This is a genomic window from Brevibacillus sp. HB1.2 (assembly GCF_013332495.1).
GTDB lineage: Bacteria > Bacillota > Bacilli > Brevibacillales > Brevibacillaceae > Brevibacillus > Brevibacillus porteri.
In genome coordinates this window covers 631,941-688,841 of the sequence record NZ_JABMIU010000002.1, presented here as the reverse complement: position 1 = coordinate 688,841, position 56,901 = coordinate 631,941, and the positions used below count along the sequence as shown (strand labels likewise).

The 56,901-nt window shown below is 48.2% G+C and carries 61 protein-coding genes (1 of these 61 cut by a window edge); 47 read left to right on the top strand and 14 right to left on the bottom strand.

What is annotated here, in order from left to right:
• On the bottom strand, positions 1 to 2,196 hold the 5' portion of the coding sequence (pyc, locus tag HPY28_RS08025) for a pyruvate carboxylase (RefSeq protein ID WP_173622306.1). 1,251 nt of this gene lie to the left of the window's left edge; the window shows 2,196 of its 3,447 coding nt (coding positions 1–2,196); its start codon is at positions 2,194 to 2,196; its stop codon lies beyond the left edge, outside the window.
• Between the two features lie 118 nt (positions 2,197 to 2,314).
• Here pyc and HPY28_RS08020 point away from each other — a divergent pair, with 118 nt between their 5' ends.
• The 12 genes from HPY28_RS08020 to HPY28_RS07965 all read left to right on the top strand — a co-directional run bounded on the left by HPY28_RS08020 (position 2,315) and on the right by HPY28_RS07965 (position 10,843).
• Positions 2,315 to 2,752 carry a gamma-glutamylcyclotransferase family protein gene (locus tag HPY28_RS08020; protein WP_371813445.1) on the top strand — a complete coding sequence of 146 codons (438 nt, stop codon included), beginning with the start codon at positions 2,315 to 2,317 and terminating at the stop codon, positions 2,750 to 2,752.
• A 49-nt stretch (positions 2,753 to 2,801) separates the two neighbouring features.
• Positions 2,802 to 3,335: a hypothetical protein gene (locus tag HPY28_RS08015; RefSeq protein WP_017250383.1), complete on the top strand. Its 534-nt coding sequence runs from the start codon at positions 2,802 to 2,804 to the stop codon at positions 3,333 to 3,335.
• Positions 3,336 to 3,422: 87 nt separating this feature from the next.
• Entirely contained in the window at positions 3,423 to 3,944 is a 522-nt protein-coding gene (tpx, locus tag HPY28_RS08010; protein ID WP_007717107.1) for a thiol peroxidase, read from the top strand.
• Positions 3,945 to 4,122: 178 nt separating this feature from the next.
• Positions 4,123 to 4,752, top strand: a complete 630-nt coding sequence (locus HPY28_RS08005) for a TetR/AcrR family transcriptional regulator (RefSeq protein WP_017250382.1) — start codon at positions 4,123 to 4,125, stop codon at positions 4,750 to 4,752.
• A 7-nt stretch (positions 4,753 to 4,759) separates the two neighbouring features.
• The gene (locus HPY28_RS08000) at positions 4,760 to 5,464 is read left to right on the top strand and encodes an MBL fold metallo-hydrolase (protein WP_017250381.1); all 705 of its coding nucleotides are present in this window, start codon (positions 4,760 to 4,762) and stop codon (positions 5,462 to 5,464) included.
• A gap of 73 nt (positions 5,465 to 5,537) precedes the next feature.
• Positions 5,538 to 6,053, top strand: a complete 516-nt coding sequence (locus HPY28_RS07995; RefSeq protein ID WP_017250380.1) for a hypothetical protein — start codon at positions 5,538 to 5,540, stop codon at positions 6,051 to 6,053.
• A 49-nt stretch (positions 6,054 to 6,102) separates the two neighbouring features.
• On the top strand, positions 6,103 to 7,023 hold the full coding sequence (locus HPY28_RS07990) for an RluA family pseudouridine synthase (RefSeq protein ID WP_174230359.1): 921 nt from the start codon (positions 6,103 to 6,105) through the stop codon (positions 7,021 to 7,023).
• 282 nt (positions 7,024 to 7,305) lie between these two features.
• Positions 7,306 to 8,223 (top strand): fumarylacetoacetate hydrolase family protein, encoded by a 918-nt coding sequence (locus tag HPY28_RS07985; protein WP_174230358.1) that lies wholly within the window; start codon positions 7,306 to 7,308, stop codon positions 8,221 to 8,223.
• A 25-nt stretch (positions 8,224 to 8,248) separates the two neighbouring features.
• Positions 8,249 to 9,409, top strand: a complete 1,161-nt coding sequence (locus HPY28_RS07980; RefSeq protein WP_174230357.1) for a homogentisate 1,2-dioxygenase — start codon at positions 8,249 to 8,251, stop codon at positions 9,407 to 9,409.
• A gap of 19 nt (positions 9,410 to 9,428) precedes the next feature.
• Positions 9,429 to 10,049: a flavin reductase family protein gene (locus tag HPY28_RS07975; protein ID WP_174230356.1), complete on the top strand. Its 621-nt coding sequence runs from the start codon at positions 9,429 to 9,431 to the stop codon at positions 10,047 to 10,049.
• A 116-nt stretch (positions 10,050 to 10,165) separates the two neighbouring features.
• Positions 10,166 to 10,513 (top strand): PspC domain-containing protein, encoded by a 348-nt coding sequence (locus tag HPY28_RS07970; protein WP_017250375.1) that lies wholly within the window; start codon positions 10,166 to 10,168, stop codon positions 10,511 to 10,513.
• A gap of 150 nt (positions 10,514 to 10,663) precedes the next feature.
• Positions 10,664 to 10,843 (top strand): hypothetical protein, encoded by a 180-nt coding sequence (locus HPY28_RS07965; RefSeq protein ID WP_174230355.1) that lies wholly within the window; start codon positions 10,664 to 10,666, stop codon positions 10,841 to 10,843.
• Positions 10,844 to 10,908: 65 nt separating this feature from the next.
• Here HPY28_RS07965 and HPY28_RS07960 read toward each other — a convergent pair whose 3' ends face one another.
• From HPY28_RS07960 to map, 3 genes are all read right to left on the bottom strand, one after another.
• Entirely contained in the window at positions 10,909 to 11,505 is a 597-nt protein-coding gene (locus HPY28_RS07960) for a TetR/AcrR family transcriptional regulator (protein WP_017250373.1), read from the bottom strand.
• Between the two features lie 14 nt (positions 11,506 to 11,519).
• Entirely contained in the window at positions 11,520 to 12,545 is a 1,026-nt protein-coding gene (locus HPY28_RS07955; RefSeq protein ID WP_017250372.1) for an LLM class flavin-dependent oxidoreductase, read from the bottom strand.
• Positions 12,546 to 12,724: 179 nt separating this feature from the next.
• Positions 12,725 to 13,471: a type I methionyl aminopeptidase gene (gene map / locus HPY28_RS07950; protein WP_173622299.1), complete on the bottom strand. Its 747-nt coding sequence runs from the start codon at positions 13,469 to 13,471 to the stop codon at positions 12,725 to 12,727.
• A 132-nt stretch (positions 13,472 to 13,603) separates the two neighbouring features.
• Between map and nadE the strand changes: the two genes are divergently transcribed.
• The 3 genes from nadE (at position 13,604) to HPY28_RS07935 (ending at position 15,469) form a co-directional block, all read left to right on the top strand.
• A complete protein-coding gene (nadE, locus tag HPY28_RS07945) occupies positions 13,604 to 14,356 on the top strand; it encodes an NAD(+) synthase (RefSeq protein WP_174230354.1) in 753 nt (250 codons plus the stop codon).
• Positions 14,357 to 14,358: 2 nt separating this feature from the next.
• Positions 14,359 to 15,183 (top strand): MBL fold metallo-hydrolase, encoded by an 825-nt coding sequence (locus HPY28_RS07940; RefSeq protein ID WP_174224444.1) that lies wholly within the window; start codon positions 14,359 to 14,361, stop codon positions 15,181 to 15,183.
• 64 nt (positions 15,184 to 15,247) lie between these two features.
• Positions 15,248 to 15,469 carry a hypothetical protein gene (locus HPY28_RS07935; protein ID WP_173622297.1) on the top strand — a complete coding sequence of 74 codons (222 nt, stop codon included), beginning with the start codon at positions 15,248 to 15,250 and terminating at the stop codon, positions 15,467 to 15,469.
• A 64-nt stretch (positions 15,470 to 15,533) separates the two neighbouring features.
• Here HPY28_RS07935 and HPY28_RS07930 read toward each other — a convergent pair whose 3' ends face one another.
• Positions 15,534 to 16,019 (bottom strand): DUF2062 domain-containing protein, encoded by a 486-nt coding sequence (locus HPY28_RS07930; RefSeq protein ID WP_026043234.1) that lies wholly within the window; start codon positions 16,017 to 16,019, stop codon positions 15,534 to 15,536.
• 212 nt (positions 16,020 to 16,231) lie between these two features.
• Here HPY28_RS07930 and HPY28_RS07925 point away from each other — a divergent pair, with 212 nt between their 5' ends.
• From HPY28_RS07925 to HPY28_RS07895, 7 genes are all read left to right on the top strand, one after another.
• Positions 16,232 to 16,861 (top strand): DedA family protein, encoded by a 630-nt coding sequence (locus tag HPY28_RS07925; protein ID WP_174230353.1) that lies wholly within the window; start codon positions 16,232 to 16,234, stop codon positions 16,859 to 16,861.
• Positions 16,854 to 17,372: a YkvA family protein gene (locus tag HPY28_RS07920; protein WP_017250365.1), complete on the top strand. Its 519-nt coding sequence runs from the start codon at positions 16,854 to 16,856 to the stop codon at positions 17,370 to 17,372. The genes HPY28_RS07925 and HPY28_RS07920 overlap by 8 nt, the downstream gene beginning before the upstream one ends.
• Positions 17,373 to 17,391: 19 nt before the next feature.
• Entirely contained in the window at positions 17,392 to 18,339 is a 948-nt protein-coding gene (locus HPY28_RS07915) for a 3'-5' exoribonuclease YhaM family protein (RefSeq protein ID WP_017250364.1), read from the top strand.
• Positions 18,340 to 18,462: 123 nt separating this feature from the next.
• Positions 18,463 to 20,025, top strand: coding sequence for a YcdB/YcdC domain-containing protein (locus HPY28_RS07910; protein WP_174230352.1), 1,563 nt, complete (start codon positions 18,463 to 18,465; stop codon positions 20,023 to 20,025).
• A 166-nt stretch (positions 20,026 to 20,191) separates the two neighbouring features.
• Positions 20,192 to 21,187, top strand: coding sequence for a hypothetical protein (locus tag HPY28_RS07905; protein ID WP_017250362.1), 996 nt, complete (start codon positions 20,192 to 20,194; stop codon positions 21,185 to 21,187).
• Positions 21,184 to 21,459, top strand: coding sequence for a hypothetical protein (locus HPY28_RS07900; protein ID WP_017250361.1), 276 nt, complete (start codon positions 21,184 to 21,186; stop codon positions 21,457 to 21,459). Before HPY28_RS07905 ends, HPY28_RS07900 begins: the two co-directional genes overlap by 4 nt.
• An 81-nt stretch (positions 21,460 to 21,540) precedes the next feature.
• On the top strand, positions 21,541 to 23,610 hold the full coding sequence (locus HPY28_RS07895; RefSeq protein ID WP_173622295.1) for a YecA family protein: 2,070 nt from the start codon (positions 21,541 to 21,543) through the stop codon (positions 23,608 to 23,610).
• Positions 23,611 to 23,683: 73 nt separating this feature from the next.
• Here the strand turns inward: HPY28_RS07895 and HPY28_RS07890 are convergent, their stop codons facing one another.
• The gene (locus tag HPY28_RS07890; RefSeq protein ID WP_017250359.1) at positions 23,684 to 24,901 is read right to left on the bottom strand and encodes an MFS transporter; all 1,218 of its coding nucleotides are present in this window, start codon (positions 24,899 to 24,901) and stop codon (positions 23,684 to 23,686) included.
• 227 nt (positions 24,902 to 25,128) lie between these two features.
• Between HPY28_RS07890 and HPY28_RS07885 the strand changes: the two genes are divergently transcribed.
• The 9 genes from HPY28_RS07885 (at position 25,129) to HPY28_RS07845 (ending at position 34,002) form a co-directional block, all read left to right on the top strand.
• The gene (locus tag HPY28_RS07885; protein WP_017250358.1) at positions 25,129 to 26,082 is read left to right on the top strand and encodes a carbohydrate kinase family protein; all 954 of its coding nucleotides are present in this window, start codon (positions 25,129 to 25,131) and stop codon (positions 26,080 to 26,082) included.
• A gap of 57 nt (positions 26,083 to 26,139) precedes the next feature.
• The gene (locus tag HPY28_RS07880) at positions 26,140 to 26,277 is read left to right on the top strand and encodes a hypothetical protein (RefSeq protein WP_007717021.1); all 138 of its coding nucleotides are present in this window, start codon (positions 26,140 to 26,142) and stop codon (positions 26,275 to 26,277) included.
• 229 nt (positions 26,278 to 26,506) lie between these two features.
• Positions 26,507 to 27,967, top strand: a complete 1,461-nt coding sequence (locus HPY28_RS07875; RefSeq protein WP_017250357.1) for an LCP family protein — start codon at positions 26,507 to 26,509, stop codon at positions 27,965 to 27,967.
• Positions 27,968 to 28,142: 175 nt separating this feature from the next.
• A complete protein-coding gene (locus HPY28_RS07870) occupies positions 28,143 to 28,457 on the top strand; it encodes a hypothetical protein (protein WP_017250356.1) in 315 nt (104 codons plus the stop codon).
• A 75-nt stretch (positions 28,458 to 28,532) separates the two neighbouring features.
• A complete protein-coding gene (locus HPY28_RS07865) occupies positions 28,533 to 29,003 on the top strand; it encodes a hypothetical protein (protein ID WP_174230351.1) in 471 nt (156 codons plus the stop codon).
• Between the two features lie 147 nt (positions 29,004 to 29,150).
• Positions 29,151 to 31,154 (top strand): oxidoreductase, encoded by a 2,004-nt coding sequence (locus tag HPY28_RS07860; protein WP_174230350.1) that lies wholly within the window; start codon positions 29,151 to 29,153, stop codon positions 31,152 to 31,154.
• A gap of 165 nt (positions 31,155 to 31,319) precedes the next feature.
• On the top strand, positions 31,320 to 31,616 hold the full coding sequence (locus HPY28_RS07855) for a hypothetical protein (RefSeq protein WP_017250353.1): 297 nt from the start codon (positions 31,320 to 31,322) through the stop codon (positions 31,614 to 31,616).
• Between the two features lie 74 nt (positions 31,617 to 31,690).
• Positions 31,691 to 32,539, top strand: a complete 849-nt coding sequence (locus HPY28_RS07850; protein WP_174230349.1) for a YtnP family quorum-quenching lactonase — start codon at positions 31,691 to 31,693, stop codon at positions 32,537 to 32,539.
• 227 nt (positions 32,540 to 32,766) lie between these two features.
• Positions 32,767 to 34,002, top strand: a complete 1,236-nt coding sequence (locus HPY28_RS07845; RefSeq protein WP_017250351.1) for an MDR family MFS transporter — start codon at positions 32,767 to 32,769, stop codon at positions 34,000 to 34,002.
• On the opposite strand, the gene HPY28_RS07840 is transcribed toward HPY28_RS07845, so the two are convergent.
• Entirely contained in the window at positions 33,994 to 34,782 is a 789-nt protein-coding gene (locus HPY28_RS07840) for a GDSL-type esterase/lipase family protein (protein ID WP_017250350.1), read from the bottom strand. The two genes, HPY28_RS07845 and HPY28_RS07840, sit on opposite strands and share 9 nt — an antisense overlap.
• Positions 34,783 to 34,911: 129 nt before the next feature.
• On the opposite strand from HPY28_RS07840, the gene HPY28_RS07835 reads away from it, so the two are divergent.
• From HPY28_RS07835 to HPY28_RS07825, 3 genes are all read left to right on the top strand, one after another.
• Positions 34,912 to 35,871 carry an ABC transporter ATP-binding protein gene (locus HPY28_RS07835; RefSeq protein ID WP_017250349.1) on the top strand — a complete coding sequence of 320 codons (960 nt, stop codon included), beginning with the start codon at positions 34,912 to 34,914 and terminating at the stop codon, positions 35,869 to 35,871.
• Positions 35,837 to 36,832 carry an ABC transporter permease gene (locus HPY28_RS07830; RefSeq protein WP_174230348.1) on the top strand — a complete coding sequence of 332 codons (996 nt, stop codon included), beginning with the start codon at positions 35,837 to 35,839 and terminating at the stop codon, positions 36,830 to 36,832. Before HPY28_RS07835 ends, HPY28_RS07830 begins: the two co-directional genes overlap by 35 nt.
• A gap of 88 nt (positions 36,833 to 36,920) precedes the next feature.
• A complete protein-coding gene (locus tag HPY28_RS07825; protein WP_017250347.1) occupies positions 36,921 to 37,361 on the top strand; it encodes a small multi-drug export protein in 441 nt (146 codons plus the stop codon).
• A gap of 42 nt (positions 37,362 to 37,403) precedes the next feature.
• On the opposite strand, the gene HPY28_RS07820 is transcribed toward HPY28_RS07825, so the two are convergent.
• Positions 37,404 to 37,850 carry a GNAT family N-acetyltransferase gene (locus tag HPY28_RS07820; protein ID WP_174224441.1) on the bottom strand — a complete coding sequence of 149 codons (447 nt, stop codon included), beginning with the start codon at positions 37,848 to 37,850 and terminating at the stop codon, positions 37,404 to 37,406.
• A 158-nt stretch (positions 37,851 to 38,008) separates the two neighbouring features.
• Between HPY28_RS07820 and HPY28_RS07815 the strand changes: the two genes are divergently transcribed.
• A complete protein-coding gene (locus HPY28_RS07815; protein ID WP_015892299.1) occupies positions 38,009 to 38,269 on the top strand; it encodes a YusU family protein in 261 nt (86 codons plus the stop codon).
• 47 nt (positions 38,270 to 38,316) lie between these two features.
• Here the strand turns inward: HPY28_RS07815 and HPY28_RS07810 are convergent, their stop codons facing one another.
• The 4 genes from HPY28_RS07810 to HPY28_RS07795 form a co-directional block, all read right to left on the bottom strand.
• Positions 38,317 to 39,150, bottom strand: a complete 834-nt coding sequence (locus tag HPY28_RS07810; RefSeq protein WP_174230347.1) for a DUF1835 domain-containing protein — start codon at positions 39,148 to 39,150, stop codon at positions 38,317 to 38,319.
• Positions 39,151 to 39,224: 74 nt separating this feature from the next.
• The gene (locus HPY28_RS07805) at positions 39,225 to 40,619 is read right to left on the bottom strand and encodes a hypothetical protein (protein WP_173622286.1); all 1,395 of its coding nucleotides are present in this window, start codon (positions 40,617 to 40,619) and stop codon (positions 39,225 to 39,227) included.
• The gene (locus HPY28_RS07800; RefSeq protein WP_007716978.1) at positions 40,600 to 41,169 is read right to left on the bottom strand and encodes an RNA polymerase sigma factor; all 570 of its coding nucleotides are present in this window, start codon (positions 41,167 to 41,169) and stop codon (positions 40,600 to 40,602) included. Before HPY28_RS07800 ends, HPY28_RS07805 begins: the two co-directional genes overlap by 20 nt.
• Before the next feature lie 52 nt (positions 41,170 to 41,221).
• Positions 41,222 to 42,886 carry a DNA repair helicase XPB gene (locus HPY28_RS07795; protein ID WP_217444733.1) on the bottom strand — a complete coding sequence of 555 codons (1,665 nt, stop codon included), beginning with the start codon at positions 42,884 to 42,886 and terminating at the stop codon, positions 41,222 to 41,224.
• A 141-nt stretch (positions 42,887 to 43,027) separates the two neighbouring features.
• On the opposite strand from HPY28_RS07795, the gene HPY28_RS07790 reads away from it, so the two are divergent.
• The 5 genes from HPY28_RS07790 (at position 43,028) to HPY28_RS07770 (ending at position 48,384) form a co-directional block, all read left to right on the top strand.
• Entirely contained in the window at positions 43,028 to 44,347 is a 1,320-nt protein-coding gene (locus HPY28_RS07790; RefSeq protein WP_017250342.1) for a hemolysin family protein, read from the top strand.
• Positions 44,348 to 44,476: 129 nt separating this feature from the next.
• Entirely contained in the window at positions 44,477 to 45,481 is a 1,005-nt protein-coding gene (locus HPY28_RS07785; RefSeq protein WP_069851401.1) for an ABC transporter substrate-binding protein, read from the top strand.
• Positions 45,482 to 45,574: 93 nt separating this feature from the next.
• The gene (locus tag HPY28_RS07780; protein ID WP_017250340.1) at positions 45,575 to 46,630 is read left to right on the top strand and encodes an ABC transporter substrate-binding protein; all 1,056 of its coding nucleotides are present in this window, start codon (positions 45,575 to 45,577) and stop codon (positions 46,628 to 46,630) included.
• 28 nt (positions 46,631 to 46,658) lie between these two features.
• Positions 46,659 to 47,594: an ABC transporter permease gene (locus tag HPY28_RS07775; RefSeq protein WP_017250339.1), complete on the top strand. Its 936-nt coding sequence runs from the start codon at positions 46,659 to 46,661 to the stop codon at positions 47,592 to 47,594.
• Complete coding sequence (locus HPY28_RS07770; RefSeq protein ID WP_017250338.1) at positions 47,587 to 48,384, top strand: ABC transporter ATP-binding protein; 798 nt, start codon at positions 47,587 to 47,589, stop codon at positions 48,382 to 48,384. Before HPY28_RS07775 ends, HPY28_RS07770 begins: the two co-directional genes overlap by 8 nt.
• A gap of 10 nt (positions 48,385 to 48,394) precedes the next feature.
• On the opposite strand, the gene HPY28_RS07765 is transcribed toward HPY28_RS07770, so the two are convergent.
• Positions 48,395 to 49,618 carry an MDR family MFS transporter gene (locus tag HPY28_RS07765; RefSeq protein ID WP_174230345.1) on the bottom strand — a complete coding sequence of 408 codons (1,224 nt, stop codon included), beginning with the start codon at positions 49,616 to 49,618 and terminating at the stop codon, positions 48,395 to 48,397.
• Positions 49,619 to 49,752: 134 nt separating this feature from the next.
• Here HPY28_RS07765 and HPY28_RS07760 point away from each other — a divergent pair, with 134 nt between their 5' ends.
• The 7 genes from HPY28_RS07760 (at position 49,753) to HPY28_RS07730 (ending at position 56,071) form a co-directional block, all read left to right on the top strand.
• Positions 49,753 to 51,555, top strand: coding sequence for an SgrR family transcriptional regulator (locus tag HPY28_RS07760; RefSeq protein WP_174230344.1), 1,803 nt, complete (start codon positions 49,753 to 49,755; stop codon positions 51,553 to 51,555).
• Positions 51,556 to 51,655: 100 nt separating this feature from the next.
• Positions 51,656 to 52,087, top strand: a complete 432-nt coding sequence (locus HPY28_RS07755; protein ID WP_017250335.1) for a tellurite resistance TerB family protein — start codon at positions 51,656 to 51,658, stop codon at positions 52,085 to 52,087.
• Between the two features lie 131 nt (positions 52,088 to 52,218).
• Positions 52,219 to 53,016, top strand: coding sequence for a 5'/3'-nucleotidase SurE (surE, locus tag HPY28_RS07750; RefSeq protein ID WP_174230343.1), 798 nt, complete (start codon positions 52,219 to 52,221; stop codon positions 53,014 to 53,016).
• 3 nt (positions 53,017 to 53,019) lie between these two features.
• Positions 53,020 to 54,060 (top strand): hypothetical protein, encoded by a 1,041-nt coding sequence (locus HPY28_RS07745; protein WP_173622282.1) that lies wholly within the window; start codon positions 53,020 to 53,022, stop codon positions 54,058 to 54,060.
• A gap of 149 nt (positions 54,061 to 54,209) precedes the next feature.
• Complete coding sequence (locus HPY28_RS07740; RefSeq protein WP_017250332.1) at positions 54,210 to 54,692, top strand: hypothetical protein; 483 nt, start codon at positions 54,210 to 54,212, stop codon at positions 54,690 to 54,692.
• A gap of 64 nt (positions 54,693 to 54,756) precedes the next feature.
• A complete protein-coding gene (gene thpR / locus HPY28_RS07735) occupies positions 54,757 to 55,353 on the top strand; it encodes an RNA 2',3'-cyclic phosphodiesterase (protein ID WP_017250331.1) in 597 nt (198 codons plus the stop codon).
• A gap of 49 nt (positions 55,354 to 55,402) precedes the next feature.
• A complete protein-coding gene (locus HPY28_RS07730; protein ID WP_026043230.1) occupies positions 55,403 to 56,071 on the top strand; it encodes a hypothetical protein in 669 nt (222 codons plus the stop codon).
• A 62-nt stretch (positions 56,072 to 56,133) separates the two neighbouring features.
• Here the strand turns inward: HPY28_RS07730 and HPY28_RS07725 are convergent, their stop codons facing one another.
• Positions 56,134 to 56,607 (bottom strand): chemotaxis protein CheW, encoded by a 474-nt coding sequence (locus tag HPY28_RS07725; protein WP_017250329.1) that lies wholly within the window; start codon positions 56,605 to 56,607, stop codon positions 56,134 to 56,136.
• Between the last annotated feature and the right edge of the window lie 294 nt (positions 56,608 to 56,901).

Below are 56,901 nucleotides of genomic sequence, written 5' to 3'. Positions count from 1 at the left end.
TAAAGCAGAGACGAGCGAATAAGCAGCATACGGCTTCAAAAGACCTGCCATATCCTTGATCGCGAGAATGTGGGCACCTGCTTTTTCCAATTCTTTAGCCAGATTGACGTAGTAGGCCAAGCTGTATTTGGTCTTGGTCGGGTCCAGAATATCTCCGGTGTAGCAAATCGCTGCTTCGGCTACCTTGCCAGATTCACGTACGGCTTCAATGGCTGTTTGCATTCCGGGAAGCCAGTTCAGGCTGTCAAAGATCCGAAAGACATCAACGCCATTTTCCGCAGAGGCTTTAACGAAGGCGTGGATCACATTATCCGGGTAATTGGTGTAGCCTACGCCATTTGCTCCGCGCAAAAGCATTTGGAACAGGACATTCGGTATGCGTTGGCGGAGAATTTGCAGTCGTTCCCAGGGAGATTCCTGCAAAAAGCGCATCGTCGTGTCAAAAGTGGCACCGCCCCACATCTCCAGCGAGAAGAGCCCAGAACCGAGCTTGCCTGTCGCTTCTGCAATGGAGGCGAGATCGTAGGTGCGCACACGCGTAGCAAACAAAGACTGGTGGGCATCGCGGAATGTCGTGTCTGTAACAAGCACATGCTTCTGTGCCTGAATCCAGCGTACCAGACCGTCGGCACCTTCCTTATCCAGAATTTGCTTCGTCCCGTCCGGATATGGCTGAGCAAATGGTGTCCGCGGGATGCGAGGTGAGTCGAAGTGCGGCTTTTTCTCCGATTTCTGGAGACCAGGATATCCGTTGACAATCGTGTCTCCGATATAAGATAGTAATTTGGTACCCCGGTCCTGACGGCCAGGGAAGATGAACAGCTCTGGTTTGGTATCAATAAACGACGTATCGTAGTTGCCACTCAAAAAATCAGGATGTGTCACGACATTTTCCAAAAACGGCAGGTTCGTTTTCACGCCACGAATACGGAACTCACGCAATGTGCGGAGCATTTTGCGAGCGGCTTGGTCAAAGCTCGCGCCATACGTGGAGATTTTGACCAGAAGCGAGTCATAAAACGGTGTAATGATCGCGCCTGGATAACCATTGCCGCCGTCCAGCCTTACGCCGAAGCCGCCACCAGAACGCCAGGCGGACAAGCGGCCGGCATCTGGCAGGAAGTTGTTTTCAGCGTCTTCTGTTGTGACACGGCACTGGATGGCAAAACCACTCATCTGGATATCACTTTGCGCACTGATGCCAATCTCCTCACCGGAGAGCGCATGACCCTCAGCTACGCGAATCTGTGACTGAACAATGTCGATTCCAGTGATGAGCTCTGTGATGGTATGCTCTACTTGAATGCGAGGATTGACTTCTATAAAATAAAAACGCTTGTCCGGCGTTAACAAAAACTCGACAGTACCAGCGTTCGAATAACCGGCTTTTTGCATAAGAGTGAGAGCAGCCTGGCAAATTTCTTCACGCAGTTTGTCATTCAACGATAGGCTCGGTGCCACTTCGACCACTTTTTGATGGCGCCGTTGAACAGAGCAATCGCGCTCATACAGATGGACGATGTTTCCGTAGTTGTCTCCGAGAATTTGGACCTCGATGTGTTTGGGCTGTTCTAAGTATCGCTCCAGATACACCTTAGCATTGCCAAAGGAAGAGCGGGCCTCGGAACGTGCGCGATCTAACGAATCTTGCAATTCCTCCTGACTGCGGACGATACGCATGCCACGGCCTCCGCCGCCAGATACACCTTTAATAATGATGGGGTAGCCGTATTCTTTGGCAAAGAGAAGTGCCTCTTGAAGTGTTTCGATGGGCTCCGGAGTGCCAGGAATCACTGGGATTTCCGCTTCAATCGCAAGACGACGTGCTTCTACCTTGTCCCCGAATTTGTCGATCAGCTCAGGGGATGGTCCAATGAAAATGATGCCTTCCTCTTGGCAACGCTTTGCAAAATCAGCGTTTTCAGCAAGAAATCCATAGCCTGGGTGAATGGCATCGATATCGTTGCGCTTGGCTATTTCGATGATACTTTCGATATCGAGGTAAGCCTCAATAGGCCCTTTACCCGCTCCGACCAAGTAAGACTCGTCAGCCTTGAAGCGATGGATAGAAACGTTGTCTTGCTCGGAGTACACGGCTACCGTACGTATGCCGAGTTCCGTTGCTGCACGAAAGATCCGAATGGCGATCTCACCGCGGTTTGCTACCAGTAGGCGATTGATTTTTCTCTTTTTCATTATTCTCTCCCCCTTACGTCTCGGAAAAAAAGACGTATTAAAATTATATATAGAACAAATATACAAAATTTTCTCGACACAAGACACCCTTTTTTCGATCACAGGAGGATGGATGAACATGAGCAATCAGTACGACAAGCTGCCTGTATTTGTGTACGGCACACTTTTGACGGGCTTTGGTAATTATAGGAATTATGTAAAACCGTATCAGCATGAGGCAACACCTGCGATGATTCAAGGTGACATCTATCATTTGCCAGCAGGCTATCCGGGATTGCTGAAAGGAGAGCAGGGGATCGTGGGGGAGATCGTCACGTTTGCCCCTGACGTGTACGAGCAAGCACTAGCTGGACTGGACGAGCTGGAGACGTACTATGGCGAGGGTGATCCGTGCAATGAATATGAACGGATCATCGTGCCAGCGACCGTGGAAGGAACAGGTCAGGTCGTGAACGTCTACGTATATCGTTATTTGGATCAAGACCTGGTCAAGCAAACAGGAGTGCACATTTTGCATGGGAATTGGCGACGCTACATGCAAGAGCAGTCTGAATAGCCAGTGCTAGTTTTGCCAAAACTGGTAGGGAAAAGGAGGGAGCCCTGCCATGGAATTACTCCATAGTGAACCTGCACAAATCTGGCGTTACCTGATTCCGCAAAATCACTGGATGTTTCCCGACGAAGTTCCAGAAGATGAACTGATCTTTCATTATCGCGACCACATTTATTTTGTAAACAATGACGGCTCAGTTTTGTCCATGCCACAGCCTGCTTGCTTCGAAACGCTGGATATGGGGACCTTGCTGGAGTATTTGGCAACATCGGACGACACCATTGATTTTGACGATGAGGGAGAATTCGATTACGGCCATGTCTTAAAGCGTATGGGGTATATCGTGCCAGTCAGGGACAAGCGGGGAAAAGCCACGTATCAAATTGAAATTATCAACACAGCATTGCCGAAAGCACATGGAACGCGGTACGAAATGAAGCAGGTTACCTTCGCTTTTGCCCTCTATCACGCGCTGATGCGCTGTCATGAGCTGAATGCGAAAACGGATTGGGAGTATGAGCATGAAGTGAAGCGAATCGCCGAGGTACAAGCCAAGCGAAGCGGAAAAGTGCAAGTGAATCTGTAATTTCTACTATTGGCATAGTGAAAAAAAGTGAATGATAGGGTATGATATTGAGGTACATATGAAAGATTTGGTGAGGAGGAAGAAATCATGACAACTGCTGTTGAGCGTCAAGGCGCATTTGTATTCAAAGGTGGTCCTGTAACACTGCTCGGTCCTGAAATCAAAGTAGGAGATACTGCTCCTAACTTTACTGTAGTAGGTGGCGATCTGTCCCCTGTAACTTTGGAAGATTCCAAAGGCACTGTTCGCATCATCTCCGTAATCCCTTCTATTGACACTGGCGTGTGCGATGCACAAACTCGCCGTTTCAACGAAGAGGCTGCGAAATTGGAAGGCGTAACTGTGCTGACTGTTTCCGTTGACCTGCCATTCGCGCAAAACCGCTGGTGCGGTGCTGCTGGCATCGACAAAGTGAAAACAGTATCTGACCACAAAGACCTGTCCTTCGGTACAGCTTATGGCGTAGCGATCAAAGAGTTCCGTCTCTTGGCTCGTGCTGTATTCGTAATCGATGCAAACGACAAGGTTGTACACGCTGAGTATGTGGCTGCTGCTGGTGAGCATCCAAACTACGAAGCTGCGATTGCTGCTGCACAAGCTGCGAAGTAAGCAATTTTCATAAGTAAGCTCCCTTTTTGTCCATGTGACGGAAAGGGAGTTTTTTTATTTGCAGCAAGTGGAAAAAATCGTCTTGACGGATTTAGTAACCAGTGGTTATATTATAACCAACGGTTACTAACCGCCGGTTACTAATTTTTTTCGAGAAGTAAGGAGTTGACTATCAAGCATGGCAAGCAAACAAGAAATACGCTCAGAAGAAACGAAACGGGCGATTTTGACGGCGGCAGCAGACCTTTTCGCTACCCGAGGCTTTGATACAGTATCCATCAGGGAAATCGCCAAAGCAGCCGGCTGTTCCCATACAACCCTCTACATTTATTTCAAGGACAAAGAAGCACTGCTTCATCATCTGTCCAAGGAACCGTTGCAAAGCTTGGCGCTACAAATGGAAGAAACACTGTCCAAACAAGGACGAACACCAGAAGAGATCCTGCGTGAAATCAGCAGTCAGTTTATCCACTTTTGCTTGCGCAATCGAACGATGTATACGTTATTCTTCATGATCAATGCCTCTCGGATCGATGTAGAGGAACCGGAAAAAGAATTGCAATCGCTGCGCAATCAATTGTTTGGTTTGTTGAGGCAGGCTGTGAGACGTTGCTTGCCAACTGAGATAGAGGAAGAAAAAGCGCTTGCCTATGCACGAGTTTATTTCTACACGCTGCATGGCATCGTCGGTACGTATACACATTCCGAAGAACCATTGGACAGCTTGATGGAAAGGCTAGCCCCTACATTTGCTCTATCCGTGGATGTTTTTCTAGCAGGAAGTCAAAAAATAATGAACAGGGAGTGACCAGAGAATGATCAGAGTGGAGCAAATCTCGGCGAACATTTGGTGTATCAAAGCGTGGTTGTTGATTCCTTTGCGGGTTTGGATTGTCAGGGAGGAGGATGGCGTTACGCTTGTCGATGCGGGGATGCCATTTATGACGAAACGGATTATGGCTTTTATCAAGCAGCTGAATGCAGGACCACTCAAACGAATTTTGCTGACGCATGGTCATTCGGATCATGTGGGGGCCGTTAAAAAAATAGCGGCGGCAGAATTCGTACCAGTCTTTGCCCATCGAATCGAGATTCCGTATATGGAAGGGAAAGAGCTGTATCCTCGTCGTAAAAAGCTGGAAGTAAACGTCCAGCCTGGCCTAGCTCAGTCTTTGCCAGAGGATGCCGAAGGGAATGTAGCTCCAATTGGCGGACTGCAACCTTATCTGACACCTGGTCATTCTCCAGGGCATGTGGTGTATTATCACGAAAAGGACGGAGTGCTTTTGGCGGGAGACTTGTTTACTTCCAAACGCGGCAGATTGCATCGTCCCATGCCGATGTTTACGGCGGATATGGCGCAAGCACTCAAAAGCAGTTTGATCGTCCGCCAATTGCAACCACGCCATTTGGAAGTGTGCCATGGCAAACCGATCTATCATCCGGCAGAACAGCTCGATGACTATCTGAAAGAGGTCTCTACTTCTTTTTCGATCCCAACTAGTGTTTGGCAATCATAGGGCACTTTTCGTCTGAGCTGAATCGTATGAAACGAATCCCCTTTTTCTCGCGTCATAGGTTTGAGGTGATTGGATGAAAAAGGTAGGATGGATTGGCCAACTATTTCTGATAGCGACACTGTTACTGACAGGGTGTGGGAACGGATCGTCCGCGCAAGGGACTTCGCAGCTTGCAGAACCACCACAGCCAGTCATTGAATGGAGCGGAAAAACAGCTGTGACGGTTCCTGCATCTTCCTGCTGGAGCTATAATAACGAGTCGATCTGCAAAGATATGGCGGCACCACCGGAACTTGTCGCAGAGCATAAGCCTGCCCCACTGCAAGTAAGGCCAGGGGCCACGATGACCATCACTTTTGCCCAGCAGCCAACTACAAATACGCTCAAGGTCACCCAATGGAACGGCATGAAAGAAGTGGAGCAAGTAATAGAGAACGGCAATCAGTGGAAGGCGCCCGAACAGCCAGGTTGGTATTTGTTTGACGTTCGCGGTCAGTGGGCGCAAGGTGATGCAGGGCATGCATTTGTCATCGAAGTAAAGGACAGCATCGGATCAGCATATCAGACGGTTATGGCCAAACAGCCATGATCGTTTTTTGCTATACTGAGGGGGAGGGAAGACTTAAAGGAGAGACAACATGCTAGAAGAATTAATAAGCTTCACGGTTGATGAGGCAGATGCAGGGCAAACTGTGCGAGAAGTACTGCAAAAGCGTTATGGTGTATCACGCCGCTTGCTCATACGTGCCAAGTTTAAAGGCTCCATTACTCGGAATGGCGTCCTCGTTTTTGTGAACGAAAAATTGCAAGCCGGCGACAAAATAGCAGTCATGGTTGAAGAAGAGGTGGAAGAGACCGTTGCCCCAGAGGACATGCCGCTCTCCATCCGTTACGAGGACGAGGATTTGATGGTCATTGCAAAGCCAGCGGGATTGGTCGTTCATCCGACAGGAAATCATCCCAGTGGAACCTTGGCAAATGGGATGATCGCGTATTGGAAAAAACGTGGCGAGCACAGAAAGTTCCGGGCGGTGAACCGTTTGGATAAAGATACATCAGGTTTGATGATCGTGGCGAAAAATCAATGGGCACATGAACAATTTAGTCGTATGCAGCAGATCAGGACGTTGCAGCGGACCTATCGAGCTATCGTTCAAGGGATCGTGGAGTCTGACGAAGGTACGATTGATGCGCCGATTGGTCTTGCGGAAAATTCGTTTATCACCAGACAGGTAAGACTGGATGGGCAGACAGCTGTTACCCATTATCGTGTGCTTGCCCGAGGGGAAGGAATGAGTTTTGTCGAGGTAAAGCTGGAGACGGGGCGAACGCATCAGATTCGCGTACATATGAGCAGTGAAGGGCACCCACTAGCCGGAGATGATCTGTACGGGGGAGAACGGGAGCATATCGGCCGACAAGCTTTGCATGCATGGGGGCTATCCTTTGTTCATCCGCGTAGCGGTCTTGCGATGAGCTGGGAGGAGCCACTGCCAAGTGATATGGAGCAGCTAGCCCAACAATTTTTTCCTGATTATCCGTGCAAGGAAATGACCTAGGCGAAAAATTTCGTCATTTCCCTCTGGAAAGCTGTAAGCGTTTTCGATATGATAGAAGAAATTCGTTACAAACAATTGGAGACACAACAGAGAATAGCTGGCTGTCTGCGGGGGGAAATCTCGCAAAGATTTTTTTCAGTAGCAGACTAGACCCAGCTTGCGCCTGATGCCTGTTTCGGATCGTTTTGACAAAGAGGGTTTCCCTTTTTATTTGTCATGCACCGGAATTGCTTTGGGGGTGAGCTGGGTTTTCTTATTTGCCCAAGAGAAGGAGAGGGTTTCATGAAGCTGGTTTCCTATCGAGAAAGGGAAAGGGATGCTTGGCGAGCAGGGCTTCTGCACGAAGGAAAAGTCAAAGATATTGCACATGCTTGCCCAGGGGCGCCGAGTACAGTGCTGGGATTGCTCGAAGAGTGGGCGAACTGGTTACCCGTTCTCAAAGCAGCATACGAAGCACAGGATGACTGGGATTTGGAGCAGGTCGAGCTAGGTTCGCCACTTCCACGTCCTGCCAGCTTTCGAGACTTTTACGCCTTCGAGGCCCATGTGATGACAGCGAGAGCCAAACGAGGACTTCCGATGGTGCCCGAATGGTATCACTTCCCCGTCTTTTATTTTTCGAATGCAGCAGCTTTTACAGGGACGCAAGCGAATATTCGCAGACCAAAAGCAACCAAGTGGCTGGACTATGAGCTGGAAATTGCCTGCGTGATTGGAAAAGCAGGCGTAAACATCCCAGTTGAACGAGCGGAAGAGCACATCGCAGGATATTGTATCTTAAACGACTGGAGCGCCCGCGATATACAACGGGAGGAGGTCAAGGTCGGCTTAGGGCCAGCCAAAGGCAAAGACTTCGCAACGTCCATGGGACCGTGGCTGGTTACACCGGAGGAGCTGGCAGATGTTCGTATCGCAGGCGAAAAGGGGAGCCGCTATGATCTGGGGATGGTGGCACGCATCAATGGTAAGGAGTATTCAAAAGGAAACTTCAAAGACATTCATTATACATTTGCTGAAATGATTGCCCGCGCCTCAGAGGATTGCTCCTTGTATCCCGGAGATGTTATCGGATCGGGAACAGTAGGGACTGGTTGCATTTTGGAGCTGGGGACAGAGCAGTATGCTTGGCTTGCGCCAGGTGATGTAGTGGAGCTAGAGGTGGAACGCCTCGGTGTGCTTCGCAATACGATTTGTGAATAAGGATGAAAAAAGGAGGAAGGAACGTATGGCTTTTTATCAACGAATGGGGGAAGTTCCACAAAAGCGGCATACGACGTTTTACAAGCCGGATGGGGGACTGTACCGCGAGCAAGTGATGGGAACCAAAGGGTTTTCCGGAATTCAATCCATTCTGTATCACCACAATCCGCCTACTCAAGTGAGGGAGACGCGCAAATACGCAGACGTCCGCTTGGAATATGTGGAGCAGGTTGATTTAAAGCATCAGCATTTTAAAACGTTTGATGTTCAGCCGGGAGGGGACCCGATTTTCGGACGTCGATACATGCTAGGAAATAACGACGTCGTCATGGCAGTATGCGCACCAACAGAGCCGATGGATTACTTTTATCGCAATGCGGATGGGGATGAAGTCGTCTTTGTCCATCAAGGAGAGGGAGAGCTGCAAACGATTTTCGGTACACTCACTTACAAGCCGGGTGACTACCTCATTATTCCGATCGGCACGACCTACCGGATTGTACCTTCTGTGCAGAGTCGTTTCCTCGTCATTGAGTCCCAAAATGAGATCGTACCACCAAAGCGATATCGCAACGAATATGGTCAATTGTTGGAACATTCGCCGTTTTGTGAACGTGATATTCGTTTGCCGGAAAAATTGGTGACGCATGTGGAAAGTGGAGACTTCGAGGTGCGCGTCAAACGCCAATCGGTGGTCTACAGCTACTTCTTTGACTTCCATCCGTTTGATGTCGTTGGCTGGGACGGTTATTTGTACCCGTATGCATTGAGTGTTCATGATTTTGAACCGATTACTGGGCGCATACATCAACCGCCACCTGTACATCAAACCTTTGCCGGTCAAAACTTTGTCATCTGCTCGTTCGTTCCGCGGATGTACGATTATCATCCGCAAGCGATCCCTGCGCCTTACTACCACAGTAATGTAGAAAGTGATGAGGTGTTATACTACGTAGATGGCAATTTTATGAGTAGAAAAGGTATTTACGAGGGTTCGATCACTCTGCATCCAATGGGGATTCCTCACGGGCCGCATCCAGGCAAGGTAGAGGCGAGCATTGGGAAAAAAGAAACGCAAGAGCTGGCTGTCATGCTGGACACATTCCACCCGCTTCACGTTACAAAGCAAGCGTTGCAAATTGAGGATGAGGCATACATGTCAAGCTGGTTGCCACCGCAGGAATAGGAAGAGGTGTAAAAACGCAATGGAAATCGCCATTCACGAGATTGAACGGCAGGAAAAATACAAGCTCTTGATCGGATGTATCGTCCCGAGGCCGATCGCTTGGGTCACTTCGTTAGGGGAGGGAGGCATCGTCAATGCTGCTCCTTTCAGTTATTTTAATGTCGCTAGTATTGAACCGATGATGGTTTCGGTTGCCGTCATGCGCAAGCCGGGTAGTGTCCCAAAAGATACGGCTCTAAACATCATGCAAATGGGAGAATTCGTGGTCAATATGGTGGACGTACACAATGTGGATGTAGTCAATCAGACTTCTGCTGATTATCCGCCAGAGATCAGTGAAGTAGAGGCATTGGGGCTGGAAGTCGCCCCATCTGTTCTCGTCAAGGTGCCGAGACTGCGTGCATCCCGCATCCATTTTGAGTGCAAGCTGCATCAGATTGTGGAATTAGGTAGTCCGACGACTTCGGATTTGATTATCGGGGAAGTGGTGCATGTACATGTAGCGGATGAGCTGTATCATGCAGGACGGATTGATGCCGCAGCGTTTGCTCCTGTTAGCAGATTAGCGGGCCATACGTATGCGACTCTGGGAGAACAGTTTGATCGTCCCCGCCCCGTTTATGAGCCTCCTGCCAAATGATTGATCTCCGTCCAGCGACGGAGGACAAATCCCTCTACGGACCATTTTACCGGAATCGCCTATCGGGTATCCTGTAGATACAAGGCAAGCGGATACTGTAGAGAGGGTGGAATGCAATGATGGAAAGACGACTATACCGTTCTCATGATAAACGGTTATTTGGAGTTTGTGGTGGGATTGCGCAATTCTTACGCATTGACTCTACGCTGGTACGTGTAGGAGTTGTCGTTCTCACTGTTTTTACAGGAGTACCGATTTTGCTTTACTTGCTGATGGCGATGATCATGCCAAAGGAACCGCAGTGGTCATACGCTTCTGACGGTTTCCCGATGCATGATGCCCCATATAGTGGACATGCACGTATGAACGATTTGGATCAGGAGATTGACCGTCTGGAGAAGCGTGCTTTGGTACAGGAAGTGTATCGCCTACGCGAAGAATTGGGCAAATACAAAGGACTTTAAAGCAAATAAAGAGACTTCCAGGGCTTTACGCTCATCGGAAGTCTCTTTTCACTTTTTTACCTATTTTGACCCTACAAAAAATGGTCAGCAACTTCTGGCGATTGCTGCATAACATGTAAGGTGGAAAACCTACATAGGGAGGGAAAAGCAGTGTATCTCGGCGTGTTCGATTTGAATGAGCGTTTGGAGCAAACCCGCAAAATCCTGCGGGAAAAGCAACATCTGAAAAAACTGATTGAAGAAGACATCTGTGACTTGGAACAAGACGTCAAAGAATTAGAAGCGATGACGGCGAAACAAGAAAAGTATGCGACCAGTGTCCGGCGCTAAAACAGCTGTATGAGCGACAAAAAGAGGAAGTGGCAACTGCCCGATGAAGGCAGAAAGCCACTTTTTTAATTATGAAGCGCTTGGTCCAAAACTTTTTCTACGATGGCAGGAACCATGCGGATCGCTGCACTATCGGTTCCGTACGTCTGGCTATCCGCGTAAGTACCTTCCATCAACAAGATCAGCATATAGGCCAGCTCGCATGGATTCGCAGCGCCAAGGGCAGTCGTGCGCTCCAAAAAAGCGTCGCGGATTCGTTTCTGATGGGAGCATACCAACTCGCGAACAGGATGAACCGGATCAGGAAACTCGACAGCTACATTGATAAAACAACAGCCGCGAAATTGCTCGTTGGTCGCGCGCTCAGCCAGATCAGCAAAAAACTGAATGAGCTGCTCTCGTGGCCCATTGGGATGTTTGGCGATGCTCTCTTCCCACTCTTGCCAAAAAACGTCTTGCTTTCGGGTCATATAGGCGAGAATCAGGTCCGTTTTCGAGGAAAACTGCCGATAGACGCTCATTTTATTCATTCCGGCACGCTCTACGATGGCGTCTACACTGACGGCATGGATCCCTTCTTGATAAAACAATTCTTCAGCAGCGTTCAATATGATCTCTTGTGCTTTTTCCCGAGGCACGCGAGGCCGTTTTGCTTCCGTCATATTCTATCCCCCATTTAGGACTTCCAGACGTCGGAGACAATTTCAAAAGAGCGCACGCGATCGGCATGGTGGTACATTTGCGTCGTAATCATGAGCTCATCTGCGCCTGTAGCATCGAGTAGCTCTTGTAGTTTGCTTTTCACGGTAGCCGGGCTACCGATGATGGAAGAACGCAGCTGTGCTTGGACAGACAGTTTTTCGAATTCGCTCCATAGCTCATCCATATTGTCCACAGGTGGTTGGATAGGCTTGAGATCGCCGCGGACGAGATTTAAGAATGCTTGGTAATGGGAGGTTGCCAGTCGATTCGCGAGCTCATCGGTATCGGCTGCCATCACATTGACGCCAACCATGGCATATGGCTGATCCAGCACTTCCGATGGACGGAAACAATGGCGATACGTCTGCAATGCAGGCAAGGTGAAGTTCGGCGAAAAATGTCCAGCAAAAGCAAACGGCAATCCGAGCATGCCCGCCAGTCTCGCTGAGAAATCACTGGATCCGAGTAGCCAGATCGGGATGTTCAGACCTTCACCAGGGATAGCGCGGATAGCTGATGCCGACTCGCTAGTTCGTGGACGAAGATATTCACGTAGCTCCTCCAGTAACTCCGGGAAATCCTCTCCACCAATCCGCAAATCGCGGCGTAGCGCTCGTGATGTTCGTTGGTCCGCCCCGGGTGCGCGTCCAAGACCTAAGTCGATCCGGCCTGGATAGAGGGACTCCAGTGTCCCGAATTGCTCGGCGATTACGAGTGGAGCATGATTGGGTAGCATAATGCCGCCTGAGCCTACACGGATTTTGCTGGTGCCACCGGCAATGTAACCGATGAGAACGGAGGTGGCAGAGCTGGCTACGCTGGGCATTGCGTGGTGTTCGGCGAGCCAATAACGAGTAAAGCCCCATTTTTCCACCTGTTGCGCCAAATTGAGACTGTTTTTGTACGATTCAGCAGCGTTGCTGCCTTCTGTAATGGGTGCTAAATCGAGAACGGACAATGGGATATCTCGTAGTTGCTTAGATGAGAGTGTATCGGACATGGGATGGAACCCTCCTTGTGCTTAGCAGTTGCTGGTCGGATAAGTTTGTTACTGAGTAGTAACAAAGCGTACTTGCATCATACGGAGCGGCAGAAGGGATGTCAACGCTTGGATGTGCGACCGAGCACATTGGGAGAAAAAGAAAGAGCCCTGACAATGCAAGGGCTCTTCGTACATCCTTATTGTTTTGTTAAGATAACAGGTCCATCCGCGGTAATAGCGAGAGTGTGCTCGTATTGAGCGGACAGCTTCCCATCGCGTGTACGTGCTGTCCAACCATCTTCATCGACAGTCGCATGGTACGTCCCGATGTTTAGCATAGGCTCAATGGTAATGACCATGCCTTCTTTAAGGCGTTGTCCTCTGCCAGGAGGGCCAAAGTGAGGAACGAACGGCTCCTCATGCATTTCCTGACCGATTCCATGTCCGGTAAAATCGCGCACGACGGAATAGCCTTGTGCTTGCGCATACGTTTGGATGGCGTGGGAAATGTCGCCGATCCGATTGCCTACAACAGCTTGCTCAATACCGAGATACAGCGATTTTTCAGTGACTTCCAGCAGTCTTTTCGCTTCTGGGGACACTGTCCCCACTTCATAAGACCAAGCGGAGTCTGCCAGCCAACCATTTTTGCGAACAACCATGTCGATTGTTACGATATCGCCATCACGCAGAGGCTCTTTTTTCGGGAAGCCATGGCAGATGACATCATTTACTGAACCGCATGTGGCATAGGGATATCCATGAAACCCTTTTTGCTCAGGGGTTGCGCCATTTTTAGCCAAAAATTCTTCTACGAATTGATCAATCTCCCAGGTAGAAATGCCTGGACGAATCATCTTGGCAATCTCACGATGACAAGCAGCCAAAGTCTTGCCTGCTGCATGCATGAGTTCAATTTCTTCAGGTGTCTTGAGGATAATCATCGACTCTCTCCTTCTCCTCGTTAGTCAAGAACTCTCTATAGTATATAGTGTAGTCCCGTTCTGTGCCAATTGCCACACCGAAAACGGCATGGTAGGATGAGGGAGAAATACTCAACCCTGGGGGTAGGTAGCATGGACAAGTTTCAAGAACATCTGGCGAACTACCAGATTCATGTAAAAGAAGACGTGGAAAAACGTATTGCCTTTATTCGTGAGCAAATTGACGGAAATGGCCTCGGCGGTGCAGTCGTCGGTATTTCTGGTGGGATTGACAGTGCGGTTACGGCAGCGCTGTGTGTTCGTGCATTAGGCTCTGAACGTGTTATTGGCGTTTGGTTGCCTGCTTACTCGCAAACCGTTCATGAAACAGATTCCAAGCGACTTGCTGAAGCGATTGGCTTTCACTTGCACAAGGTAGATGTAGGGCCTGCCTACGACGCTTTGGTTCCTGCTATCGAAAGTGTACTTGGGCTTGATGATAAAACAAAGGGAAATACAAAGGCTCGTTTGCGCATGACAGTGTTGTACGCCATCGCTAACCAAAAAGGATACTTGGTAGCGGATACGTGCAACCGCAGCGAGATTCATGTTGGTTATATGACAAAAGGCGGAGACGGTCTTGCCGATTTTAATCCAGTAGCAAGCCTGACGAAGCATGAGATGCGAATACTCGCAGCTGAGCTCGGGGTGCCAGGAGAGATAATTACGAAGCCGCCTTCTGCCGATTTGTGGGAAGGACAGACGGATGAACAAGAGATGGGCTTCACCTATGAGGATCTGGATCGTTTGCTGATTACAGGGGAAACTCGACCAGAAGCCAAAGAACGTATTGATTACCTGCATCGAATCTCTGAGCATAAGCGCAACATCATGCCAGGCATATAGATATGGCACAATCCTACAAGCTGTTTACAAGTTGTCTGTGGCAAACGACCAGTGCAGTTGTATCAACCGAACAACGTCTCTACTTGTTTGATCCGGCCTATTTTCCCCATGAGATAGAGGCGATTGCTGATTATGTGCAGAGTGAGAGGAATGGAAGGGAGCTTATTCTCGTCCTGACTCACGGAGATTGGGATCATGTAGTCGGAGTTGGCAAATTTCCGGATGCCACAGTCATTGCACAAAAGGAAATCCTCACCGCTGGACGGATCGAGAAGAAGCTGAACAAGGCGAAACGGTTTGACGGGTCGTATTACGTGGTCAGATCGTATGAAGTAGGAATGCCGACATTCGCGAAATTAGTAGAGGATGCACAGGATTGGCAGGAAGTCTTTTTCTTGCCTGTACCAGGACATACATCCGATCAGATGGCGACCTTGTTCCGGGAGCAGAAGCTGCTGGTTGTCGGTGACATGCTATCCAATTTGGAGTTCCCGTTTATCGATGATAGTAGTGCCTATTTGGAGAGTCTGGAAAAAATCGAGCAGTTGGTCTTACAAGGAGAAGTGGAAGAAGTTATTCCTGGCCACGGAGTACCTGCAAAAGGACGCGAGGAAATCCTGCATCGGATTGAACGGGATCGCCAATATTTGTTGGATGCACGTGCAGTTGTGTTCGAGGCTATCGCCAATAACGTAGAGGAAGACGTACTCAGAGAGCAGTTTTCCCAACTGACGTATGATGGTGTATCGATCGATGAACATCTCTGTTCTTCCCATGACCAAAACCGGGATCAACTATACAAGGAAGCTATTTCGCAGAAAGGTTGATTATTCCACGGTTTTATAAGATAATAGGGGTTACGCAAATCTTTCTAGGAAAGAGGTGGAACAGATGTCTACAACTGAATTGATGCTGAGAACAAGTCTGGAAGGACGTGTGAAGCGTACGTTGCAAACGTACTTCCGTCGCCCTAACGACGTGTTGATCAAGGAAAGCCTCGGAGCGAACGGTTTGTCCCCAGAGCAAGTGGAAGTAACCGTGGAGCTCTTGAACGAAGACAAAACTGTTGCCGAAATCATGGAGCACCTGCACGATAAAGGCTACTTTGCATAACATTGCGAGCAAAAAAGACCGGACTGACATTCGATTGTCAGACCGGTCTTTTTCGTTCGAGCGATTAAGGGGTAGGGCTTTCCTCAGGAAATGAGCGCCGCAATTTCTTACGACGATACAATTGAAGGCCAGTTAAAACGAGAATGTAGCTCGCAAAAGCGACAATCAGCCCCATGATGGCACTCCCGGTAAAATAGACAAGTCCTTTTTCTTTCACCCAGACAAGCCATTGCATCCCAGGCTCGTGATGGATCAATTGCCCTTGTAACGGTTTGCCGATCAACACGTATCCAATATTGTAATTGAAAAGAATGAAAAGCGGTAAGATGAGCTTTCCGATGACAAACGCAACCAAAGCAGCGGGCAAGCTGGCGCGAAACAGCTTGCAAAGTGGGAAAAGCAACAAAAACGCAAGGCCAAAAGTAGGTAGGGTAATGAACTCGATGAAGATTCCGAGCGAAAATCCGCGGGCGACAAAAGCTGGAGCCCCTTTCATTCTCAGCACCTTGTAATATTCGAATTTTAGCTTTCGATATGTCTTTTTCCACATCCGTGCTATCCCTCGTTTGTCCCAAGTCATTTGTCTGTCATATCCCCTAAGGGTAAGGCGAATGGTGAAGCTGGATTTGTTTTTTGTTTGATGCTGTAGAGTATCTCCAAGTTGGCAAAAATTAATAGTTGCCATACGAGCTCTGATTTGTGAATGCGCCTTTCTTTTGGCATAATGGAAGAGGGTAGCTTGCTGGAAAAGTGGTGACATTCGTGGCTGATGTAATGGGAACCTTTAGTGACTATATTACGCAATATGGGTATGGCGCCTTGTTTGGATTGTTCTTTCTAGGAATTTTGGGGATGCCCTTACCTGAAGAAACGCTGCTCGTTTTTTCTGGATTTCTTGTCTCAACGGGAAAATTGCAATTTTGGCCTACTTTTTTCGTCTGCTTTCTCGGTTCCGTTACAGCGATGACGGTGGCATATTGGATCGGCAGAACGCTAGGTTACCCTTTTCTCGAACGATATGGGAAACGACTAGGGATGGGCTATACCGTTTACAAAAAAACGGAAGAGTGGTTTAATCGCATCGGCAAATGGGCGCTTCCGCTAGGCTATTTCATCCCTGGTGTTCGTCAGTTTACGGCCTATTTTGCGGGGATCACGCGATTGCCATTTCCGACTTTCATGCTTTATACCTATTTGGGTGGGCTGTTTTGGAGCTTGCTTTTTGTGACGCTTGGCTGGCAATTAGGAGAACGCTGGGATGAGCTGTTTGATTTGATTGCTCGTAACCTCGCGATTTTCTTTATCGCTTTGCTCGCATTGATCGCAACCTGGTCGTATTTCAGACACAAGAAGAATGTAAAAAAGCAATTACGGAGGGATCAGAATGAGTGAAGAAAACCGCAACGAAAATCTACTGCCTGTGGTTCAAAAGCCAACCGAACTGGTTCCTGTAGTATTACCGGAAAAACATCAGCGATTTTATGATAAATTGCGTGACAAAATCGAAGCGTTCATTAGAGACAAGGGAGTCAATGATTCAGTAGCCAACTTTATATTGCTTGCACCCGATTTGTTTGTTCTCTTGGCTCGCCTTATGCTGGACAAGCGCGTAGGTGTTCAATCAAAAGCGTTAGCAGGTGTAGCGGTTGCCTACTTCATTACCCCGGTTGATTTTATTCCGGAGGTATTAGTGGGCGGATTCGGGCTTGTGGACGACGTCATTTTGGCCGTTTATGCTTTGCGCAAGATTTTGGTGGACATCGATGAATCGATTGTACGTGAGCATTGGAATGGCGAAGAAGACCTCTTGGCTGTCATTACGAAGGTAGTTCGATCTGCGGATGATCTGGTTGGCAAGAAAATAGTGAAAAAGCTGGAAGAAACCCTGTTCCGAAAAAAATAAGCTAGGATGGGACAAATAGATGAAATATTTATTGGATTATCAAGAGGGAGAGCGTGTTGTCGCTTTTTGCCTGATTAAAAGCAAGGAAGCTGGCGTAGCGAGTAACCAGAGTGAATACTTGAATTTGGAGCTGGGAGATCGCTCCGGAACGATCACGGCAAAGCTATGGGATGTCAATGCAGAAATGAAGGAATGGATCAACGTCAAGGCTGTCGTGAAGATCGACGCTGCCGTCCAAGTGTATCGTGGGAAAAAGCAACTGGTGATTCAACGGATCAGACCGGCTGCCGCATCAGACGAAGTTCAGATGGAGTCGCTCATTCCGATCTCTCCATTTCCAGTAGATGAACTGTGGACAAAGCTTACCCATGCAGTCGACAGCCTGCAGAGTGCCACGCTCAAGGCCATTATTCAAGAAGCGCTGGCAACAGAGGAGATTCAGGACCGCCTTCGCCATTATCCGGCTGGCGTTCGTATGCACCACAACTATTATCATGGTTTGCTCGAGCATATTGTCTCTCTGTTGACGGCGGCACAGAGCCTCTTACCACTTTATCCACAAGTAGACAGGGATGTACTGATTGCGACTTGTATTTTGCACGATATTGGAAAACTGTACGAGCTATCTGATCCCATCGCACCGGATTACACCACGCCAGGTCAGTTAATTGGTCACCTGGTCATGGGAGTCGAGATGGTGAGTGGCATTTGCCGCAAGCTAGATATTGCTTTAGGGGACGCGGAGGTTCTGCACTTGAAGCATTGCATTTTGAGTCATCATGGAGAGGTAGAGAACGGCTGGGGCAGTGCTGTATCTGGAAAAACGCCAACAGCTGTTATGTTCCATTACCTGGACCAGATCGACAGCAAAATGAACGCTTTGAGCCAAACACTAGCGGACATGACGGAAGAAGAGGAATGGGCGTACGCAGGCGTGCTTAGACGAAAAGTCTGGCGCGGGTATTAATTCATGGAACAAAAAGCCAACTGCTAAGCAAAACAAAGCAGTTGGCTTTTTTTAGATAAATCAGAAACGTTTTTGAAGGAAGCTCGTCTTAACAGTAATGGCTTGTAAATAGGAGGTATTCTCGTGAAAAAGCGAAACAGAGCTGCCATGTTTGTGTTGGCAGTCAGCATGGTCACGACACCAGTGGCACTTCTGCATCCGTTGTCTTCCTATGCGTATGATGGCAAATCAAGTCTGGAACCCATTCAGTTGCCAGAAGACATCGTCCACTTGTTAACAGAATTGAAAGAGGACTATGTGCCTCTCATGAAAGACCTTCATGTGGACTCATACGGAGGGACAAGCAACTCGGGGTATGTCATTAATCTCTCGGATCGAAAGAGTATTATTACTTCGAATACGACGCTCAATATCTCCACGAATGCAGAGGGAGATATGACCAGATTTGTCCTGCATGATGTGAATCGGGACAAAACAACCAAAATCAATAAAAAGGAAGCCTATCAAAAGGCTGTCAATTTTATTCGAAATTACATAGCGGTTAACCATGTTATTTCCCCGCAAGCGACGCTCTCTTTCGATCGTGCGTCAGAGCTGGATCATCTGGCAGTCGTCAGTGTCTACCCACAGTTGAACAATACGTGGGTGGACAAAGAGACAGCGCGGGTCATGGTTGATGCAAAGGGCCAGGTTGTCGATTTTCAGCAAGATAAGGTAAAGCTTCCTACCCCAGCAGAAGTAGCGGACCCAAGCAAAGCTGTACCACTCGAAAAGGCAACGAAGGAGTGGCAAGACAAGGTATCCATGGAACTGGTCTACGATGAGTCAGCGGGCAAGCTTGTTTACGTGCCCGACCAATTGCCAACGATAGATGCTCTGTCTGGTGAAGAAGTTCCGTCTGTGTATAAAACAACGAATGAGACGATGAAAATCAAAGGAACAGCAGACATGGGCATCTGGCGAGATACGAAAAAAATGGAGCAGATGCTCGAGAAGGATTTTGGACTGAAGCTGAATCAGCGCACGTACAAAAATGTAAAAGAAGACAAAAAGTATAAAAACAGTGACATCGATCGCCATGAATGGAATGCGAGCTCGTATCAAAGTGCGTGGATTACTCTCGACCGTAAAACAAAATCACCCATTGAATTCAAGCTGGACGGTTCCGTAGAAAAGGAGCTTGAGAAGCCGCTCACGCATGATGAGGCAAAAGACATCGCAGTACAATTTGTGGAGAAATACTTATTGTCCAAAGAACAAGCTTTCTCCGTAAAGGAGACGAGTCTTATAGAAAATCTGCCGGGTTGGGCGGATCAAAATTTGGTGCGGCCGATCAGTAGCTTTGCTTTTCATCCTGAGATTGATGGTATCCCTACGAAGAGACCACTGTTTTACATGGAAGTGGACGCAAAGAAGGGTAATGTAGTCCTTGTTCAAGTAAATGACCTGCCGTCCATGCCTGCTACCATCAGTAAAGACGGTATTGTCAAGGATGAGAAAGCAAAGGATGCGTATCTCAAAGAAGCAAATCTACGCTTGGCATACTGGTATCCGAATGTAGGTACACATTCAGCGAAACTGCCGGAGCTGGCCTATTTACCAACGGCCGATGCCAAGTCTTTGCAGATCGATGCTGCAACGGGTGCAGTGGAAGAAACCTGGCTGGAATGGAAAGCGTCCGACTAAGCATTACCCGACATGGTGTAGAAGCCGTGTCGGGTTTTCCTTTTCATCATTATCGGAATTCATAAACACTTCAAGTCAGGTAGGATTTTTTTTCTTTTTGTAGAATATCTTCTTGATTCCCATTTGATTTGGCAAACAATGCCGAACACGAGAAGGAGAAAGTGCAATGAAACGGCCAACTTATACCCTACCAAGTATTGTAAAAAAGGTATTCCGGCCCGGTGAGCGCTCCCTTCCACGTACGGAGATCTGCTCCCGGATGGAAGCGAATGAGCTGAATGCTTTTTTGGATCTGGACTGCAAGACAATACTGGATAAAGTGTTGAACATGGAGCAGTCTCCAGTGCGAGTTGGAAGTTCAGAGGCGATCGTAGAGGTCACTCACCAGCCGCATCAAGTGTACGACTTGGCTCATCGCTATTTACGCGATAGCCAAACACCAAAAAAGCTTGAGCAAATTGTCGCAGAGCTGCGTCGTCAAACGCAGTTTGGCTGGAATCAGATTCTTCGTATGTTGCAATTGGAACGCGATCCTCGCTTTGTGCAATATCAAGGCGACAGCAGATGGTTTTTGGCAGAGTGGACTTTGGGCAATGACCAAGTGTATGCGTTTTGCCGCGACAATGGCATTACGCAGGTAGCTGCTCGCACATTAGTCCATTTTCTGGAGCAGGAAGTAGGAATTGCTGCAGATGCTGCTTTTCTCCCTGCGCAAGATGACCGCTTCCGCATTGACGGTGATACCATGTACATCATTGCTCGTAGCGAAGATTCCAAGGAAGAGCAGGCGGCCCTCGAGGTTGCTGTTGCTGCCCCTTCTGTATCGATAGGAAACAGCGAGTCCGTCTCAGAAGAAATTGCATCGGAAGAACCAGCGAATCCCTTACATCAGGTGGAACAACAACATGAACTATTAGTTACCAAGGAGGAAGCTACTATGTCTACCATTACCAACCAGCAAGTTCTTGAGGAAGTACAAAAACTGATGCAAGAAGCTATCGACCGCTTGGAGACAAGAAACCAAGAAATGTCCCAAGAAGTTGTCGCTCATTTTCAACAAAGCAATATGCAAGCTATAGAAGTGCTAATGAAAGAGAAACATAAGCATGAGCAGATCGTACTTGGCATTCAACAGGTGCTGGCGACCAGTGAACAACAATGAGTAAACTTGAGGCTACGATCCGGTTAGAGCAGAGATTTGCCATCCTGCGCGAGGTTATCGCGGGCTATCGGATTCGCCTTCAAGAAATGGAGCAGGAAGTGGTAGAGCTTTTTACCACGAACCAGCTCTCTGCTATTTCAGCATGTATGGGCGAGAAGCAGCGCATCGTCAGGTTGATGAATCGACTGGAACAATTTATTGTTCAATGGGAAAGCAACAACACGGATGTGGGTATCGCACATGAACCAAAGCGAGAACACTTGAACACATGACGAATAATGCGGTAAAATAGGGGGATTGTGCATGATTCCCCGCGCATGCCGCGTGGGCTGGAAAGGAGATCCAAACCCTCTATGTCGGTAGGAAGAAACGAACTGTGCCCTTGTGGGAGCGGAAAAAAATACAAAAAATGCTGTGGGGTTGTCACTCCCATTACGGAGCTGCGTAGCCGCCACGAGCAAAAGCTGCAAAAAGAATACGCTGGCTGGGTCGAAAGACTGAACCATTTTGTCGGCGCAAATGTAACCAGCGAGACGATTCAAGAAGCGCGGAATCGTTTTGCCGAAGAAGTAGGCTTGACTCAAGAGAGTGTCGCACGTCCTGAATGGGCAGCCCATTTCTTCAACTGGTGTGTATTGGACGTCAAAACAGGTGGAAGCACGCTGCTTGAGAACTATATCAAACAGCATGGACGTCGGATGGAGCCTGATCTTCGCCGTGCGTTTGCTGGATTGCACCTGAACGTTTATGAAATCGTGGAAGTGGATCGTGATGTCATCACGGTTCAACAACCGATATCGGAAGAAAAACACTATCTGCTTCGTGCCAATACGTTGAATGTTGTCCCTGGGCAATTGATCGTTGGGCGCCTGCTGAATCTAGGTCTGCGTGATATGCTCTTCTCTGGCAGCATCATCTTGCAGCCACATGTCAAGGAAAGCCTGCTCGAGTGGTTACGCCAGCATCCAGAAGTAGAAGCTGCGAAGGCAGATACGAGCAAGAGAAGCTATACGACAGAGCTGTATCACTTCATCGTTCAATTTGGTGGAGCGGCAAGCGAGTCGGAAGCACCGAAGCAAGAATCGCTACTGCGTCGTACCTATGCGATGCCAGATCGTAAACAGCTCCTGAAAGTAATCGAGTCGAATCCTGCATTCGAGCTGAAAAAACGGGATGCTGCTCGTGAGACATGGGTATATGCGACACGCAAGGAAGAGCATTTGTTCCCGAATTTAAAGGATGCCTTGTTGGAGCTATACGAAGTACAGGCAGAAGTGATTTTGCAGGATGACAGCCTGATTCTGGAAGGGTATGCATCGCAGTTAGATGAAGTCGCAGAGCTTTTACTGCTGCTTGCATTTGAGAACGAAGAGGAGATTCGCGTTCTTACTTCAACGGGCTCTCGTTTGTCCAAAGGAACTCTGTTTATCACGAGTCAGCCTACTTTGCCACCAAAAGTGTTGCAGTGGGCGGTCCAAACCTATTTTACCGAAAAATGGCTGGTTACTTCCCATGAACAGCTCGATGATTTGGCTCCGCTCTTGGTTGCGGCTACAGAAAACGAGGAGCTGCATGGGAAACTTCACAAGTTGATGGAACAAATGGAACAGGATCATAAAATCGGACAAGGCTTGGCTCGCTTTATCCGCATGGACATTCTTCGTCCTCGCCTCTCGTTGTCAAATGACAGCCTGCATGTGCATAACCTGCTGCGCCGTCCGTTGATCGAGGGGTTGCCGGAGAGTGTGTACACCGTGCATCCTGACAGACTTGCGGACATCAATCGCTTCGTGCAAGAGATGACCGAGGGCAAGTCGGAAGCAACCGTCAAAAAATACGATGAGGTCATGAATAACTTCCGTTCATTCGTCAGAGGAGCGTTTGGCCCATCTTTCACATGGGAGCAGTTGCGTAGAGAGGATCTGGTATACTTCTTCGTCCACGACATTTTCACGCGCACAGACGCAACGACCAAAACGTTGGCAACGAATCTGATGTCTGTTTTGACGGCGTTCTTCAAGTGGCTGGATAAGCAAGGACCATACGCGCTTTATCCTGTCATGCAGCCATTGTTCGCCGAGTTGAAGGAAACATTGCCGGAATCCTATCGCTTGCGTGGTGTGCTGGAAAAGGAAGCGACTCAAAATCTTTTCAGCAAACCAATGGCGATCAAAGATGTCACGGAAGAATCCATACTCGTGCAAGAAATCACTTCATCTGGTTGTACGGCAAAACGAGCGAATGGCGAGACAATCAAGCTGTCTATTGGCGCTGAATTGGGTGCTATGCTGGCAGCAGATTGGGTGATCCATGGCTTGTTCGGTCAAGGTGAGGACGGTACTTGGAGACTGTTTGGTACGCCTGAAGTGTATCCACCAGTCATTGCCCAAGTGCTGGGCGCACCAACAGGTGTATTAGTCTAGAACCCCTAGCATAAAGAAAAACCCGAGGATTCGTGTCCTCGGGTTTTTTGTTTTGACTTTTCCTTGGAATAGATTAGTGAGCCCATTCGCGGAGTGTCTTGTCTTTCGGCAGCAAAAAGCCCATAACCCCGATTAACGGGAGGAACGAACATAACAGAATGACAAAGCTCAGACTGTAAAGATCGGCGAGATAGCCGAAAACGAGAGCGCCCATGCCTCCCATTCCAAAGGCAAGCCCGATGATCAGTCCGGATACGGTACCGATTTTGCCAGGCAATAGCTCCTGCGCGTACACGACTGTGACGGAGAAGCTCGAAAGCATGATAAAGCCGCTGATCACCATTAATGGAAAGGCCCAATTGCCTGAGACGTAAGGCGTCAGCAATGTCAGTGGAAGTGAACCGAGTGTGGAAATGATGAGCAAGTTCCTTTTTCCGAATCGGTCAGACAGCGGTCCGCCAAAAAATGTCCCAATCGCTCCTGCGAAAAGAAAACCAAAAATGACGAGCTGTGCACTGGCATAATCCATATCTTTCACATACATCAAATAAAACTGATAAAAGCTTTGGTAGCCAGCATTCATCCAGGACCGCACACTGACGATGACAACCAGGAGACCGAGGGCAATCAATCGCTTGTTCCGATTCGTATACGTGACAGGTGCGGCAGTAGCCTTTTTCAAGCGCTGTTGCCCACGATACCAGAGAGCAACATAGAGCAAGATGCCGCTAGCTAATAGCGCGGGCAACAGAAACCAGGCAGCCCCTGTCTGTCCCAGATTTGCAAAGACCAGGATGGTCATCAAGGGGGCGAGTGCTTGCCCGGCATTTCCACCTACTTGAAAAATGGATTGTCCCAGCCCTCTGCGAGGACCGGATGCCAAGTGGGCGAAGCGTGAGGCTTCTGGGTGGAAGATGGCTGAGCCAATACCAACACAGGCGACTGCTGCGAGAACGAAATAGTAACTACCGGAGAATGCGAGTGCCAGCATCCCCAATCCCGATACGATCAAAGCCAGTGGTGGCAATAAAGGAATCGATTTGCGATCGGAGAAGTAACCGACGAATGGTTGCAAAACAGATGAAGTAAGATTCATGACGAGTAAAATCATTCCGACTTGTGTAAACGTTAATGCCAGATTCTTCTCTACAATAGGAAGCAATGCAGGGATGACCGCTTGTAAGCTGTCGTTTAACAGATGCGCAATGCTAATGGCAAATAGCATGCGATAGACAGTTGGTGCCGCAGTCCCTGCCGGTGTAGAGTGAATGGGTGTTGATGAGGCACTCATGTCAGTTCATCCCCAACCTTTCTTAGGTAACTTACTTTTTATTTTTTTCAATGTAGCATGGATTCTACAGGACGTCATCCATGAATGATGGGAATATGATGGTCGGAAATAAAGAATTTGATCTGTCAGGAAGTTTTTTAAAAAGTAGGTAAATGGAGAAACGGTGTCGAAAAAGAGAGGAGCACAATGGACTAGACCATGAGCAGAAGGCTAGGGGGAATGCTGGAATGCTGGAAGGTATAACAGAATACTGGCTATGCGTGGGAGGAGCCAATGTTGACGTGCAGGGGATCACTTCTGCCAGACTGTTGCCTGGAACAAGTAATCCGGGTGAAGTACATCAAGCAGCAGGCGGCGTAGCTCGAAACGTGGCGGAAAATCTGGGATGGCTAGGAGAAGAAGTGCAGCTGTTTGCTCTGGTGGGAGAAGATGCAGATGGCGAGTGGCTAAGACAGGTCACAGCAAATAGTGGAGTGGCTACTCATGGCATGTTGCGAATCGCAGGGAAATCGACTGGGCGCTACTTGGCTATTCGTGATCGTGACGGTGAATTGTACACGGCTGTTGCAGACATGGAACTAAATGAAGAGTGGCCAGCGGAGATTGTCCAGCAAGGTCTCAAACGCTTGTCTCAGGCCGCAGGCTTGTTTCTGGATGCCAATCTTCCCGTCGAGGTTATGCGGGCATTTTTGGCGGAAGCTAGAAGACTCGATAAAAAGATCATCGTGGACCCTGTTTCTGTGAAAAAAGCAGAAAAATGGAAAGGGTTGCTTGAAGGTGTTCATATACTTGTCGCGAGCATTGATGAGCTTGAAGTGCTAGGTGGCCAATCACTTCATTCCTATAATGATGTGGAAATATGCGCGAAAAAATTGGTGGCAGAAGGTATTCATCAGGTCATGGTCATTTGTGGGGAAGCAGGGCTGTGGCTGTGCACCGCACAGGAGGAAAAATGGCTTGCTGCCCCGACTATGCCGATTCGAGAGTCCGCAGGAGATGCGTTTGCCGCAGGTATCATTTATGCGCAAAACAAAGCATTGTCCCTTACAGAACAAGCAGCTTTCGGCGTTGCTTTGGCTGAGATGAGAACAAAGGGAAATGGCCAATACGATATCGATGTCCTTTTGGCACGAAAAGATTACTATGCCGCAAAAGAAAGACAGATCCTCGACAGAGAATGAAAATACATAGCTTGACGTACACTACCCGTTAGTTGGTACAGAGGAGGAGTGTATGTCATGGAAAAGAAATCGAATGATGTGAATGGAAAACAAGAGAGCCATGTTCGGCAGGGTGGGGATTCACACCGCTCCAAAAACAAGCGTCCTGAAGGGCCTGTACAAGGATTTAGTCAGGCACCACGCGGCTTGCAATAAGTCAAAATTTATATGTGCAACTAAAGTCCCCTTATCGACAAAAAAATGGGGGACTTTTCGTTTAAAGGAACATTTTTCTACAAATGCAGACAACGATATGGTACAATACCTCAATCAGAGTATTGCCAACTGAAGAAAAAAGTGGTGCATATTGTCGAGTGGCACAATTCAAAATCGTGCCTCCCTTTACTTTGTCAAAAAGCGTGCGCGAACAAGGAGACTGATTCATATGCCAGATACTGTTGTGAAAACACGCGCTTCAGCTTCTCGAAAGAAACAGCCGAGCCGTAATCGAAAAATACGTAAACTCGTTGTATCCTTCACATTGATCACCTTGCTGCTGGTTGGCGGTGTGGCTGGAGCAATTTATTGGAAAATTGAGGACACTCTGACGGAAGTAACGAGCCCTGCAAACAGCGGATTTACTTCGCCAGTATCCCAAAATGTCGATCCTGTTTACTACTCGGATAAGCCAATGTCGTTTGTATTGCTTGGTTCTGATACCCGTCCGGAAACTGGTTCCATGAATACAGACGTAATGATTGTGGCAGTTGCCAACCCAAAGACGAAGAAAGTTACCATGGTATCGATTCCGCGGGACACACGCGTCAAGATCCCAGGCTATCGCGACTACCATAAGATCAATTCTGTCTATGCCAATGGCGAAGCAGAACGCAGGCAAGCAGAGCGCAACAACCGAACGGTTACTGAAGATGGTATTTCCTTAACGAAGAAAACGTTGAATGAAGTACTGGGTATTCCGATTGAGCATTTTGTAGCCATTGATTTCGATGGTTTCAAAGCGGTCATTGACGAATTAGGTGGTGTGGAAGTCAATGTGGATCGCAAACTGGTATACGATGATCCAACTGACGATACTCACATCAATCTCCAGCCAGGTCTTCAAAAATTGAATGGTGAGCAAGCACTTGGTTATGTCCGACATCGTCATGACAACCGTGGAACGAAGTACTACTCCAGTGACTTCGACCGTAACCGTCGCCAACAAGAGGTCATCAAGGCTGTCGTGGACAAAACGGCTTCTCTTGAAGGCTTAACGAAGATATTTAACGTCATGGACGTAGGTGCCAAGAATATACATACCGATCTTTCCAAGGATCAGATCAAAGGCTTGGCCTACGATTTCAAAGGATTTAATTCTTCTACGGTCACCGCATTGGATAATGGGGCATATTGGCAGGGAGGATACACGTATCTCGAAAAAGAAAAGCTCGAGTCTGTTCGCGATTCCTTGCAATCAGAGATGGGATTGAGTGGGAGCGTCGTAGCGTCGCTCAACAATTCTCCGATACTCGGTTCCGGTGAAGCGGTAGCGACAAGCAACAAGAAGAGCGTCAAGAAGAAAACGACAGAATCAGCTGCATCAACATCAACGAAACAAAAAACGGAGGCTCCGAAAGAACAAGAGCCGAATTCAACAGACAATCAAGACGGTACGGCAAATGAAGGTGCAATGCCGCCACCTGATGTCGTAGACTCAGAAGGGCAAGGCCAGTCGACAGATCAAGGTCAGGGAGCACAGACGCCTGCGACTGATGCAACACAATCTCCTGGGACTGTACCAGCAGGTAATAACGGCAACAACTCTACACCACCGCCGGATATCATCCCGCCGTCCAGTCAGGATGCAGGTCCTGCAACTACACAAGGATCGAACACGAACTCTTAACGAGTACGAAAAACACCCGTTCATCATGAGCGGGTGTTTTTATTTGTCGATTCATTAAAAAATTTTAAAAATTCGTTTATGGAAAAGGTTTAGAAAACACCAATTTCGTGGTACAATAATAATATGCTGATAAGACAGATTAATCAGATAATTATTACTGACTGGAGGGATTTCTATGACGATTTTCTTGGTGAACCTGTTCCTGGTGATTGCTTTTGTGTACCTGATCAGCCGCCAACAAAACGAAGAGTTTGTGTACGATGAAGATTTTTTCCTCCAGAACCCTTCAGCTTTGGAAGAATATCAGCAGATGCCGATTGATTTCCAGCATGCCTTTTTCCGCAAGCATAAAGAGTGGATTAAGGAAAAATATATGCGCGGAGAAAGCTACATTTTAGGTTACTGTCCAAACAAAGAAGTGCGTCGTGCGTGGCTGTCAGAATTCATGAATCAAAAAAATATGAACAATTCACCGACCCCTTCCTCGTGAAGGGGTTTTTCGCATCTGTAGAACTCGTGCTATACTGCTACGAGAGGATATCGTGAAATAGGAGGAAAGAAGTACGTGTTACAATTTATGCTGGAAAAACTAAATCAACAGTTACATACGCATGGAATGATTTCGGATATCGTCTTGCGCTCCGATCATTCGTTGCTGGAAGAAGCGGAAGGGCAAGAGGTTCTGATCACGTTTTCCGAGGCAGAGGACGAAAAGCAACCAACGGCTACCATCCATCTGTTTTCGCTTACAGAAGAGGACAGCTGTGAAATTGAGGTGGAAATTGACTATCCTTATAGCTTGCAAGATGAGGAGATTCAACAATTATGGAAGCAAGCAAAAAGCTTGGTAGCTGAGTGTTCGCTGACAGAAAAGCGCCGCTTTGTGGAGCCTGGCACGCAGGCGGAAGCGAATGTCGTACTGGATTATCACTTTGTCGTGCAGATGCCACGAACAGAAGCTGAAGAAATCGCATTTACAGAAACCATCGCAAGATTTTCCGCAGATTTGGGGATGCTCGTCAAACTCGGCACATAAAAATAGGCTGTACATAAGGAAAGCTCAGGGGTATTATCCTGAGCTTTTTGCATGAAATGTGAGGAAGGAGGAATATGAGGAGGAGAGAGAGAATCGTATAGATAATAAAAATGAATGAGCATTCACTCGTTGGGAGGGCGTTTTAACGTGGAACTTTCAAAAGTATGGGAACCGATTCAAATTGGTTCGATGACGTTGCCAAATCGGATAATGATGGGGTCCATGCACGTTGGATTTGAAAAGCTTGAGAATGGTGTAGCGAGGCTTGCTACCTTTTACGCAGAGCGTGCTAAAGGAGAGGCAGGTCTGATCGTGACAGGAGGGGCTGCTGTACATCCAGAAGGCGGTATGGGCGACGAGTATTGCAATGTATACCAAGACGAGGATATCGAGAAATTGCGTCTGATCACGAAAGAGGTTCATCAAGCCAATGGGAGAATTGCGTTGCAGCTGTTCCATTCCGGGCGTTACGCGTACAAGGAAGCAACAGGATTAGACCCGGTAGCACCATCGCCATTGCAGGCGCCGATTAACCGTTGGAAGCCGAGAGAGTTAAGCGCAGAGGAGATCGAAGTAACGATCCAATGCTTTGCTGATGGCGCCGTACGTGCTAAAAAAGCTGGCTTTGATGCCGTGGAAATTATGGGTTCGGAAGGATACTTGATCAATCAATTTTTATCCCCTGTGACCAATAAGCGAGAAGATGAGTGGGGTGGGGACTTTTTACGCAGAGCCCGCTTTGGTATCGAGGTGGCTAAGCGTGCCCGCCAAGCAGTGGGACCCGATTATCCGATTATCTACCGGATGTCGGGATTGGACTTAATGCCAGATAGTACGACGATGGAAGAGACATTGCAATTTGCCAAAATGCTGGAGGAGGCAGGAGCTGATGCTCTCAATGTCGGAATTGGCTGGCATGAATCACAAGTGCCGACGATTGGCATGATGGTGCCGCGTGGAGCGTATGTATGGGTGGCTCAGCAAGTCAAGCAGGTCGTGAACATCCCGGTTATTGCCAGCAATCGAATCAGCGACATGCGCCAGGCTGAAAAGATTTTGTATGAAGAATGCAGCGATATGGTTTCGATGGCTCGTCCATTTTTAGCGGACCCGTATATCGTTCAAAAAAGTAAAGAAGGACGCTTTGATGAAGTAAACACATGTATTGCTTGCAATCAAGCCTGTCTCGACCATATCTTTGATGGGAAGGTAGCCTCCTGTCTGGTCAATCCTCTCGTGGGCAGAGAAGCAGAGTGGCAGTTGGTTACGGCGGAAAACTGCAAGAAGGTAGCTGTAATCGGAGCGGGGCCAGCCGGCTTGGAGGCGGCTCGTGTGCTGGCAGAGCGAGGGCATCAGGTGGTTATCATGGAGGCCAAAAGACAGATCGGTGGACAATTAAACTACGCCAGACAGGTGCCGGGTAAAGAGGAATTTAATGAAACGCTTCGCTATTATCGGACAGAGCTTGCGCGTCTTGGTGTCGAAATAAGGCTGGGAACACTGGCAGAGGCAGACGCCCTGATTGAAGAAGGCTTTGCAGAAGTGGTAGTGGCAACGGGAGTCATTCCTCGGCGTCCAGAGATTCCAGGAGTGGAGCTCGGACATGTAAAGGGATATGATGCGGTATTTGAAAAGCGCGCCAAGGTCGGTAGACAAGTAGTCATCGTCGGTGCAGGAGGAATCGCATGTGATTTGTCCCATTTGCTGATGCACGACGAAACGATTTCATCGAAGGCAGCGGAATACTTGCAGGAGTATCGGATTCTGGATGGAAGAGCTGTACAGCAACTGCAACAGCGAAAACGAAAGATCAGCATGTTGCGGCGTGGGAAGCATGTCGGATCGGGCTTGGGTAAAACGACGCGCTGGGCAGTTCTCGCAAACCTGAAGCGACGTGGCGTAGAGATGCTGACACAAATTGAATATAGCCGGATTGCAGAAGAAGGGGTATACTTCATTCAGAACGGCGAGGAACGCATGATACCTGCTGATACGGTCATTGTAGCGGCTGGAGCGACCTCCAACAATTCGCTATACCACGCATTGCTTGATCGGCTGCCTGTGCACCTCATAGGCGGGGCTAAAGAAGCGGGAGAGCTCGATGCTAAGCGAGCGATTTTGGAGGGCGCGACGGTAGGAAGAGCGATTTAAGGTGATGAAAAGATTTTCTATTTCGAAAACAATGAGGATCGGATATGATTAAGAAAAGTATGTCGTCTTTTTAGAAGTTTTGTCGAATCGCTTTTCAACCTCCGCTAATTCTTGCAAAATGAAGTTATACTGTTCAAATTCATTTGATTGGGGGCTCTCGCCTTGATGAACCATAATGGCATTCTCTTAGGGAAACGTTACTTCCTGTACTCGTTAGCACCGCTAGTAGAGGTGGAGGGATGGACGTTTACGATAGCCCCGGGGTTTAAGATGATCGCAGGCGGGAGTGCCAATCCATTACAGACATTAATCAGCGTTTACCGAGAGAATGAAAAGGTAGCGCAACTCGTGCTTCATCATAGACGAAGTGATTCAGATGTCACTGTGCAGGCTGTATCAAGTGATCTCCTGTTAGAAATCGCCCCGGCGACTAGAACTGTAAGTGTAGCAGAAAAGATGTAAGGCACCCTGAACGGGGTGCTTTTCACTTTCGATCTTCAATCATCATTCCGAGCAATCGAGGAGGCGGCAGGATCATGGTAGGGAACGAATGGCAGGTAGGTCAGTTTCAATTGTCTTGGCTGAGAGGTGGACTCACGAAGCTGGACGGAGGCGCAATGTTTGGAGTCGTGCCCAAGCCACTCTGGAGCAAAAGATATCCATCGAATGATCTCAATCAAATCCCTTTGCGTGCTGACCCGATCCTGGTACAGGCTCATGGCAAGCGTATTTTGATTGAATCGGGATTGGGAAATGATCGGCTAACGGAAAAACAGAAGCGCAATTTTGGCTTGGAAGAAGAGTCTCAAGTGGTGGACTCCCTTGCTGCAAAAGGATTGACTCCTGCTGATATCGATATCGTCATCATGACACATATGCATTACGATCATGCCAACGGACTTGTCTCTATTCGTGATGGACAACTTATCTCTACATTTCCGCAAGCTGTCATCTACGTGCAGGAGCAGGAATGGGCGGAGATGAGAGAGCCGAATATTCGCTCGAAGAATACATATTGGGAAGAAAACTGGCGTCCGATTGAGAATCAGGTGAAGACGTACGGAGCTTCGAAGGAAGTTGTGCAGGGAATCACGCTTCATCATACAGGCGGTCACAGTCAGGGACATGCTATCGTACGGATGGAGACAGAGGGGCAGCTGCTTTTGCATCTAGCGGACATCATGCCTACACACGCCCATCAAAATCCATTATGGGTGATGGCCTACGACGACTACCCGATGACATCCATCTTTGCAAAAGACGAATGGATCAACAACGGGATCAAGCAAGGAGCTTGGTTCACGTTCTACCACGATAGCGTATACCGTGCGGTGAAATGGAACGAACAGGGAGAAATGATTGATCGGATAGAAGTTATTTTGTAAAAAGGACAAGCAAAAGACCGTCAGTGTTTACTGGCGGTCTTTTGTGTTGTTTAAGGTCACCGTGTCCAACCCTATCGAAATTTTGATTACTCTAATAGAAATGTTTCATAATCAAAAAATTTTGAATGCTCATTGACGAACGCCCATTGCCTCTCTACAATGGGAACATCACAGAGCATCTGTTCTGGCAAAGATGGAAAGGCATAACAGTGGTGAGGAGAGAGACAATGAGCTGGATCAAGATGCGTTTACAGGAGTTTCACCCGATCGTCTGGTCATTAGTCGTCGGGACCGTGTTCGTCCGGGCCGCCAGCTCGATGAGCATGCCGTTTTTGTTTTTATACTTGTCTAATCAAACAGATATGAGCTTGGCTATGATCGGATTGACTATTGGAGCAGGACCGCTCGCGGGTACAATCGGAGGCTTTATTGCGGGAGCGTGGTCGGACAGAATCGGGCGCAGGCGAGTCATGCTAGGCGCGTTGTACGTGTGGACGCTCGTGTTCGTCGGGTTTGCGCTTAGTAAAGACCCGTGGATTCTGCTTTTTCTCAATATAGCAGGGGGACTCTGTCGATCCTTCTACGAACCGGTCTCACAGGCGCTGATGGCAGATGTAACGCCACAAGAGAAGCGGCTTCGTGTGTTCGGTATTCGCTACATGGCGATTAACGTGGGGGTAGCGGTAGGGCCTATCGCAGGGGTAGTGCTGGCGAAAAGCTCTGTAGCCTTACCTTTCCTGATGACGGCAGTGATTTATCTCATCTATGTGATTAGCTTGCAAGGATTATTGAACAAATTTGGCATTAAGCAAATTGAGGGTCAAAAGAAAGAAGTGGTTACATTCGGCCGTGCATTCAGTGTAGTCGTGCACGACAAAGCGTTTCGTTTGTACATGCTCGCCGGTGTTTTGGGAGCGATAGGCTACTCGCAAATGTCATCTACGCTGGCAAAATTCGCAGAAATGACGGTCTTGAATGGAACAGAGCTGTTTGCCATCCTGATGACAGTCAATGCGATTGTCGTGATTGTGATGCAGCTTCCGTTGACGAACTGGGCAGAAAAAAAGACGCCTCTCACCGCGATTGTGGTGGGAAACGTCATGTATGCAGTTGGTGACGTGGGTTATGCCTTTGCCAACTCATGGCTGATATTCATTGTGGCGATGGTATTTTTCACAATTGGTGAAATCCTTACGTTTACAGCAGGAGACGTTCTGATCGACCGAATGGCGCCAGAGAGTATGCGCGGCAGCTATTACGGTGCGAAAAGCTTCAGCAACCTCGGCCAGTTCATCGGTCCGTGGATGGGTGGATTGCTGTTGGCACACTACGGAGGTACGACCTTGTTCCTGATTGTAGCAGCTACCTCGATGATGAGCAGTGCCTTCCAATGGGCGGGTGCTCGCGCCTTTGAGGCAACCCGTGGCAAGTCCTTGAATGAAGCGAGGGCTGAATCACTCTAACGCTTGCAAGATACGATCCGCCATCCGTTTATAGCCTTCAGCATTCGGGTGGAAGTGGTCTGTATACAAGTAGTTTTGTTCTTTACGCAAGAACAAGTCGTAGGTCGGCACCACGAATACTTGCGGGTATCTTGAGGCGATTTGGGACGCCTGATTGTTCCAGTCGAGCACAGGCCCGATGGTGTCGACGGATGCTTCGGTATTGCCAAAAGGATTATACAGGGAAGTATAGACGATCGTCGCTGTTTTGTTGACGCTGCGAATCTGTTTGAGAATCTCTTCATAGTTGACCGCAAGCTGATTAAGAGCTGTGGTCACTTTTTCTTTTTCAATGGTATACAGCCCACCTGTCTGCCTGAACAAGTCATTGCCACCGATGGTAAAAAGAATCAGATCGGCTTCAGCGAGCAGCTTCTTCACTTGCTCCTGAGACATTTGTTTGAGCAGCTCAGATGATTCCTGTCCATTAATCGCGAGGTTTGTGAACGTAATCGACTGGCCCGATTTTTTCTCCAATGCTTGGCGAACGAGTCCGACATAGCCTTGGCCATTTGCGTCTCCGGCACCGCGCGTGAGGGAATCCCCTAGTGCGACTACTTTGTGGACACCCTTTTCTGGTAAAGGAGAGGGTGGCTGCTCTTTTTGGGCAGGTGGGGTTGCTGCGGATGGTGCTAACTGCTGCGGGTTCATCGCGAGGACAAACCCTGTCGCAAATAAGAGAAAGGAGAGTAAAGACAAGAGACCTGCCGTGCGCCAAAGAAATTGGCCGGATGTGCGCATCGGGTATCCTCCTATTCGTTTTAAAGTGTATGGTCATGGTATAATGTGGATGGACATCTTATGACAGTGTACCATAAACAGAACGCCATCGTCAGTTGACGAGGCATGACTCAGATAGGAGGGCGCACATTGGCCGAAACGGTCCTCTCAGTAAAAGGATTGCAAAAAGCGATTGGCAAAAAGTCGATCATTCATGATATTACGTTTGATGTTTTCGCCGGAGAGGTATTTGGATTTCTCGGGCCGAATGGCGCAGGCAAAACCACTACGATCCGCATGCTCGTTGGATTGGCAAAAGCCGATGGGGGAGATATTCGCATCGGAGGCATCTCCCTTCAGGAACAGTTTCCGCAAGCAATTGCGCAGGTTGGTTGTATCGTCGAAAATCCGGAGCTATACAAGTTTTTGACGGGTAGAGAGAATCTGGAGCAGTTTGCGAGAATGAGCGGTGGTATTACGCCTGAGCGTATTGAGGAAATCGTTCGCTTCGTTGATTTGGAGAGGGCAATTGATGATAAGGTAAAAACGTACTCACTCGGAATGAGGCAGCGTCTGGGGATCGCGCAGGCACTTTTGCATCGTCCGAAAATATTGATCCTGGACGAACCGACGAACGGTTTGGACCCGGCGGGGATTCGAGAGTTGCGCCAATTTATTCGCAAGCTTGCCGAGGAGGAAGGGCTCGCTGTCTTCATTTCGAGTCATCTTCTCAGTGAAATCGAGATGATGTGTGACCGGGTGGCGATTATCAGCCAAGGGAAGGTCATTTCGGTTGGATTAGTCAAAGAACTGATGGAGCAGTTTGCTGATCAGGTTGATTGGACAATCCCGTCTTCCCACATACAGAAGGCCGAGGAAGTCCTGCGGAAACTACCAGCAGTGACAGATGTGTGGGTGGTCAGTGAAGAGCGTCTGAAATCACGCATGGACATAGAAAAAGTGAGTGAGGCTAACCAAGCGTTGGTCAATGGCGGCATACCTGTGATGGGGATTGCGACAAAGACGGTTACACTGGAAGACCTGTTCCTTACATTGACGGGAGGAGGGGGAAGTCATGGAGCAGAGCATGGTGGGGCTCGTACAGAATGAAACCATAAAATTGCTGCGTCGGCGCCGTTTTCTCGTCGTTGTGCTGATCTTGGCGATTCTGATCCCGATTTTTACATACGCGCAGTACCGCTCGGTTGTCACTGCACAAGAACGAATGGGGACGACCGACTGGCGCCCGTTATTAACCCAACAAATCGTCGATATGCAAAACAGGCTGGCATCAAGCCGTCTTCCTGAAGAGTGGCGGGATTTTATCAAGGTCAGGATCGCACAGCAGCAATATTATTTGGATCATGACATTAACCCGATGGCGCCGGGTGGACCTACATTCGCCCGTGGCTTTATGGATCAGGCCATTTCGATGTTTTTGCCGATGATTATCGTCGTACTCGCGGTCGACCTCGTATCTTCAGAGTTTAGCGAAGGGACGGTCAAGCTGCTATTAACGCGACCCGTACGGCGTTGGAAGGTATTGACCAGCAAATACATCACCCTGCTGCTGTTTACCTCTCTCACGGTTCTCACGACACTGATTCTCGCTTATTTGCTCTCTGGGGTCGTGTTTGGCTATTCGGGATGGGACCTGCCCATTTTGACTGGCTTTGAAGTGGCGGGAGGAGAGCTCGAGACATCTGGCGCATTCATGCTGCCACAATGGCAATTTTTGCTAATGCAGTATGGGCTAGGCTGGTTCGTCTGCGTCGTGGTTGCCACGGTCACACTCATGGTCTCTGTTTTGGTTCGGAGCGCGGCTGCGGGGATGGGAATTATGATGGCAGCATTAATTAGCGGAACGATCCTGACGCAGATGGCATCCTCCTGGGAAACGTCCAAATACTTGTTCGTGGTAAATTTGCAGCTTACGGATTATCTCAATGGAACACTACCTCCGATTAAAGGGATGACGTTGCCGTTCTCGCTGACCGTGTTGAGTGTATGGGCGATCGCAGCGCTGATCATTGCGTACGCGACCTTTATCCGTAGGGATGTCACATCCTAATTTAACAAATTCCGTTACTTATTGACATGTCTGCTCGTCTTTACCATGACGAATGAAAAAGACAGCGAGAGGAGAAAGGCGAAACAGAATGGACGTATTATGGAAAGCAGGCTCGGTGACATTATCTGGCATGTTTGAGCTGTGGGCAGCGATCCCTGTAGGTTTTATGTTGCAACTACCACCGGTTCTGATCGGAATATTTAGTGCGGTGGGTGCGATTATCAGCGCAGGTGTCGTCATTTTTTTGGGAGGTTCTTTGCGCGCCTGGCTTTTAAAGCGTGTAGAGAAACGGAGCAAGCGTCAGGGGCGCATGTGGCAGATATGGGATAAATACGGAGTGGTCGGCCTTGGTCTCGCTTCGCCGCTTTTAACGGGAGCCCCACTGGGAGCTGCTATTGGTATCTCGCTGGGAGCCCCTACGAAAAAGCTCATGCTGTGGATGTCAGTGGGCATCATTATCTGGAGTGTGTTATTGACGGCAGGAGTGGCTTTTGGTCTGTTGCAATTCATGGTACCAGAAACGAAATAGCTATATGAAAGAAAACCGCCAATTTCTGGCGGTTTTTGCTCATCATAACGTGATTCTGTAGACAATCTCTCCATCGTATACGTCGCCAGTTTCTTCAAAGCCGGTTTGTCTGTATAAATGTCTTGCACCTGTATTGTCTGGGCATACGGTCAGGTTGACAAATCGGCTTTGCGGGAAACGGTTCCGTACCGTATCCACGATCGCTGTGAGAGCCGCTCTGCCATATCCTTTGCCTTGGTACTGGTGATCGATCAAAAAACCGTTGAACCAGTAACACCAATCTGTTGAGGCGTCATAGGTAATCATGACAAACCCAACCATTTCATCAGCGTTATACAAACAGAATGGTTCATATGCGCAGTTGTCACCATCAGGGCGGATATGAACCTTCGCTAATGAAACGGCAACAGACGGGACAAAGCGCTGCTGCTCATCTTGTACCTGCAAGCGTAATGCATCTTGCCAGTTATCTCTGGTTGTTGGAACCAATCGAATACCAGTGTCTTTGATAAGTCTTCACCTCGATCATCTTGATAGCTTAAGCGTAACCGATCGTTCCTGAAAAATCTTCCTTTTCTGCTTGGGCGTTTTTTCGTAAAATAAACAAGGATACAAATAGAAAAGTTCCTGAAAGTGAGGTAACTGACATGGACGAGAAAAAAGAAGCGTTGGTCCCTGAACTGGAGGATCTCGTTCGTAAATTTACAGAGCTGTTGACAGGAGAAGCGACTCCTGAGCGCGTAGAAATGGTAAAAGTATGGTGCCTGTACACGACAATGGCAAAAGCAATGCCTCCGCTGATTCAGCATTGGGGAAGCGAGCCTGAGCATATGGAAGCACGGAATCAAATTCGGGAAATCATCGAGCAAATCAAGCAGTGGAATCAGGAGAAAAATCAAAAGCATTAAAGAGTAGGAAAAAACGCTGTCTCTTTGCGAAAGAGAACAGCGTTTTTTTACTTCAATCGAATCTCTAAGCGGCGTAGAGGCATCAACTCTCCACGGTAATCTAGCAGGCCTTGCTTGATCAGCTCATGAACCCGGTATGTCAAATACGTGTCACCAATACATTGATCGCTTTCCCCCATGACGGTACCGATCACACGTGCAGCCTTTTGGAACTTATTTGATGCATGTTCCAAGAGCAAGGCATCATAATAATCCTCCGATACTTCTAATACCTCACCCTGTTTGTAAACGCGCAGCGTGCTATCAGATTGCGACCACTTTTCCCATTCGAGGATGAGGCTTTGTACGAGAGGCGCAGGCATATTCTTTTTCACCTGATAAGCGTCCATCACCAATTTGGGAGGGAGGGCACCCGCGCTTTTCAATACATAAGATACCTCGTTGCCATCTATGTTTCTTACTTTGTAATCGCAATTCACACTAAATGCCGTTATATCGATTCCTTCGAATGAGAGGTTTTTATCCTGAAGCATGGAGACAACATAACGAATCCCTATGCTGTCAGATGCGTTCTGACCATACCACAGAATTACGCTACTGCCATCAGGGACCTGTGATGGCAAGGTTAGATTTCGCAGCAGGTATGCTTTTATCGTTGTCAGGTCTTCGTTAGAGATCGGTTCTACTTGCTTGAAGAAAGAATGAATCCATTCAATCCTTTTATTCATCCCGGTTGCGGTCTCCAGTTGATGTAGCGGTCCAACTGAAAAATCATCCTCGATACAGATGATGCTTTCTGTTTGTAGTAGATTCTGTTTGCGGAAGACGGATCGAAGTGTACCGTAGGCAGATAGGCTGAAGCAGATGTGAAATTTGTTCATTCGTTAGCTCCTCATGATTAAAAAGACACGATCCCGAAAATCAGGTCGTGTCTTTTCCGATTGTAGGGATCTTTTTACGGATTCCACGTGATATGTTTGGTAGCATCCATTAATTCATTTAAGGTAACTCCGTTTGCGGTCACTACCACATACAACGATTGGTTGTCGGATTGAGCGTTAAAATGAACCGCATGCTGGGCTGTTGATCCTTTTGAATCCGTTTGATCAAAAGAAACGGCGATGGCTTGCTCTCCGTTGACAGCGAACAACTGAGTAGCGGAGAAAGTGCCTGGGATAGAGAGGCTGCGCTTGCCTTCTGTATTGCGCACAACATCTAGGCGAATCCAGTCGTTGTTCCGCTTGTAATCGGCAGTTAAGCGAGTCACCTTCTGACTGGTTTCGGATTCATATTGGACCGATACCGTACTCATCGAGAACCCATTCGGTGCTTGCGAGAGGGCAGGTACGGGCATATCTGATGCTTGTACAGCAGTGTTCAAATCCGAGAAGGAGGAAAGCGTAATGGGCTGCTTCGCTACCGCCGGCAACGTTGGACCCACTAATGCGTTCTCAGTCTTACCGCCATCAGCAGTGTCTGGTTCCACTTGGGAAGCGATCCCAAAAGTCGTAGGCTTCTCAGCAGCGGCGCCATTGGCTTCCTTTGCAGCTACTTGGTTACCAGTATTTGCTGACACGGCTGGAACTTCCGATTTCGCTTTTGCTGCTTGATCAGCTGAGTTCCCTTGTAATCCGCGAGATGCCACGCTGTTCTGCCCGTCTTTATTGATCGTACGTGGCTCGGATGTTACTACTTTTTCCTCTGGTTTCACCATCGCAATCGCATTGTTCGATTGGGGAGGTGATGCAGGAGGTGTATCTTTTGCAGGTGCAGTCGGAGCGACCTGCGATTGTGTAGCGGCGGACTCTGGCTTGCTTTCTGCTTTTTTCATCGTCGGACTATCGGCTGCTGCTGGTATGGAAGCGATAGCAGGTGCTGGGGCTGACGGTGCCGATTTTGATTCCGTATCGGTAAATGCAAAAGTGTTCTGGTTGTCTTTCATCCCGGTTTCTTGAATGGCAGCCATTTGAAGATTATCCGGTGCCATTTGTTGGTAGCCGACGAAACCAACTGCGAGCAAGACAGCCGCTGCGCTAACCCAGGCGTATGAAGGGAAGCCTTTGGTCCAACGCTTGTTTGGCTTTACGATCACTGTGCTTGTTTGTTGCTCTGAAGATGCAGTAGCGGCGTGAGGGGGTACACCTTTTTCGGCGGTCTGGTAGATTGCTTGCATGATTCTGTCTTCCAGGTTCGCTTGAGGTAGTGGAACCTCCTTCAAGAACTGCACCTCCTCTTCTGTTGTCATTTGCGTTTCTATCCAAGCGATGCATTCGTCACAGGTTTCAATATGTGAGTGTGAATCGCTATCTGTGTCATCTAGCCATGCTTTTCTAAATGCCTGGCAGTTCATGTACGAGCCCCCCTTCCTTGCGGGATAACAATTTTGCGAGTTCCTGACGAGCACGCAAGTAACGGACGCGAGCTGTAGATTCGGCGATGCCGAGGAGTGTAGCTATTTTTTCAAACGGATATTCGTGCGTACAGCGAAGGACAATCACTTCTCGATAAGAATCCGACAGTAAGGCAAAGGCCTCCTGAATTTCTCGACGTTGCTCCTTTGTCATGAGCGATTCCTGAGGGGATTCATCCCGTGTATTTGATGGCACATAGGCCAATTGTTCATCCGAGTCATGATACTTTCGGCGACGCAAGAAGTCGATGCTCTTATTTCGGGCAAGCGTATGTAACCAAGAAGAAAACTGGCTGTCCCCGCGGAAAGTGGACAATTTTTCATACGCTTTTACAAATACTTCTTGAGTGAGATCCTCTGCATCAGAGCGATTGTTTACCATTTTGTAAATGAAAACATAGATCATATGCTGATATCGCTGGATGAGGTCGCGATACGCTTCGATGTCGCCTTGAAGAATCCGCTGAATGATTTCGGCGTCGGATTGCATTGAATCTTTGGCCTCCCTTCCCTCTATGAGACGCTGGTTATTCGTAAACGTTTCAGACCAGCGTTTCGATTTCTATAATATCGTATGGATAGCCTTGTTCGACCAGAAAAAGCTGGCGATGGAGCGAAAACTCCTGCTCTCTCGTGTCTCGTGTTACCAATGTATAAAAATGGGCGGTGTTGTCGTCTGTTTTGGGCCTTAAGATGCGTCCCAGGCGCTGTGCCTCTTCTTGTCTGGAACCATACGTCCCGGAAATTTGGATCGCGACGTTGGCATCCGGCAAATCAACCGCAAAGTTGGCTACCTTGGATACGATCAGGCGTGTAATTTCCCCTTTTTTAAACTGCGTGTACAAAAGCTCACGTTCTTTGTCCGGTACTTTTCCTGTAATGAGTGGCAGTTGGAGGGCCGTTGCCATCTGTTCAAGCTGATCGATATATTGCCCGATGATCAAAACACGATCGTGGGCGTGCCTCTCCAATAGCTCGCGGACGACCTCCAGTTTTTTTGGATTTTCTGCCGCAATGCGAAACTTTTGACGAGCGGTTGCATGTGCATAAGCCTCACGCCACTTCGGCTCAAAGGGGAGTCGAATTTCTCGGCAATGCGCCTCCGCGATCCAGCCTTGCTCTTCCATGACTTTCCACGGAACCTCGTACTTTTTTGGACCAATTAGCGTGAAAACATCTTCCTCCCGCCCGTCTTCCCGAACAAGAGTAGCAGTCAGCCCAAGTCTGCGAGTGGCTTGAATCCCAGAAGTAACACGAAAGATGGGTGCGGGCAACAAATGCACCTCATCGTAAATAATAAGCCCCCAGTCGCGCTCTGAAAAGAGTTTCAGATGAGGAAAATCATCTTCGGCGGTGGGGCGGTATGTAAGAATTTGATAAGTCGCCACAGTAATTGGCTTGACTTCTTTATTGTCACCAGTGTATTCGCCGACCATATTTGGATCAAGTCCTGTTTTGTCCAAGAGCTCTGCAATCCATTGACGAACCGATGTCGTATTCGTGGTCAAAATGAGTGTGGCTGTTTGCAATTGGCAAATGGCACCAAGTCCAATGACCGTTTTTCCAGCACCACAGGGCAGGACGAGTACACAGCTTCCCCCGGTCACAGCTCCACCAGAATAGAAGGCATCGACAGCTTCTTTTTGATAAGAGCGCAAGGAGAATGCTCGGCCTTGGGATGTCGTTTCCCGCAAGCTGACTGCACAGGATTCTCCTTCTGTATAGCCCGCCAAATCTTGAACAGGAAACCCGAGCTTGATCAGCTCTTGTTTAATCAGACCGCGCGCATAGCTTTTGATGACGAATTCATTCTCAAAAAGAGCAGCGATTGATTTATAACTGGTCACCTCTGCTAAAAGAAGGGGGTCATCACTCATTAATACGAGATGATCACCAATGCGTTCCAAACGAAACAAGCCGTATTTTCGCATCGTATCTTCTATTTCTTTGACGATGGTAGGCGGGACACCGTACTTGCTATAGCTGCCAAGCACGTCCGTTACCTCTTGTGATGTAAGACCAGATGCAGCCGCATTCCAAAGCGATAAAGGGGTGATCCGATAGGTATGGATGTATTCTGGGTTCTTGATTAGCTCGGTAAAACCACTGATAGCTTGTCTGGCCTCGGAAAATAAAGGATGCTGTGTTTCCAACAATATCGTCCGATCGCTTTGAACGATCAAGGGCAGGTCTGGACGGTACGACAATAGACTCACCTCATTACAAAAGGCATAGGAATCAGCACTATGGTATCACAATCTCAAAAAGAAAGAAAAACGAACAGGTAACATTTTGGCGAGGATGGGAAACAATATCCCAAAGCATGGACGGAAAGGACGGCGGGGAGCATGGCAATTTGGGGAAGCTTGTTTAATTTGATCTTGGTCATGATCCTCGTACTCCTGAACGGGTTCTTTGTTGCGACTGAATTCGCGATTGTAAAAGTTAGGGAATCGCGCATTGTCCAGCTCGCAGCGGAAGGAAACAAGCGCGCTGTTGACGTCGAGAGGGTCCTGCACAATTTGGATGCTTATCTCTCCGCGTGCCAACTTGGGATTACGCTGGCTTCATTAGGACTCGGTTGGCTGGGAGAGCCTGCTGTCGCGCATCTCCTGCATCCAGTTTTTCGTTACTTCCATTTAAATGAAACGGTTGTTAGCAGTATTTCCTTTATTATCGCTTTTTCGCTGATTACGTTTTTGCATATCGTGCTGGGGGAGCTGGCTCCTAAGACACTGGCTATTCAATACTCCGAAAAGGTGGTACTTGCGGTAGCCAAACCGATCCAGCTCTTCTACAAAATCATGTATCCCTTTATTCAAATGCTGAACTGGGCCGCGAGTCGTTTTCTTGCGCTCTTTCATATATCCTTGGAGCCGCATCAAGAAGCACATACAGAAGAAGAGATTCGCATTCTCGTCAATGAAAGTCACAAAAGTGGCTTGATTGATCAAACTGAGCTGATGCTGGTCGATAATATTTTTGATTTCTCGGAGACGATGGCAAGAGAAATCATGGTTCCACGTACAGATATGGTTGTCTTGAACCTGCGCGATCCCTTTGACGAAAACGTGAAGCATGTCCAAAATGGACGGTTTACCCGCTATCCGGTAGTGGATGGTGACAAGGACCATGTTGTGGGTAGTTTGCACATCAAGGATATGTTGACAGGGCTTCTGGAAGGGGAGAGCAATGACCTTCAGAGCTTCATGCGCCCTATTTTGACTGTGCCGGAGACGATCTCGATCAGCCGGTTGCTGACTATGCTACAAAAACAACGAGGACAAATGGCGATTATCATTGACGAGTATGGGGGCACTGCCGGTCTGGTGACGCTTGAAGATATAATGGAGGAAATTGTCGGAGATATTCAAGACGAGTTCGACGACGAGCGCCCCGAGGTGGAGCGAAGTGACGGAATGCTGTCATTGGACGGGCGTATGCTACTGGAGGAAGTGGGCGATTATCTGGACATCGAATTGGAGTCAAGCGATGTAGATACGCTAGCAGGTTGGATTTACATGCAAATCGATCATCCGCCGCGCGTGGGGGATCGAGTAAAAGAGGGGAAGTACGAATTTGTCGTGGGAGAAGTCGACCATTACAGAATCACCAGGGTATATGTAAAGAAAATCGGCAAAGCAGAGGAAGAAGTCAATTTTACTTAAGTAAGGAAAGGGGCTTCTCAATGCGCAATAATATGCTATAATGGGACACAAGTTGCCTAGATGGCAATGAGCCTAATTGCTTAGGGCGATTAGAGCAGCTGAGAGTAGAGACTAGAGGAGGAAGTACAGATGAGACGAGCAGTCAGTATGGTACTGACCGCATTGCTGGCGTTTTCTTTGGCAGCATGTGGCAACGAAACAGGTGGGAAAACAGAGACAGCAGCAACGACAGGCCAAGGGCAAACAGTGAAGCTGGGGCTGACGCAATTCGTGGAGCACCCTGCGCTGGATGCTATTCATAAAGGAATTTTGGATGGACTGAAGGATGCTGGCTACGAAGAGGGCAAGAACTTGGAGGTAGACTCCCAAAACGCCCATGGCGACATGAACAATACGGTCTCGATCGCACAGAAGTATGCCGGAGATAAAAAGGATCTTGTCGTAGCGATTGCGACGCCATCCGCTCAGGCTGCAGCCAAGGCGATTGCAGATAAACCTGTTATTTTCAGTTCCGTAACAGACCCGATCTCGGCTCAACTGGTTGGCAGTCTGGAGAAGCCAGACAAAAATGTCACCGGGACGTCCGATAAAGTATCGATGGAACAACAATTGAAGCTGGTGAAAGCATTCCTGCCTGAGTTGAAAAAGCTGGGCGTGATCTATACGACCTCCGAAATTAATTCAGAGGTACAGGTCAAGGAATTGGAAGACGCAGCGCAAAAAGAAGGCGTAGAAATCATCAAGGCTGGCATTTCGCAGCTATCCGAAGTGCAGCTAGCAGCGCAATCGCTTGCTAGTAAAGCAGATGCCATTATTATCCCAATTGACAACACGGTCGTATCTTCGTTTGAAGCGGTACTCGGAGCAGCAGAAGGAAACAAAATCCCTGTCTTTGCTTCTGATACCGATACAGTGAAACGTGGAGCGGTTGCTACGTATGGGATTGATTACTACCAAATCGGTAAACAAACAGGCGATATGGCTGCCCGTATCTTAAAAGGGCAGAGTGTTGCTGATACTCCTGTAGAGATTTCGAAACAAGCTGATTTGTATATTAATGAAACAGCTGCTGCAAAGTTTGGTCTCACTATTTCTGAGGCACTCAAACAACAGGCGAAAGAAATCATCAAGTAAAAAGAGAGCGTCATGCTCTCTTTTTATTCTTTTAAAACCGTTTTATCCATGTTAAAATTGTAGAAAAAAAATTCACGAGGGGGAATTCACTAAATGTTCAAACAAAAGAAGAGTGTTAAAATTTTTCAGAGTTTTTTATTTCCTTTATTGCTTTTGTCTGTTACCGCATGTGGACAGCAAAGCGCTACTCCTGCAAACAATTCTACACCAGCCCCCGCAACCACGACGGCGCCTGCTCCGTCTACTGAAACCAAGCAGCTAACGATTGGAATTGCCCAATTCGTGGAACACCCTGCTTTGGATGCAGCAAGAGAGGGCTTTATCAGCCAATTGGCGAAAAACGGCTACGAAAAAGACAAGCAAGTAAAAATCGATGTGCAATCCGCTCAAGCGAGCATGGATACTGCCATTCAGATTGCCCAAAAATTCGAGGCTGACAAAGTAGATTTGGTGTTGGCTATTGCAACCCCGACGGCACAGGCTGCCGCACAAACTAGCAAGCAGATTCCAATCCTGTTTACGGCGGTAACTGATCCAGTAGAAGCTGGTCTGGTAGCTGCGATGGACAAGCCAGGAGCGAACGTAACTGGTACATCGGATATGAACCCGGTCGAAGAGCAATTGAAGCTGATCAAAGAAATGAAAGCTGATGCGAAGTCTGTTGGAATCATTTATAGTTCTGGTGAAGTCAACTCCAAGGTACAGGTGGATGCGGCAAAAGCTGTAGCCGGCAAGCTTGGTTTAGAAATTAAAGAAGCGGCGATTACGAGCGCAACGGAAGTGAAGCAAGCAGCTGAGTCCATGGTGGGCAAAGTAGATGCTTTCTACGTACCAACTGACAACATGGTCGTATCTTCGATTGCAGCTGTTATCGGTGTAGCGGAAGCACAAAAAATTCCGGTCATCGCTGGTGAAGAAAACTCTGTGAAGAGCGGAGCGATTGCCACTTACGGGATCGACTACACAAAGCTGGGTGAGCAAACAGCTGATATGGCAACAAAAATCCTGAAGGGTGAAGCGAAGCCAGCTGATATGGCTGTTGAAGTGCAAGCAGACATGAAGCTCGTATTGAATAAGAAAGCAGCGGAAAAAATGGGTGTGACGATTCCGCAAGCCATGCTCGACCGTGCTGGACAAGTGATCGAGTAATAAATGCAGTAATTGGAGGATTTCTTCTATGAATCAACTGGCAATAATGGGAGCCATTGAGCAAGGTTTACTATTTGGTATCTTGGCTCTCGGTGTATATCTGACCTTCCGAGTTCTAAACGTTCCTGACTTGACCGTAGATGGTAGTTTTGCCTTGGGAGGCGCAATCGCAGCCAAGTTCATAATCGATGGCACCAATCCGTTTTTGGCCACTTTGCTGGCTTTCATCGTAGGTGGTTTGGCAGGGGCTTTTACGGGCGTCTTGCATACCAAAGGAAAGATTAACGCACTTTTGGCGGGGATCTTGACGATGATCGCCTTGTACTCGATCAATTTGCGTGTCATGGGGAAAGCGAATCTGCCCCTTTTGCGGGAAGATACCCTGTTCACTTATGTGAAGGATATGGGCATTCCGAACCTGGCCGTAGGTGGAGTTACCTTGCTGTCTGGTGTAGCAATCGTCTTTATCGTAGGGGTTATGGTGTTGAAGCTCATCATTGACTGGTTCCTGCATACGGATATGGGTCTGGATTTGCGTGCGACAGGTGACAACTCGAAGATGATCCGTAGCTTTGGGGTAAACACGGATTCGACAACGATCATTGGTTTGGCTCTCTCCAATGGCTTGGTAGCTTTAGCTGGTGCGTGGGTAGCCCAATACCAAGGCTTTGCGGATGTAGGTATGGGGATCGGGATGATCGTCATCGGTCTCGCTTCCGTTATTGTCGGGGAAGTTTTGTTTGGCAGCTCTTCGATTTTCCGAGTGACGCTTGCTGTCATTCTCGGCTCGATTGTGTACCGCTTAGTCATTGCACTGGCTCTGGATGCAGGACTCAATCCTTCTGACATGAAGCTGATTACTGCCCTGATCGTTATCTTTGCCCTGACTGTCCCAACTGTGGCAAAAGGCATCTGGAAAAAGCAAGCGGTACGCACGGCAAGGGGAGGAAGTAGCGATGCTTAAAATTAAAAACGTCAACAAAGTATTCAACGCAGGAACTGTGAACGAAAAGATCGCGCTTCGAAACGTTAATCTGGACGTTAAGAAGGGAGAGTTCATCACCGTTATCGGTAGTAATGGTGCCGGTAAATCGACGATGATGAACATGATCTCCGGTGGACTGACGCCAGATGAGGGTAGCATTACGATTGATGGCAAAGATGTCACGCGCTTGGCGGAGCACCAACGCGCAGGTCTGATTGGTCGAGTCTTTCAGGACCCAATGGCAGGTACAGCGCCGAACATGACGATTGAGGAAAATCTGGCAATCGCTTTGGGGCGGGGAAAACGCCGTACACTTGGATTTGGGGTGAATAACCAGAAGCGAGAGCTGTTCCGTGAGCAGCTCAAGCAGCTGGATCAAGGGCTGGAGAACCGCTTGAAGACCAAGGTAGGTTTCCTCTCAGGGGGACAGCGTCAAGCGCTTAGCCTGTTGATGGCTACCTTCACAGAACCGAAGATTTTGCTCCTCGATGAGCATACAGCAGCGCTTGACCCAAAACGGGCGCAGTTGATTGTAGATTTAACGGAAAAAATCGTGGAGCGCTATAAACTGACGACAATCATGGTCACGCATAATATGGAACAAGCGTTGAACATGGGCAATCGTCTGCTGATGCTCCACGATGGGGGGATTATCCTCGACATTCCGGATGAGAAAAAACGGACGATGAAACCGCAGGATCTGCTTCGCGCATTCGAAACAGCCCGCGGTGGAGAAAGCTTCAGTGAAGATCGCTTCTTGTTAACCTAATCGGATCGAATCAGCCTTCCTGTTCAAGCAGGGAGGCTTTTTCATGCTTGGAAAGATACATGTACATGAATCCAGCACCGATCAAGAGGATGCCTGCTACGATGGTGAATAGCATCGTGCCGCCATCATGCAGCAAGACAAGGCTACCCAAATATGGTCCACACATGCGGGAGATATCCCAGTGTGTTCCCGTGATTGCGAAGTACCGCCCGCGCATCGTGACAGGTGATATTCGTGTGACGAAGGCCATCAGCTGAGTCAGACCAATACTCTCCCCAAAGACGAGCAGCACTTGCAGAGAAAGAAGGACAGGTACGTTGTCGATGAAGGCGTAGCCCAAGGATACGATGAGAAAACAAATGTACGAGCCGCTAATCAACAGGCGAGCCGGCAAGTGCTGTGTCCATTTGACGAGCAAATACTCGAAAAGGAGCAACAGGACCCCTTTTACCGCAATGAGCAAGGCAAGTGTTTGCAAATAGTCTGGCAGCGTGTATTTTAGATGAAGCTGGAGATTCGTCTCGGTTTGCGCGTAAAACAGACTGATCGGCAAAGACAACATCATAATGGCAAGGGCTGGTCGATAAGCATGCCAGGAGCCTCGTGAACGTACATCAGCTGCTTCCACGACAGGAGCTTCTGGCAGCGGAGTTTGCGGGATTTTCCACCAGACGGCAAGAGCATAGATCAATAGCGAGATCGCAGTAAACAAAAATGCCATAGCAGGATCGTACTTATAAATGATGACGCCGACTAAAGGTCCCAATGCGGCCCCAATACTGCTAGAAGTATTGAGAAGGGCAAAGGCACCTGCCATTTGTGCAGAGGAAATCGTATCAGCGAGATGCGCGCGGCTGGCAGGGATAAACAGGGAGCGGCCAGCACCGTTGATGATGTACAGGATCGCAAAGCCCAGCATGGAGTCTGCCCAAGCCATTCCCAACATGGCGAAGCCTTGCAGGAACAGGGCGAGTAGCATGATCGTTTTTCGGCGATAGCGGTCCGTGATACCACCAGCAAATATCGTCAGCAAAATTTCGGAGAAGGGCTGCAAGCCAATGACAAGCATGGTCATAGTGACAGAGCCGCCGATGTTCTCGCTCAAGTACAATACGAGAAACGGAGCGATCATGGCGCTGGATAAAGAGGTAAGCGTTTCGCCGAACAGACGGACCCAGAGAAGTGTTGGATACGCAGCAAAGAATCGACGGAGTGCATGAGGGATGTGTGACATAAGAAAGTCCTTTCTTTCGGCTTTTTCCGGTTAGTTGGTGTTTTTAGAATTGTAAGGTGGCAAAGACCGGAGAAAAAGCGTACGATTAGGCGAATAGTTTTTTCATGTTTTCTGAGGGAATTGGTGGTGGCAAGATGCAACTGGTTGAACAATACATGCGTTTATGTGCGGGGCGGCCTAATGAAGAGATAGGGCATCCGCTTGACATATCGTTAGCTGAAGTTGCTTCGCTTTTATTTTGTACATTGCGGAATACGACCTTGACCTTGAAAAAAATGCAAAGTCAGGGATGGGTAGTCTGGCAGCCGGGGAGAGGGCGAGGAAATCGATCTGTATTGACATGCTTGCTTGCGCCGGAAGACCTGATTCTGAGCGTAGCCAAGGAGCTCGTTCAAAAAGGGGAGATTCGTGCTGCACGGGATATGATCGACGAATATGGGGTGAATTTGCCTGTTTTGGGTGAAAAATTTTCACGATGGATGAATAGTCAGTTTGGACATCATGTGAAACGGGAAAAGGGAAATAAGGGCAGAGTCGATACCTTGCGTTTGTTTTACAATCGGCCATTTGCAGGGCTTGATCCGATCCATATTCTCCTGCGCTCCGAGTCACATATGGTAAAGCAGCTATTTGATTCTCTGGTTCAGTTTGATCCTGTCACGAAACGGATTGAACCCGCTATTGCTTTTTATTGGGACACTAGTGAAGAAGGGAAGCAGTGGACTTTTTACTTGCGGAAAGGTGTATTATTCCATCATGGCCGTCCACTTGTTGCGGATGATGTGCGCTTTTCCTTGCTTCGTTTGATGGAGCATTCCTATAAACATCGCTGGCTAGCCGCTTCAATCGAATCGATTACCGTCAAAGATGACCACGTATTGACGATCTCCTTGCATATGCCGGATGAATTGTTTTTACAGGCACTAAGCAAGGAATATATGGCGATTGTCCCCTGTGATTACGTTCTGGAGATGGGGGAGCAATTTGCGCAAATGCCAGTAGGAACGGGGCCGTTTCGAGTAGTCCGCAACGACGATTCCATGCTCGTGCTGGAAGCGTTCACGCCTTATTTTGGTGGTAGGCCGTTCTTGGACCGAATTGAAATCTGGTGCGTACCTGGAATGGCAGCAGAAGCACAGGCAGATGAGAGCTTGTTATCCGTAATGGCTATGGATGATCATCGGGATACGAGCGCTCTGACATGGAGTGACGTCGGCAGATTGGAAGATTGTTTTCAATACGTCAGCTTGAATGGAGCAAAAAATGGCCCGCTGTCACATAGCGAATTTAGGAGTCTCGTGGTGGCTATCATTTGTGGACAAGCCTTGAGACAAGAGCTACAGGGAACGAGGGAGCATGCAGTCATCTGGGGTGGAAGTGATTCGTTCCAAGAAAAAAGAGAGGTGCCGGAATCACAGGAGTTGGTTCGTATTTTCAAAGAGAGCGGGTATCAGGGAGAGGCACTGTCGCTCTACACGTATCCAGATTCCGATCATATAGAAGATGCCCAGTGGATTCAGAAAACGTGCGAGGAATACGGAATTGCCATTGAGATCAGGTATGCATCTCCGGAGGAGCTTGCCTTGCCTCCGTTGTTACAAGAGGCAGATTTGGTTGTGGATAGTGCGAATGTAGATGAAAGGGCGGAGCTGTCTTTACGAGAATTTCTAAACGCTGGTGCGTTGAGTATTTCACATCATTTAGATCCGCATGGAAAGGAAGAGATCGCGTATTGGATGAACCGCATGTCGTGCGTCCAAACAGCGCAAGACCGACAAGCTTGCGTGGACAGCATCATGCATACGCTTGCGGCTTGCAGTACGTTTGTCCCGCTGTATTCGAATCGGGTAGAGATACTTGCACATCCGCGGTTATCGGGTGTAAGTCTGGATGCCTATGGCTGGATGGATTTCAGACGCATTTTTGTTAGGGAATAGCATAAATTTGTCACATAATGATGTGAAACCGCTTTCGTTTTTCATCGTATTATCATATGTAGTTATATATTATGCTCATAAAGCTTTTTGAGGAGGAACTATGCCGGTGTATACCAAAATCGAAAAGGACAAACACATTTTGTTTGCGTCCATTCGCTTAATGATCTGCGTCGGACACGCCGACGGTTATATAGGAAATAAAGAAATGGATCGTATTCATGAAATCGTGAATTCGGAGCATTTTACATTGAAAGAACGACAAATTTTAATGGATGACATGGACTATCCGAAGCGTCCGGAGGTCATCGTGGAAGACCTGGTAGCCATGACGCAGGCTGAAAAGCTCGTTATGATGCGCAAGCTCTACCATATGGCATTGATCGATCGGAAGTTATCACCAGCGGAGACAAAAGAGATTGCCCGCATCGCTTGCCTGATCGGAATCTCGGAGGAAAAGCAGCGTCAAGTAGAAGAGTGGATTCGCGAAGGGATTGTTTGGCGCGAACGCTGGAAAGATATTGTAGGAGAATAGACGGGGCCCCAATATGATTGGGGTCCTTTCGTTTTAGGTGGAAGCTTGGCGCAGCCTCGAATTCTACAGTACAATAAGAAAAATGATGTCTTGGCGAGTGGCGACGCTATTTATGAAGGAGGAGACCCAAATTGCGGATCTTGGTTACGAATGATGATGGCATCGATGCTCTTGGTATCAAGCGATTGGTAGAAGCTTTGCTCACTTTGGAGGGAGCGGAAGTCTATATAGTGGCACCGGTTGAAGAGAAAAGCGGGGTGGGACACGGAATTACTTATCGCAGTGCGCTCGCGCCTGAACAGCGTGATTTTTACGGAATGCCGGTGAAAGCGTGGGCGGTCAATGGCAACCCTGCAGACTGTGTAAAAGCTGCTTACCATCTCCTGTTTGAACATGGGAAAAAGCCGGATATCGTATTTTCGGGGATTAACGTCGGGACGAATCTCGGACGTGATATTTATTACTCCGGTACGTGCAGCGGTGCCAGGGAGGCGGTAATCTTGGGGGCTCCCGGAGTTGCCCTTTCCTATGATAACTGGTTCGATCAAGACAACTACGGCGATGTAGTGGAGATGATTCGTCCGATTGTAAAAGAATTCAGCGATCGTGCGGTCAAAGGAGAACTGGCGTCAGAGGTATTCTGGAATATTAATATCCCGCATGTACCGCTGGCTGAGGTGAAAGGAATGGTTCCGGCCACCTTGTCCATGAATCACTATGAAGACAAATATAGCGAAGAAGCAGAAGGCTATTATTTGGCACGCGAGTACCCTCAAGTCATGCCACTGGCGGAGCCGCTGGACTATGATTTGCTCAAGCATGGCTATATTGCGATTACCCCTGTCCACATTGACGCGACAGATCGGACTCTCTTAAAACAAATGGACAATTGGACATTGCTAAAAGCTTGGGGAAAACAGGAGGAATAACGCATGAATGAAGAATTTTTCCCCTCGTTAACCCCCGATGATACCCTGTGTTCTCCAGACGATTCAACACAGGGAGAGGTTCTCGATCCCGTGGTTTATCACGATTTGTACAAGCTGGCAGAAGAGGAGGGGCTTCCTTACTTTGTCCGTCTAAGTGGAACGGGCGAGGTGGAGCTGTATTTGGTGTTCGAATCGGTGGATGCTTTCAGCGAGCAGACGAGAGATGCCGTTTCGCTCGAATTCAAAACGTATCAAAATAAACTGCTCGCTGTCATTTGGACACTGTCGGACCCGCTGAATCCACTTGGTTTTCCGTTGACGTTCGACATAGCGCATGCTGACGAGCGAAGCATGGCTTTGACAATGATCGAGCAGCCGTTTATTTCTTTGCACTACTTGGCTTACGCGGATCGTGAGCTTACCCACATCTATTCCGAGTCGATTTCTTTTTCCCCAGCGGAAGTGGTTCGTACGCGTGAGATGATTCAGGCGCTCTATGAAGGAACACCTGATACTCTTCCAGAAGAGGTGCAGGTGCGTGAGGAAGAGACAGAAAGCATCTCAGCGATGAGCTTGCCTGGATCTGTTTTTACAGAATCGGGGATGGCCTTCGTATTGCGTTACAAGCACATGAGAGATGTCCAGGGTGAAGAAGGAGCGCAGCATTTATTGATGAGTACTGTGCAGCAAGCAGTATGGGTCATGCGCAGGCACGCCCGCAGCGAGGTCCGGGATACGTCCTTTACCGTATGGGCTGCGGAAGAGGGAGATTACGCGATGATCGTGCTGACGCCAAGTCTCTCGCATTTGTTCGAGGTCGTTCATATGTCAGAAGATGAAGCGAATCCTTTCTCGCGCTTTTTGATGACCTTGCCGGAGTATGTGGAAACACAGGACGCTTCTCCCTTGCAGGTAGGCGCCTATCCACTATTGCGTTATGAGAGCGGTCGCCTCTATCATTTGGAGCTGGATGAAGATGTACAGAAGCATCTCGCGCAGGTGTTTGCGAAAGCGTTTCCAGGAATGCCTGTCCCTTACCTGTAATTGTTGAGAGATTGTGAAAAAAGACTCTCCCTGGAATTTTTTGTTCTTCGATGAAATATGGGTAAATAAGTCATTTTTCAACAAAGGATATGACAAGCGGGAATTCGAATTAAGTAAGACAGACAATCCATTGGGGAGAGGTGACGACGATGTACGCTGTTGAACCCAATTTGTTCCAGGCTGTTTCTGAATGCGCCCACCGTTTTCAAGGGGAGATTGAGCAACTGGCACAACGTCATGCACTTACGATCGAAGGAGGGCTTCCTGCCTTGGAGCTGCAGGTACATCCGCAGTTTCAGGCTTTGCTCGAGTACAATTTGTGGGGAGAAGCCGGTTTAGTAGTTATTCATGGGAAATTACATAAGCGCGATCAAGTTTGGACAGATTCGTTTTCAGTCATGATGAAGTTTTCCTTGACGCATGATCCGAGTATCGATATCGAAGGAAAGAAGCAGCGCATTGAAGAGTTTTTATATGGGGAAGCAGAGTACTTCTGGAATATCCCTCCTGCTGGTCATGTCGGTCATAGTGAGCTGACCTTGCGTTTTACCTACCAGCCTGGCTCGAACCGTCTTGCGGAATATGTCAGGAGTGTTTTGGGAATCGTAACCGGAAAGATGATGGCTGCCTAACGAGGCAGGAAAGATAAATGGCTCTCCGTCACAGGAGGGCTATTTTTTTCGAAGGAGGACAGAAATGCGCTTATTCATAGCGTTGGATATTCCAGCTGATGCTGCCGCTTATATTGCCGATGTTCAAAAACGGTTAAAGCAAGATGTGACTGCGGACAGGTGGCAGTCTCTCGCTAATTTGCATTTGACTCTGCATTTTCTTGGAGAGGTGGATGAGTCACTCGTACCCGCTATCTGTGAGGATATGGATATCGTCGGCGCGATCATCCAGCCATTTACCCTGCGTGTTGGTAACTTCGGGGTTTTTCCGAATGCCCTGCATCCACGTGTGCTCTGGCTGGGACTGCGCGGCCAACTTTCTCCACTCAACCAGCTGCATTTATTGTTGGGTAGAAGGTTCGAATTGCACGAAGGCTTGTCCTACGATCGGAAGCGGTATCGGCCGCATATTACGCTGGCGCGCGGTCCGCATCGCAGTGGGGATGAGCTTGCCCTCGTAGATTGGAATGAACGTTATTTAGCGCAGGAGCCCCCACAATGGAAGGCACGGCATTTCCATTTATATCGTTCCGAGCTGTTGCCGGAGGGCGCGGTACATACGATGATCCACACGAGCACGTTTGATAAAGATCACAGCAAAAAACAAGCGTTGCCTGAATAGACTAAGAAGAAAGGATCAGGGAAGCCTTCCAGAAAGCGGTGGAAAACGGATGGGTGAGTTCACGACCGGCATTCTTTATCCACGCAAATACGAACCGAAAGTACTGATTGCCTTATCCAAGACAGAGCAGCCATACTTCCACAGAAACGTCAACATCGACTGGAATGCATTTTTCCTGCAGGATGAGTGGCTGGAAACCTCCACGACGCTTGATTTTTTGCTGAGACTGTCCAAGCAATTCGTACCCCTCCTCTGGTTTCATGACGCTGAGGACAACGGCTGGGGCTTTCGCTTGTTCGATGCAGGATACGAGGTTGCGTCAGCGACAATCAGCTACTCGCTCGATGTAGAAATGGCGGAAGCCGAGTTTTGCAGGCTTTATCCAGAGATTGACCTGCAGGAAGGAATCGTAGAAAGCGAGGACGTTCGGCAAAAGTATGAAGACATACTGGAGAGGGTAGTGCGTTCGGAGTTGTATCGGCGCGAGGTAGGTAAAGGGATCACACGTATCAAGCCGCAGTCATTTGGTCGGATCGTGGGTCCAAAGCAGATTCAGCAGTTACGTTCCCTTTTTGATCTGCAGTTGTTGACGAACGTCGATGACGACACAGGAGCTTCACTGTTGTACGACTCGGTTGACCTGTTCAAAGAAATTTTGGGAATCGAAGAGATGGTATGGGTGAACTATGCGTATTTAGCAAGCGGAGGCAGAGAGTAGGGAGTAACGAATAAAGAGAACAAAAGCCCAGTGCATCATCGCACTGGGCTTTACACTGCCGCTTACTTCTTTTTCCACTGTCCAAAAATTTCATCCACATCGAGCAGCATGATCAGCTTGTCGTTCAAACGGGCAATTCCGTGCAAATACTTGCCCTCTACACCAGCGATAATCGGTGGTGCAGGCTCGATCAAGTTCTGCGGAATATTCATGACCTCCGAGACCGCATCTACGATAATCCCGATGTTCAACGCATCCATCTGCAAATCGACAAAGCGAGTATCATCCGTTTGTTCCAAAGGTTCCAAATCAAACATTTTCCGCAAGTTGATTATCGGTAAGATCCGCCCACGCAGATCAATGACTCCTTCGACATAAGGTGGAGATTTTGGAAAACGTGTAATGGGAAGTGGCTTGATAATCTCACGTACGAGTGAAATCGACAGTCCGTAATATTCATTCCCCATTTTAAACAAAATCTGTTGGTCAACAGCTACTTCTGCCTCCAAATCATTGCTTCTTTTCGTCAAATCCATGTGCACTATTCCTCCCCGAACCGCTTTCCATGTCTTTACCCATATTGTACCATGGACAAACCTATTCAGGACGTTTTTTTGTGGCAGGCAAAGACTTATGAACTAGTTTCAGGGGATGATCTGCAAGGAAGCGAGAACAACAATGGTCATGCTGACTCCAAAGCTGAGAAAGGCAATTTTGCTCAATGTTCTGTCAAAACCAATCTGCATTATCTATTCAGGGTGATTTGATAGAGAATGTACGTTCGAATTGAGTGCAGTATTTGACTAGAAAATATAGTTGTAGACTGAAAA

Coding starts and splice junctions, on each gene's coding strand:
- HPY28_RS07870 (WP_017250356.1), top strand. CDS start 28,143: ATGACGATTTTCTTGGTGAACCTGTTCCTGGTGATTGCTTTTGTGTAC.
- HPY28_RS07755 (WP_017250335.1), top strand. CDS start 51,656: ATGCCGGTGTATACCAAAATCGAAAAGGACAAACACATTTTGTTTGCG.
- HPY28_RS07775 (WP_017250339.1), top strand. CDS start 46,659: ATGAATCAACTGGCAATAATGGGAGCCATTGAGCAAGGTTTACTATTT.
- HPY28_RS07730 (WP_026043230.1), top strand. CDS start 55,403: ATGGGTGAGTTCACGACCGGCATTCTTTATCCACGCAAATACGAACCG.
- HPY28_RS07975 (WP_174230356.1), top strand. CDS start 9,429: ATGGAAATCGCCATTCACGAGATTGAACGGCAGGAAAAATACAAGCTC.
- HPY28_RS07970 (WP_017250375.1), top strand. CDS start 10,166: ATGATGGAAAGACGACTATACCGTTCTCATGATAAACGGTTATTTGGA.
- HPY28_RS07745 (WP_173622282.1), top strand. CDS start 53,020: ATGAATGAAGAATTTTTCCCCTCGTTAACCCCCGATGATACCCTGTGT.
- HPY28_RS07890 (WP_017250359.1), bottom strand. CDS start 24,901: ATGAGTGCCTCATCAACACCCATTCACTCTACACCGGCAGGGACTGCG.
- HPY28_RS07765 (WP_174230345.1), bottom strand. CDS start 49,618: ATGTCACACATCCCTCATGCACTCCGTCGATTCTTTGCTGCGTATCCA.
- HPY28_RS07785 (WP_069851401.1), top strand. CDS start 44,477: ATGAGACGAGCAGTCAGTATGGTACTGACCGCATTGCTGGCGTTTTCT.
- HPY28_RS07915 (WP_017250364.1), top strand. CDS start 17,392: ATGAAATATTTATTGGATTATCAAGAGGGAGAGCGTGTTGTCGCTTTT.
- HPY28_RS07850 (WP_174230349.1), top strand. CDS start 31,691: ATGGTAGGGAACGAATGGCAGGTAGGTCAGTTTCAATTGTCTTGGCTG.
- HPY28_RS07800 (WP_007716978.1), bottom strand. CDS start 41,169: ATGCAATCCGACGCCGAAATCATTCAGCGGATTCTTCAAGGCGACATC.
- HPY28_RS07790 (WP_017250342.1), top strand. CDS start 43,028: ATGGCAATTTGGGGAAGCTTGTTTAATTTGATCTTGGTCATGATCCTC.
- HPY28_RS07780 (WP_017250340.1), top strand. CDS start 45,575: ATGTTCAAACAAAAGAAGAGTGTTAAAATTTTTCAGAGTTTTTTATTT.
- HPY28_RS07805 (WP_173622286.1), bottom strand. CDS start 40,619: ATGAACTGCCAGGCATTTAGAAAAGCATGGCTAGATGACACAGATAGC.
- HPY28_RS07885 (WP_017250358.1), top strand. CDS start 25,129: ATGCTGGAAGGTATAACAGAATACTGGCTATGCGTGGGAGGAGCCAAT.
- HPY28_RS07830 (WP_174230348.1), top strand. CDS start 35,837: ATGGAGCAGAGCATGGTGGGGCTCGTACAGAATGAAACCATAAAATTG.
- HPY28_RS07930 (WP_026043234.1), bottom strand. CDS start 16,019: ATGTGGAAAAAGACATATCGAAAGCTAAAATTCGAATATTACAAGGTG.
- HPY28_RS07990 (WP_174230359.1), top strand. CDS start 6,103: ATGCTAGAAGAATTAATAAGCTTCACGGTTGATGAGGCAGATGCAGGG.
- HPY28_RS07905 (WP_017250362.1), top strand. CDS start 20,192: ATGAAACGGCCAACTTATACCCTACCAAGTATTGTAAAAAAGGTATTC.
- tpx (WP_007717107.1), top strand. CDS start 3,423: ATGACAACTGCTGTTGAGCGTCAAGGCGCATTTGTATTCAAAGGTGGT.
- HPY28_RS07985 (WP_174230358.1), top strand. CDS start 7,306: ATGAAGCTGGTTTCCTATCGAGAAAGGGAAAGGGATGCTTGGCGAGCA.
- HPY28_RS07955 (WP_017250372.1), bottom strand. CDS start 12,545: ATGTCCGATACACTCTCATCTAAGCAACTACGAGATATCCCATTGTCC.
- HPY28_RS08005 (WP_017250382.1), top strand. CDS start 4,123: ATGGCAAGCAAACAAGAAATACGCTCAGAAGAAACGAAACGGGCGATT.
- HPY28_RS07840 (WP_017250350.1), bottom strand. CDS start 34,782: ATGCGCACATCCGGCCAATTTCTTTGGCGCACGGCAGGTCTCTTGTCT.
- HPY28_RS07900 (WP_017250361.1), top strand. CDS start 21,184: ATGAGTAAACTTGAGGCTACGATCCGGTTAGAGCAGAGATTTGCCATC.
- HPY28_RS07920 (WP_017250365.1), top strand. CDS start 16,854: ATGAGTGAAGAAAACCGCAACGAAAATCTACTGCCTGTGGTTCAAAAG.
- HPY28_RS08020 (WP_371813445.1), top strand. CDS start 2,315: ATGAGCAATCAGTACGACAAGCTGCCTGTATTTGTGTACGGCACACTT.
- HPY28_RS07760 (WP_174230344.1), top strand. CDS start 49,753: ATGCAACTGGTTGAACAATACATGCGTTTATGTGCGGGGCGGCCTAAT.
- HPY28_RS08015 (WP_017250383.1), top strand. CDS start 2,802: ATGGAATTACTCCATAGTGAACCTGCACAAATCTGGCGTTACCTGATT.
- HPY28_RS07845 (WP_017250351.1), top strand. CDS start 32,767: ATGAGCTGGATCAAGATGCGTTTACAGGAGTTTCACCCGATCGTCTGG.
- HPY28_RS07960 (WP_017250373.1), bottom strand. CDS start 11,505: ATGACGGAAGCAAAACGGCCTCGCGTGCCTCGGGAAAAAGCACAAGAG.
- HPY28_RS07810 (WP_174230347.1), bottom strand. CDS start 39,150: ATGAACAAATTTCACATCTGCTTCAGCCTATCTGCCTACGGTACACTT.
- nadE (WP_174230354.1), top strand. CDS start 13,604: ATGGACAAGTTTCAAGAACATCTGGCGAACTACCAGATTCATGTAAAA.
- HPY28_RS07940 (WP_174224444.1), top strand. CDS start 14,359: ATGGCACAATCCTACAAGCTGTTTACAAGTTGTCTGTGGCAAACGACC.
- HPY28_RS07740 (WP_017250332.1), top strand. CDS start 54,210: ATGTACGCTGTTGAACCCAATTTGTTCCAGGCTGTTTCTGAATGCGCC.
- HPY28_RS07995 (WP_017250380.1), top strand. CDS start 5,538: ATGAAAAAGGTAGGATGGATTGGCCAACTATTTCTGATAGCGACACTG.
- HPY28_RS07880 (WP_007717021.1), top strand. CDS start 26,140: ATGGAAAAGAAATCGAATGATGTGAATGGAAAACAAGAGAGCCATGTT.
- HPY28_RS07980 (WP_174230357.1), top strand. CDS start 8,249: ATGGCTTTTTATCAACGAATGGGGGAAGTTCCACAAAAGCGGCATACG.
- HPY28_RS07825 (WP_017250347.1), top strand. CDS start 36,921: ATGGACGTATTATGGAAAGCAGGCTCGGTGACATTATCTGGCATGTTT.
- HPY28_RS07815 (WP_015892299.1), top strand. CDS start 38,009: ATGGACGAGAAAAAAGAAGCGTTGGTCCCTGAACTGGAGGATCTCGTT.
- HPY28_RS07895 (WP_173622295.1), top strand. CDS start 21,541: ATGTCGGTAGGAAGAAACGAACTGTGCCCTTGTGGGAGCGGAAAAAAA.
- HPY28_RS07935 (WP_173622297.1), top strand. CDS start 15,248: ATGTCTACAACTGAATTGATGCTGAGAACAAGTCTGGAAGGACGTGTG.
- map (WP_173622299.1), bottom strand. CDS start 13,471: ATGATTATCCTCAAGACACCTGAAGAAATTGAACTCATGCATGCAGCA.
- HPY28_RS08000 (WP_017250381.1), top strand. CDS start 4,760: ATGATCAGAGTGGAGCAAATCTCGGCGAACATTTGGTGTATCAAAGCG.
- thpR (WP_017250331.1), top strand. CDS start 54,757: ATGCGCTTATTCATAGCGTTGGATATTCCAGCTGATGCTGCCGCTTAT.
- HPY28_RS07855 (WP_017250353.1), top strand. CDS start 31,320: ATGAACCATAATGGCATTCTCTTAGGGAAACGTTACTTCCTGTACTCG.
- HPY28_RS07725 (WP_017250329.1), bottom strand. CDS start 56,607: ATGGATTTGACGAAAAGAAGCAATGATTTGGAGGCAGAAGTAGCTGTT.
- HPY28_RS07875 (WP_017250357.1), top strand. CDS start 26,507: ATGCCAGATACTGTTGTGAAAACACGCGCTTCAGCTTCTCGAAAGAAA.
- HPY28_RS07770 (WP_017250338.1), top strand. CDS start 47,587: ATGCTTAAAATTAAAAACGTCAACAAAGTATTCAACGCAGGAACTGTG.